The 41,929-nt window shown below is 63.3% G+C and carries 39 protein-coding genes (1 of these 39 only partly in view); 15 read left to right on the top strand and 24 right to left on the bottom strand.

From position 1 onward, the window contains the following. From NY78_RS10755 to NY78_RS10785, 7 genes are all read left to right on the top strand, one after another. Window positions 1-1,227, top strand: the 3' portion of a protein-coding gene (locus NY78_RS10755; RefSeq protein ID WP_043635447.1) for a sigma 54-interacting transcriptional regulator. Its footprint begins 51 nt before the window's first position; only the last 1,227 of its 1,278 coding nucleotides appear in the window; its start codon lies off the left edge, out of view; it ends in the stop codon at window positions 1,225-1,227. Continuing rightward, window positions 1,224-1,574, top strand: a complete 351-nt coding sequence (locus NY78_RS10760) for a NifB/NifX family molybdenum-iron cluster-binding protein (protein WP_043635449.1) — start codon at window positions 1,224-1,226, stop codon at window positions 1,572-1,574. The genes NY78_RS10755 and NY78_RS10760 overlap by 4 nt, the downstream gene beginning before the upstream one ends. Next, window positions 1,571-3,289, top strand: a complete 1,719-nt coding sequence (locus NY78_RS10765) for a sensor histidine kinase (protein WP_231583913.1) — start codon at window positions 1,571-1,573, stop codon at window positions 3,287-3,289. Before NY78_RS10760 ends, NY78_RS10765 begins: the two co-directional genes overlap by 4 nt. A 6-nt stretch (window positions 3,290-3,295) precedes the next feature. Continuing rightward, on the top strand, window positions 3,296-3,682 hold the full coding sequence (locus tag NY78_RS10770) for a response regulator (protein ID WP_043635454.1): 387 nt from the start codon (window positions 3,296-3,298) through the stop codon (window positions 3,680-3,682). Then, window positions 3,679-4,392 carry a hypothetical protein gene (locus NY78_RS10775; RefSeq protein ID WP_043635457.1) on the top strand — a complete coding sequence of 238 codons (714 nt, stop codon included), beginning with the start codon at window positions 3,679-3,681 and terminating at the stop codon, window positions 4,390-4,392. The genes NY78_RS10770 and NY78_RS10775 overlap by 4 nt, the downstream gene beginning before the upstream one ends. Window positions 4,393-4,402: 10 nt before the next feature. Next, window positions 4,403-4,855 (top strand): response regulator, encoded by a 453-nt coding sequence (locus tag NY78_RS10780; protein ID WP_043635459.1) that lies wholly within the window; start codon window positions 4,403-4,405, stop codon window positions 4,853-4,855. A gap of 83 nt (window positions 4,856-4,938) precedes the next feature. Further along, window positions 4,939-6,024, top strand: a complete 1,086-nt coding sequence (locus NY78_RS10785) for a sensor histidine kinase (RefSeq protein ID WP_043635463.1) — start codon at window positions 4,939-4,941, stop codon at window positions 6,022-6,024. A 36-nt stretch (window positions 6,025-6,060) separates the two neighbouring features. Here NY78_RS10785 and NY78_RS10790 read toward each other — a convergent pair whose 3' ends face one another. Together NY78_RS10790 and NY78_RS10795 are read right to left on the bottom strand one after the other, a co-directional pair. After that, window positions 6,061-6,996: a cytidylate kinase family protein gene (locus NY78_RS10790; RefSeq protein ID WP_053062191.1), complete on the bottom strand. Its 936-nt coding sequence runs from the start codon at window positions 6,994-6,996 to the stop codon at window positions 6,061-6,063. A 225-nt stretch (window positions 6,997-7,221) separates the two neighbouring features. Next, entirely contained in the window at window positions 7,222-8,853 is a 1,632-nt protein-coding gene (locus tag NY78_RS10795; protein WP_043635465.1) for an aminotransferase class V-fold PLP-dependent enzyme, read from the bottom strand. A 509-nt stretch (window positions 8,854-9,362) separates the two neighbouring features. Here NY78_RS10795 and NY78_RS10800 point away from each other — a divergent pair. Continuing rightward, window positions 9,363-9,638 (top strand): hypothetical protein, encoded by a 276-nt coding sequence (locus NY78_RS10800; RefSeq protein WP_043635468.1) that lies wholly within the window; start codon window positions 9,363-9,365, stop codon window positions 9,636-9,638. 246 nt (window positions 9,639-9,884) lie between these two features. Here the strand turns inward: NY78_RS10800 and NY78_RS10805 are convergent, their stop codons facing one another. From NY78_RS10805 to NY78_RS10840, 9 genes are all read right to left on the bottom strand, one after another. After that, a complete protein-coding gene (locus NY78_RS10805; protein WP_082139969.1) occupies window positions 9,885-11,846 on the bottom strand; it encodes an ATP-binding protein in 1,962 nt (653 codons plus the stop codon). 363 nt (window positions 11,847-12,209) lie between these two features. Further along, entirely contained in the window at window positions 12,210-13,448 is a 1,239-nt protein-coding gene (gene glyA, locus NY78_RS10810; RefSeq protein ID WP_043635474.1) for a serine hydroxymethyltransferase, read from the bottom strand. A gap of 96 nt (window positions 13,449-13,544) precedes the next feature. Further along, window positions 13,545-14,789 carry a beta-ketoacyl-ACP synthase II gene (gene fabF / locus NY78_RS10815; protein WP_043635476.1) on the bottom strand — a complete coding sequence of 415 codons (1,245 nt, stop codon included), beginning with the start codon at window positions 14,787-14,789 and terminating at the stop codon, window positions 13,545-13,547. A gap of 72 nt (window positions 14,790-14,861) precedes the next feature. Then, complete coding sequence (locus tag NY78_RS10820; RefSeq protein ID WP_024823430.1) at window positions 14,862-15,098, bottom strand: acyl carrier protein; 237 nt, start codon at window positions 15,096-15,098, stop codon at window positions 14,862-14,864. A 35-nt stretch (window positions 15,099-15,133) separates the two neighbouring features. Continuing rightward, window positions 15,134-15,862, bottom strand: coding sequence for a 3-oxoacyl-[acyl-carrier-protein] reductase (fabG, locus tag NY78_RS10825; protein ID WP_043635479.1), 729 nt, complete (start codon window positions 15,860-15,862; stop codon window positions 15,134-15,136). 258 nt (window positions 15,863-16,120) lie between these two features. Beyond that, window positions 16,121-17,110 (bottom strand): beta-ketoacyl-ACP synthase III, encoded by a 990-nt coding sequence (locus tag NY78_RS10830; protein WP_043635482.1) that lies wholly within the window; start codon window positions 17,108-17,110, stop codon window positions 16,121-16,123. 14 nt (window positions 17,111-17,124) lie between these two features. Beyond that, complete coding sequence (plsX, locus tag NY78_RS10835) at window positions 17,125-18,174, bottom strand: phosphate acyltransferase PlsX (RefSeq protein WP_043635484.1); 1,050 nt, start codon at window positions 18,172-18,174, stop codon at window positions 17,125-17,127. After that, window positions 18,164-18,346: a 50S ribosomal protein L32 gene (gene rpmF / locus NY78_RS23700; protein WP_024823426.1), complete on the bottom strand. Its 183-nt coding sequence runs from the start codon at window positions 18,344-18,346 to the stop codon at window positions 18,164-18,166. The genes plsX and rpmF overlap by 11 nt, the downstream gene beginning before the upstream one ends. 67 nt (window positions 18,347-18,413) lie before the next feature. Then, on the bottom strand, window positions 18,414-18,956 hold the full coding sequence (locus tag NY78_RS10840; protein WP_043635487.1) for a YceD family protein: 543 nt from the start codon (window positions 18,954-18,956) through the stop codon (window positions 18,414-18,416). Window positions 18,957-19,151: 195 nt separating this feature from the next. Here NY78_RS10840 and rpmB point away from each other — a divergent pair, with 195 nt between their 5' ends. Next, on the top strand, window positions 19,152-19,361 hold the full coding sequence (gene rpmB / locus NY78_RS10845; RefSeq protein ID WP_043635489.1) for a 50S ribosomal protein L28: 210 nt from the start codon (window positions 19,152-19,154) through the stop codon (window positions 19,359-19,361). A gap of 69 nt (window positions 19,362-19,430) precedes the next feature. On the opposite strand, the gene NY78_RS10850 is transcribed toward rpmB, so the two are convergent. After that, window positions 19,431-20,747: a hemolysin family protein gene (locus NY78_RS10850; RefSeq protein ID WP_043635492.1), complete on the bottom strand. Its 1,317-nt coding sequence runs from the start codon at window positions 20,745-20,747 to the stop codon at window positions 19,431-19,433. A 224-nt stretch (window positions 20,748-20,971) separates the two neighbouring features. Between NY78_RS10850 and NY78_RS10855 the strand changes: the two genes are divergently transcribed. Together NY78_RS10855 and NY78_RS23110 are read left to right on the top strand one after the other, a co-directional pair. Beyond that, window positions 20,972-21,835 (top strand): phosphate/phosphite/phosphonate ABC transporter substrate-binding protein, encoded by an 864-nt coding sequence (locus tag NY78_RS10855; protein WP_053062192.1) that lies wholly within the window; start codon window positions 20,972-20,974, stop codon window positions 21,833-21,835. Continuing rightward, window positions 21,832-24,411: a response regulator gene (locus NY78_RS23110; protein ID WP_053062193.1), complete on the top strand. Its 2,580-nt coding sequence runs from the start codon at window positions 21,832-21,834 to the stop codon at window positions 24,409-24,411. The genes NY78_RS10855 and NY78_RS23110 overlap by 4 nt, the downstream gene beginning before the upstream one ends. An 89-nt stretch (window positions 24,412-24,500) precedes the next feature. Here the strand turns inward: NY78_RS23110 and gltX are convergent, their stop codons facing one another. Beyond that, a complete protein-coding gene (gene gltX / locus NY78_RS10865) occupies window positions 24,501-25,895 on the bottom strand; it encodes a glutamate--tRNA ligase (protein WP_043635496.1) in 1,395 nt (464 codons plus the stop codon). A gap of 320 nt (window positions 25,896-26,215) precedes the next feature. Between gltX and NY78_RS10870 the strand changes: the two genes are divergently transcribed. Next, a complete protein-coding gene (locus tag NY78_RS10870) occupies window positions 26,216-27,754 on the top strand; it encodes a DUF4405 domain-containing protein (protein ID WP_043635498.1) in 1,539 nt (512 codons plus the stop codon). 565 nt (window positions 27,755-28,319) lie between these two features. Here the strand turns inward: NY78_RS10870 and NY78_RS10875 are convergent. After that, window positions 28,320-29,285 (bottom strand): diguanylate cyclase, encoded by a 966-nt coding sequence (locus NY78_RS10875; RefSeq protein ID WP_043635501.1) that lies wholly within the window; start codon window positions 29,283-29,285, stop codon window positions 28,320-28,322. A 154-nt stretch (window positions 29,286-29,439) separates the two neighbouring features. Then, window positions 29,440-30,207 carry a 5'/3'-nucleotidase SurE gene (gene surE, locus NY78_RS10880; protein WP_043635504.1) on the bottom strand — a complete coding sequence of 256 codons (768 nt, stop codon included), beginning with the start codon at window positions 30,205-30,207 and terminating at the stop codon, window positions 29,440-29,442. A gap of 131 nt (window positions 30,208-30,338) precedes the next feature. On the opposite strand from surE, the gene NY78_RS10885 reads away from it, so the two are divergent. Both NY78_RS10885 and tmk read left to right on the top strand, forming a co-directional pair. Next, complete coding sequence (locus NY78_RS10885; RefSeq protein WP_231583914.1) at window positions 30,339-31,376, top strand: 3'-5' exoribonuclease YhaM family protein; 1,038 nt, start codon at window positions 30,339-30,341, stop codon at window positions 31,374-31,376. Further along, window positions 31,352-31,990, top strand: coding sequence for a dTMP kinase (gene tmk / locus NY78_RS10890; RefSeq protein WP_043635588.1), 639 nt, complete (start codon window positions 31,352-31,354; stop codon window positions 31,988-31,990). The genes NY78_RS10885 and tmk overlap by 25 nt, the downstream gene beginning before the upstream one ends. 12 nt (window positions 31,991-32,002) lie before the next feature. Here tmk and NY78_RS10895 read toward each other — a convergent pair whose 3' ends face one another. From NY78_RS10895 to NY78_RS10925, 7 genes are all read right to left on the bottom strand, one after another. Further along, window positions 32,003-33,685 carry a S8 family peptidase gene (locus NY78_RS10895; protein WP_053062195.1) on the bottom strand — a complete coding sequence of 561 codons (1,683 nt, stop codon included), beginning with the start codon at window positions 33,683-33,685 and terminating at the stop codon, window positions 32,003-32,005. 517 nt (window positions 33,686-34,202) lie between these two features. Beyond that, window positions 34,203-36,266, bottom strand: coding sequence for a PAS domain-containing hybrid sensor histidine kinase/response regulator (locus NY78_RS10900; protein ID WP_231583923.1), 2,064 nt, complete (start codon window positions 36,264-36,266; stop codon window positions 34,203-34,205). Window positions 36,267-36,426: 160 nt separating this feature from the next. After that, window positions 36,427-36,768 carry a ferredoxin-thioredoxin reductase catalytic domain-containing protein gene (locus tag NY78_RS10905; protein WP_043635506.1) on the bottom strand — a complete coding sequence of 114 codons (342 nt, stop codon included), beginning with the start codon at window positions 36,766-36,768 and terminating at the stop codon, window positions 36,427-36,429. Further along, window positions 36,768-37,028, bottom strand: coding sequence for a glutaredoxin family protein (locus NY78_RS10910; protein ID WP_043635508.1), 261 nt, complete (start codon window positions 37,026-37,028; stop codon window positions 36,768-36,770). The genes NY78_RS10905 and NY78_RS10910 overlap by 1 nt, the downstream gene beginning before the upstream one ends. 24 nt (window positions 37,029-37,052) lie before the next feature. Next, entirely contained in the window at window positions 37,053-37,802 is a 750-nt protein-coding gene (locus tag NY78_RS10915) for an amino acid ABC transporter permease (protein ID WP_043635510.1), read from the bottom strand. Between the two features lie 79 nt (window positions 37,803-37,881). Next, complete coding sequence (locus tag NY78_RS10920) at window positions 37,882-38,274, bottom strand: hypothetical protein (RefSeq protein WP_043635513.1); 393 nt, start codon at window positions 38,272-38,274, stop codon at window positions 37,882-37,884. 163 nt (window positions 38,275-38,437) lie between these two features. After that, window positions 38,438-39,250 carry a transporter substrate-binding domain-containing protein gene (locus NY78_RS10925; protein ID WP_043635515.1) on the bottom strand — a complete coding sequence of 271 codons (813 nt, stop codon included), beginning with the start codon at window positions 39,248-39,250 and terminating at the stop codon, window positions 38,438-38,440. A 140-nt stretch (window positions 39,251-39,390) separates the two neighbouring features. Between NY78_RS10925 and NY78_RS10930 the strand changes: the two genes are divergently transcribed. Further along, window positions 39,391-39,861, top strand: a complete 471-nt coding sequence (locus NY78_RS10930) for a hypothetical protein (RefSeq protein WP_231583924.1) — start codon at window positions 39,391-39,393, stop codon at window positions 39,859-39,861. Between the two features lie 4 nt (window positions 39,862-39,865). Here NY78_RS10930 and motA read toward each other — a convergent pair whose 3' ends face one another. Further along, complete coding sequence (gene motA, locus NY78_RS10935) at window positions 39,866-40,732, bottom strand: flagellar motor stator protein MotA (RefSeq protein WP_043635518.1); 867 nt, start codon at window positions 40,730-40,732, stop codon at window positions 39,866-39,868. A gap of 26 nt (window positions 40,733-40,758) precedes the next feature. Continuing rightward, window positions 40,759-41,781, bottom strand: coding sequence for a flagellar motor protein MotB (locus tag NY78_RS10940; RefSeq protein ID WP_043635521.1), 1,023 nt, complete (start codon window positions 41,779-41,781; stop codon window positions 40,759-40,761). Between the last annotated feature and the right edge of the window lie 148 nt (window positions 41,782-41,929).

Below are 41,929 nucleotides of genomic sequence, written 5' to 3' on the forward strand. Positions count from 1 at the left end.
CCCGGTTTCCTGGACGCGCTGCCGCTCGGGGCCGCCGTCTACGACAGCCTCGGGCGAGTCCTCTACCTCAATGGGTATCTGCAACGGTTGACCGGCTTCAGCCTGGACGAGGCCCGGGGACTGCCCTGCCGGCACGTGCTGCGCACAGCCCAGTGCGGCCGGGACTGTCCCCTGACGCGCCAGGACGGCTGCGAGCCGTCCCTGGACACGGACATCGTCAACCGGGGCCGACGCAAGATACCCGTGCGCTTAAGCTCCCGGCTGGTGCGCACTACGGACGGCCAACCCCTGTACCGCGTGGACTTTGTGGAAGAACTGGCCCAGCGGGGGACCGACGGCATGTTGACGAAAAAGTCCGGCCTGGGGGCGCTGATCGGCAAGAGCGCGGTGATGGAGGACATCCTCTCGGTGCTGCCGGAGTTTGCCCGGTCCGACCGGCCGGTGCTCCTGGTCGGCGAGACCGGCACGGGCAAGGATCTCATCGCCGAGCTGATCCATGAAAGTTCCCTGCGGGCCAAACGACCGTTTTTGCGGATGAATCTGGGTTTTTTGCCGGCCGATCTGCTGGAGGCCGAACTCTTTGGCCGCGCGGCCGAGGAAGGCTCTGGCCTGGAGGGGATTCGCGGCCGCTTTCAGGAAGCGGCCGGGGGAAGCATGTTCTTCCCGGAACTCTCCGATGTGCCGCTGCCCCTGCAACAGCGTCTGGCCGCCTTTCTCGAAACCGGCAGCGTGTGCCCCCAGGGCGAAACGACGCCGCAACCCCTCGACCTCAGGCTGCTCTTCGCCACCCAGCGAAATCCCGAAGAACTGGCCGAAAAGGGCCTGCTCGATCCGGATTTTTACAAAGAGCTCAGCGTGCTGCGCCTCGACCTGCCGCCGCTTCGGGCCAGGGGCGAGGACCTGCCCTTTTTGCTGGCCTATTTTGCCGAACGCTTTGCCGAACGCTTCAAGAAAAACGTCAAGGGATTTTCCCCGGAGGCCATGAGCGTCCTGGCCGAATATCCCTACCCCGGCAATGTGCGCGAGCTGCGCAACATCGTCGAATACGCCGTCATGACCTCCAAGACCTCCCTGATCGTGCCGGCCAACCTGCCGGTCTACGTGCCGGTGCGCCCGGCCCCGGCCGCGGCCGCCGGATCGGGGACGGCCGGGACGTCTGGGGACGCGCCCAAACCCAAGGCGGCCAAAGCCAGGAAAGAGCCGGCCGGCAAAAGGAGCGGGTCATGAGCGGACACAGGGTGCTCATTGCCCTTCGCGGCAACGAGGTGGCCTGGCGTTTTGACAAGACGGCCGAGGCCCTGGTGTGCGATATTGACGATGCTGGCGAGGTGACATCCCGCTCCGAGATCATTTTCGCCCGCAATTCCGGTGAAGACCTCTGCGAATACGTCCTGGCCCACAACATCGACACCGTCGTGGCCGGGGGGGTGGAAGAGGAATATTACCACTACCTGCGCTGGAAGCGGGTGGACGTCATCGACAACGTGGCCGGCGAACTTGGCCCGGTGCTGGATCGTCTGGCCCGGGGGCGGCTCACTTCAGGGGACATCCTGTTTCCCCAGGGCGGGGCATGAGCATGTTTGGCGCAGCTTTCAAACGACATCTGGAAGGTCTCGGTTCCTCCGACGTGATCGTCACCCCCCGGGTCTATAAGTCGCTTCGCCGCAAGATCACGGCCTTGATGCTCATTACCGCCACCTTGCCCCTGGCCATCATGGCCTGGCTCAACTACCACGAATACCAGAAAGCCCTGTCGCGCGAGATCCAAAACCCGCTGCGGGTCATCGTCAACAAGTCGAAAAACTCCTTCGAGCTGTTTCTGGCCGAACGTACCTCGGCCGTGGGCTTCATTGCCCAGGCCTACACCTTTAACGAGCTGGCCAATGAACCGGATCTGGCCCGGATTCTCAAGATCCTGCAGACAGAATACGTCGGGTTCGTCGACATCGGCCTCATTAACGACAAGGGCGAGCTGGTCAATTACGTCGGTCCCTATGCCCTCAAAGGCCACAACTACGCCGAACAGACCTGGTTTAACGAGGTGCGCGTCAAGGGCCGCTATATTTCCGATGTGTTCATGGGGTTCCGTAAATTTCCCCACGTGGTCGTGGCCGTGCGCCACACCCTGGCCTCTGGCGAACCCTTTATCGTGCGGGCCACGCTTGATACCCACCAGTTCGACAAGATCATTGCCTCCATGGGGCTGGAACCGGGCTCCGACGCCTTTCTGCTCAACCGGGCCGGCATCCTCCAGACCAGTTCCCAGCGCTTCGGCAAGGTGCTCGACACCTTTTCCCTGCCCATGCCGCCGCCGACCTTCGAAGCCACGGTGCTCCAGCAGCAGGACGCCGACGGCGAAGACATCTTTTTGGCCTATACCTATTTCCCGGAAAGCGATTTCGTGCTGGCGGCGATCAAGCCCAAGGCCCAGATGCTGCGGACCTGGTACACGGTGCGCGGCGATCTGGTCTTTATCTTCTGCGCCGGGGTGCTGGCCGTGTTCCTGGCCTCCTACAAGCTGACCGATCTGCTCCTTCGCCGGATGCGCGAGGCCGAGGAACACCGCGAGCTGGCCCTGCGCCAGGTGGAACACGCCCAGAAACTTTCTTCCATCGGCCGGCTGGCGGCCGGCGTGGCCCACGAGATCAACAACCCCCTGGCGGTCATCAACGAAAAGACCGGACTGATGCGCGATCTGATCGGGATGCGCGAGGATTTCCCGGACAAGGAGCGCTACCTGCTCCTGATCGATTCGGTGTTAAAGACCGTCATGCGCTGCCGCGACATCACCCGGCGCATGCTCGGCTTCGCCCGCCGCCTCGACGTCAGCCTGGAGGAACTCGACCTCAACGACGTGATCACCGAAACCAGCGGCTTTCTCACCCAGGAGGCCCTGCACCGCAAGATCGAGCTGATCCTTGATCTCGACCACAACGCCCCGCGCATCATGTCCGACCGGGGCCAGCTGCAGCAGGTGTTCTTGAACATCTTAAACAACGCCCTGGCCGCCGTCCCGGACAACGGCCACATCGAGGTGCGGACCCGGGGCGAGGCCGAGGGCATTGTGGTCGAAGTGCGCGACAACGGCTGCGGCATGAGCAAGGACACCCTGGCCTGCATTTTCGAGCCGTTTTTCACCACCAAAAAGACCAAGGGCACGGGCCTGGGGCTGTCCATCACCTATGGCATCGTCAAGCGCCTTGGCGGCGAGATCGGCGTTGAGAGCGAGATCGACCATGGCACGGCCTTTACCCTGCGCTTTCCCAAACATCCCAAACACGAGGCGTAGCACGCGATGCGCATACACGACGTCAATATCCTGCTTGTGGACGATGAGAAGGAATTTACCGCCACCCTGGCCGAACGCATGGCGCTTCGGGGACTGCGGGTGCGCTGCGTCTATTCCGGCGAGGAGGCCTTGCGGGAAATCGCAACCGAAAAACCCGACGTGGTGGTCATGGACGTCATGATGCCGGGGCTTAAGGGCCTGGACATCCTGCGCCACTTGAAGGCCACCAACCCGGAAATCCAGGTCATCCTGCTCACCGGGCAGGCCGGCACCCGCGACGGCATGGAAGGCATGAAGCTTGGGGCCTTTGATTACCTGTTAAAGCCCCTGGAACTCGACGCCCTGCTGGCCAAGATCGCCGAGGCGGCCGCCGTGGCCGGGAAAGCCCAATGAGCGCCGCCGTACCCGAGAACGGCGACGGCCTGTTTCTTTCCACGGTGACGGGAACGGCCTGCCACGATCTCATGAACATCTACGCCACCTTCACCCAGGCGTTTGGCCTGATGGAGGACTGTCTGGCCGCCGATGTCCGCACCCGCCGCCGTACGCTCGGCATCAAGGGCGGCTTTGAGTATCGCGAACGCTTTGTGGAACTCCTGGCCATGCTGCGCGGCCAGCTGGCCCGGGCCGTGGGCCTGACCGAAGCCCTGGCCCTGGCCGCCCACAGCCTGGACCGGGACGGCCGGCCGGCCAGCCCGCCGGAAGCCCTGGCGGCCGTGCTGCTGTTGGCCGAACGGCTGCTCAAGCGCCGCAAGATCACTGCCGTGCTTTCTGCGCCTCAGGCCGACGACGCAAAGGACTGGCCGGCGATACGCCGGGCCGACTACCTGGGGCCGGTTCTGCTGGCGCTTTTGGCCTGCCTGCCCCATCTGCCCATGGGCGGGGAGGTGCGCCTGACCTGCCAGGCGGCCGGCGACGCCCTGACCGTGACCTTTGCCTCGGGCGAAGGCGGATTTTGCGACGAAGCCCGGCAGGCCTGCCTGGATGCGGCCCGGGCCGCCGGGGCCGAGATTGTCCCTGGCGACCGCCTGACCCTTGTTTTTCGGGAACAGCCAACGACACCACCGGCTTCATGTCCGCCCGCAGCGGACGGGGCCTCATAAGGAGACTGCCATGAAAAAGATCAAGCTGCTGCTGGTCGATGATGAGGAAAACTTCGTCAACACCCTGTCTGAGCGCCTCAAGATGCGCGACGTGCCCTCCCGGGTGGTCTACTCCGGCGAGGAAGCCCTGGAGGCGGTGCAGTCCGACGCCCCGGACGTGGTGGTGCTCGACTTGCGGATGCCTGGCATCGACGGCATGGAAGTGCTGCGCAAGGTCCGCAAGAGCAACCCCGAGGTGCGCGTCGTCATTTTGACCGGCCACGGCAACGAGGCCATTGAAGAGGAAGTCAAAAAGCTCGGCGCCTTCCACTACCACAAAAAGCCGGTGGAAATCGACGAACTGCTCGGCACGGTCAAAAAGGCCTACCGCGACAAGCTCGACGACGCCATGGTGGCCGCCACCTTTGCCCAGGCCGGCGCGTTTGATGAGGCCCATGACATCTTAAACGAGGACAAAGAGTAGGGCGCACCGTCCGCAGGAAGGTCCCGCGTGTGGCCGCGCCGCAAGGCGCGGGGCGCAGGCAGGGACCATGGAGGAGACGGCCGATGCCGATATCCGTCCTGCTCGTTGACGACGAGCCACTCTATGCAGCGCTGCTGGCGCAGCGGCTGACCAGCCGCGACTTCTCGGTGACGGTTGCGGCCGACGGGGACGAGGCGCTGCGCGCGGCGGCCGCGTCCCCGCCGGATCTGGTGCTGCTCGACGTCAATTTGCCGGGGAAAAACGGCATCGAGGTGCTGGCCGATCTGAAACAGGCCGGGTTTGCCGGCGAGGCCCTGATGCTGACCGGCCAGGCCGGGGTGGAATCGGCTGTGGCCGGCATGAAGCTCGGAGCAGCCGATTATCTGTCCAAGAGCCTGGATTTCGACGAACTTGTGGCGGCGCTGACCCGGGCCTACGGCCGCAAGCTGGACCGGGCCGAGTCCTCCCGGGTTATCGAAGTCGACCGTCTGGCCGCGCTGGGCCGGGTGGCCGAGGGAGCGGCCCACGAAATCAACAACCCGGTCACGGTCATGACCACCCTGGCCGGCTGGATCGAGGACCTGTGCGACGATCTGCCCGAGTCCTGCGCCGAGACGGCGGACGAAATCCGCCAGTCGGCCCGCCAGATTGCCGGGCAAGGCACGCGGATCAAGGGGATCATGCTCAACCTGCTCAAGTGCGGCGGCCGCTTCGATCCGCGCCCCGCGAGCATCCGTCCCCGCGAGGCCGTGGATGCTGTCCTGGCCGACCGGGCCGGGCGCATCCAGGAACTTGGCGTCGTGTGCGACAACGCCGCCCCCCAGAATCTGGTGGTCTGTTTCCCGCCCGGGGCCTTGGAATTGGTCTGTTCGGTGCTGGTGGACAACGCCCTGGACGCGGTGGCCGGCCGGGACGGCCGGGTCCGCATCGAGGCCGCCGCCGGCGACGGGGCCTTTACCTTGACCGTGTCCGACGACGGGCCGGGCATTGCCGCGGCCGTGGCCGGACGCATCTTCGAACCGTTTTTTTCCACCCGCGACTCCAACACCCGAAGCGGCCTGGGGCTGGCGGCGGCGCGCGGCGTGGCCCGGGGCCTTGGCGGCGACATCACCTACGAGGACCGCCCCGGCGGCGGCTGCCGGTTTATCGCCCGTTTCCCCGGTTTCTGATTTATCCGTTTCCCCTTTTCCCTCGTGCGTTGCCGGTCAGGCCGGCTGCCGGCTGTCCTCGCGGCGCTCCAGCCGTTCGGACTGGGCCTGGATGAATTCCCGGGTCTCGATGGTCGGGAGGCAGTGGGCCGTGCGTTCGAAATCGGCCTGCCGGTAGATGTCGCTCTGGTAAAAGCCCCGGCCCACCTTGGTCATCACGTCCTGGACCCCTTCAATGCGCATGGCTACGGCGCGCAACTGCTTTTCCAACCGCTCCAGAAACAGAACCCGCCGGTTGATGGTCAGGGTGACCCGGCCGTTTCTGGCCGCGACGGCCACGCCGTGGCCATGGCCGGCGAGGACGGTTTCCACCCGTGCGCCCAGGAGAAAGTCCCGGGCAGCGGCCCGGGAGGCCTCGGTCGGGCGCACGGCCGGATCGTTCTGGTGGCCGAGGATCAGGGCGGCGGCGGCCTCGGGGGCGGTCTTGTCCATGGGCACGAGCAGGTCGTACAGGGCCGGGTCCCAGGGGTCGGCCTGGCCGGTGACCAGACGGGTCCAGGCAACGTGGTCCGTGTCGTTTCGTTCCAGGGCCGGCCGGGCCTCGGCGGCCGGCAACCCGGCCTGCGTTGCGACATGCAGACGGCTGGCGGCGTCGGCAATGAGGCACACGGCCAGAACGTGGGTGATGCGGCGCGGCACAAGCACGGCGCACCATCCGGTCAACAGCAGGTTCTCGTCCTCGACCAGCCGGGTGGCCAAGGCCAGGCGCAGCCAGGCGAGCCCCTGCTCTTTGGCGTGGCTACACCGGGCCAGAAACGGCGTCCTGGCCGCAAAGACCTGGCTGATCCGGTCCGGCTCCAGCCCCGACAGGTCGGCGGCGGCCTGGATGAGCGCGCTGTCGGTGACGATGGGGCGTCCCGTGGCCTTGGCCAGGGCAGCGACAACGGCCTCTTCCTGGCAGTAGAGTCCGCTGGAAAGCGATACAACGGTCATTGGCGACTCCTTGGTGCGCATGCACGGCGCTTGCGGTGTTTTTGTATACGCCGGTTGGGGCTGGTGCGCCAGAGGAGGAGGCCACGGTCCGGGCTGGTCAGGCTGGTTGGTCAGGAGAGGGGGGCTTGGCCGAGCGTTTCTGGGGCGCTGCCGCCCGGCCCTGACCGTAGGGTCCAGGGGCCGGGCGGCAGGCCGCAGCGGCACAGGCGGCCGGAGATTGCGCGCTTAAGCGTAGGAGCGGGTATGGGTGTTGTTGGCCAGGGTCTTCTTTTTCATGGCCAAAATAACATCGACCACAGCCGCCACCACGTCCTCGACGTCTTTGGCGTTGTTGCAGATGGTTGGCGAAACGCGCAGCAAATCGTGGCCCATGACCTTGAGGTTGGCGATGGCGAAGCGGTGCTGCTCGTACACGTGCTTCATGACGTCGCCGGCGACGATGCCGTCGGGCGTCTTAAAGAGATAGACCGAGCTGCGCAGCCGGGCGTTGCTGGTTGGCGTGGCGATCCACTGGGCCGCGGTTTTCGGGGTGAAGTCTGGGAAGACCTTGGGCAGGTGTTTGAACAGCGCCTGCTGGACCTGTCCGCCCAGGTAATGGATGCGGGCTTCGATTTTGGCCGGGGTCACGCCCGGGTGCAGCTGGCCGGTGTGGAACAGGGCCGCCATCCAGGTGGCGACCAGGGTGGCGTCGTTTTGCTGGCCGAGATAGGAAAACCGCTTGGCGTTGGGGTCGATGGTCCCGGTACTGGCCGCAAAGCCGTAATCAGCCGGGGTGTTGATGTATTCGTCGTAGCCCCAGATGCTTGGGGTGAAGCGCTCGGCCGCGCCGTGCTTGTTGTTCATGTACAGGATGCCGACCATTTTCGGGCCGCAGGGCCATTTGTGGAAGCTGCCGGCGATGCTGTCCACGTCCACCTGTCCGAGCTTGAGGTCGAGGACGCCGAAGGTCTGGGCGCTGTCGGCGTGGATGTGGATGTTCTTGTTGACCGCGCGCAGCTCCGAGACGATGCGCTGCATGGGCAGGACCATGCCGCATTCGTTGGACTGCCAGGACAGGGTCACCAGTTTGGTCCGCTCGTCGACCAGGGCGAGCAGGGCGGCGATGATCTCGTCCTCGTTTTGCGGGTCCGAGGGGATGGTGCCGGCCTTGCGTTCCGCCTCGGTCACGGAGCTGGCAAACATCTTGGTTTTGAGAATGCGAATCGAGTCCGCGCCCCATCCCTGGGTGGCCTTGCGGTACATCCAGGCGTCGTAGTTGGTGGGATGGTTGACGTCCCAGACCACGATATTGTCCTTTTGCGGGTCCATGAAGCCGGAGGTCACGAGGCCGTTATTCACGAAGTTGTTGCCCATGGTGGAATTGGCTGTGAGCGCCAACAGGAAATCGGCCTTGGCGTCCGATCCGCCGAGGCCGAACCAGTCCTTGACCGCGGTCAGGCCATGGCCAAGGCTGGCCTTTGCCAGTTCGCCGCGCATGGGAAAGGAGATGTCGGCTTCGAGCAAATCGCGCACCAGGGCGGCCATCCGGTTGACCGGCTTCAAGGACGGGCACAGGTTGGCGGCGTTGACCGAGATGGAGGCGAACCCTTTGCGGTCGAAATAGTGGTTGAGCAGGCGATCCCACTGGGCGTTGTTGTCGCTGGCCAGGGCGTCGGCGGCAAAGGCCCGGCCCTCGGCGCGCAGTTCGTCGATCAGCGCCTTGATGCGGGCCATGGCCTGTCCGGCGGCCAGACTGGTTTGTCCGGGTGCGGACGTTTTGGCTTTGGCGGCCCCGAAGGCCATGCCGGGCAGCATGGCCATGGAGCCCGCGCCAAGAGCCATCAGGCCAAAAAATTTGCGACGGGAGACGCTATTCATGGGAGAGTCCCTCCTTGAAGGGTTTCGAGCTTTACCGGGGTGAATGGTCGGGAAAGCGCCCCGGAGGATGCGTTCGTTTCGTCTGCTGGCGACCGATGCGGATTTCACCTTGTCTGTTAGCACTGCAACGGACTGTCTGGAAAGCCGGTTCGCAAAGAAAACAACCTGAAGTTTCCGTTTCAGGCCCGGGGCGGCTGTTGTGGCGCCGTCGCAGCGGTCTGGCAGAGATCTGGCAAGGCGGCGCACGGCTGCAGCGCAAGGGGGGGCGTGTTGCGCCGCTGCGGTCCTGGGTGCGGCGAATGTATCTTGTGATATTCTACAGCGCCCAGATATGGATTCGGCATTATTGGTATACAGTGTAAACTTATGCTTCAGGCGAATCCTTCCTTCTGTATAGATACTATCCACCAGCTTTCTCACAAAAACAGCAACAGGCTTGAATAACCGCGTGTTTTCCTATGGCATCGCTTTTGCTTGGAAAGGTTCATTCTGTTTCCATGGAGGACACAATGAGAGCGATTGCAGCGGGATTGGCTTTGGCCGTGGTGTTGATGACTGGCGCCCAGGCCCTGGCCTCTTGGGGGGACGGGACCGGGGCGTGGTGGATGGACGGCGACGAAGCCCCTGTCGCGGCGGGAACCGGCGTGTGCGGCACGTGCACCGGTGGTCAGGCCTTGGGCGGCCAGGGCGCAGGAACCGGCCTCGGCCTTGGTCTTGGCTTTGGCGACGGCACCATGCCGGCCCCCCAGGACGGCACGGGTTTCGGCAGCCCCTGGACGCGCTAGATAATTTTACAGCCGACTGATTTGCGAAAAAGCGCGTTGCGGTGTGTCCTCCCGCAGCGCGTTTTTTTATTTTGGGAGCGTGGGGGGACTATTCAGCATGACGATGGCCTTTGTGGCTGGCCTTACAATTCTTAGCTGTGATATCAGACAGGGGAAATGTCACACTAAAGACAGTTCTTCATGAGTTTTTATTTGGAGAACGCTAATGAATTTCGAACGGATGTTCTCTGTTTATGGTTTAATATATTAAGTACCACTTGTCTTGGCTGTTTTGAATATGTTTTCGTACTTATCAAAAAGGTGCTGGATGCCTTCTTCGCGAGAAGCTTCAATTTCGAGTTTTTGCCTAAAGAATTCATAACGATACTTTGCTTCGTGCAAAATATCACTCCATTTTTTTATCCAGATAGTCGCATTGCCTTTGCTAAAGATGCAACCGTATGGTCGGTCGTCTGAATTTGCTTTAGTTTCTGCAAACTTGCTAAAATCATTGCTTATTAAGTAAAATGTCCATATCACGTCGCTTTTTGAAAAACGTTCGTCGTCGATCACTGAAAACGCATATTTTTCAATCTGTGTGATTTCGTCGGGTCCGATCTTAACCCTTGGTGCCTTTAGCTCAAGTACTAAATGCTCAAATTTTTTATCAGGCCGGGTGATCTTCCTTGACATCATTATGTCAGGAATTCCGCCTTCGTCAGTTATTAACTTGACATCACCAATCTGTTCGGCGAGGTCGGAACGGTCCAAATGCCGTAAGTGTTTTATTAGTACTTGTTTTAAAGATTCGTCATCGGTGTCTAGAGTGTATTGTTCTCCAAAAACCCACAATTCATGGACTAGTAGTCTGTGAAGCTGTGTTCGTTCGCGAAGATGCTTTTTCCATTCTTTGGAAAATATAATTTCTTCAAGCCCAAGAATCGTGTCAATGCGCTTTGTGACTATGTTCGCTGCATTTAGTACTGATTCTAGGCTTGTTCTTTCAAGTAGCTCAGCGAGTTCGTCTTGCTTGTCTTTGGGAAGTCGCAATACTTCATTGATTATTTTGATTGCATTTTGTGGTTTATTTTCTATGGCTTGACGCAAAAGACGTAAAGTTAATTCTTTGGCGTCATTTTCTCCGTCTCTGAAGGGTTTGTGGTGTTCGTATACGCGAGCGGCGACAATATCAAAAACTTGCGATTCTGCTTTTTTGACAGGATGAGAAATCTCATCTTCTGTGAACGGGTAGATTTTGTCCTCTTTCCATTTCTCGACAATTTTTGAGGCTTCTTCTGCCGCGAGTTCCGTGAAGTAGTTTCTAATTTTATCTTTGGCTGTGTCTAATAAAGCTTTGTACTTTTGGTTTAAAGTTTTGGCAGCGAGTTCATTCGTTTTGTATAGTTCGTCAATTGATTCTGATTGTAAATATGCAGTAAAATCATATCCTGGGAACTTAATAATCCCATCGATCTCATCTCGTGAGAAGCCTTGCGTGTCGCACAAATATAGTTTTTTGCCCTTGTATGCTATATTCCACTCAATGATAGTCAGCTCTGCCTCTCCAGTTATATCTTGGATCGTCTCCAGTATGAATTTCTTCTTTCGTTTAATCGTAAGGGATGGATCTAGAGCTTTGCGATCATATGTAACATTTACATCTTTGTACTGCATCAAATACAAAGCTATGCTCTGAAGAATATCGACCTGAGAAGTATTTGCAACGAGTGTGTCCACCTTTTTGTCGGATATTTGGTCAATCCTTAATACCGTTCCCGTCTTGTGAAAGGTTGTTTCTTTGGGTTCGGTAGAACGATAGGAATTTAACTTGTCTTTTATTACGCTAATTTGGTAGGAATAGAGTTTCTCGTTGCGCTTGAAAGTTGTGTTCCATGTTGCATGCGCTCCAAGTGCGAAGGCTTTGAATCTTCCTTGGCCAAGTGATCCATGGACAGTGCGACCTTCTGGTGTTCTTGTTCGAATTTTTTTTAGAGAATCTCCAATTTTCCCAAATGATGAATCAAGTTCACTCGGATCAATCCCATCTCCGAAGTCTTTTACTTCAATTGCAGAAATTCCACCAAGATTTGAAGTTTCAAAAGTAACTTCTACTGCGGAGCCTCCGGCATCAAGGGCATTCCAGATCAACTCAACAATGGCCGTTGTAGGATTAGATCGTGAAAGCCTATCTAGATGGTCTTGCGTTGTCTTAACGTTCCCTATTGCCATGCTTCACCATAACTATTGTTCTATAGTGTTCGGACGCAATCATTTAAGACGATTCCTTTCAATTTCCAGGGAACATCCCAAATTACAAACTTTGACTAAATTAACTTCCCAGTGCTCATAACGCAACCCATATATTTGGGGCCCTTCCGTGTTTTTCAGGGGTTGCCCTGCTAACGCCTGGTTTGCTATTCTCAGGAAGTACAGGCGTACTGGAAAGAACACTTCCAGCCAGTGCCGAAACGGTAACGGGTCGGAGCCGGCGTTGTGCCGGTTCCGACCCGTTGGCGCTACGCCAGGGGCGCTTTCCCCCCGGCTTCGCAGTCCGGGAGCGGCAGGCCGCCACTCCCGGTTGTATGACGCACTCTACCACGCGAAAAGCGGAAAGCTCTTGGCAAAGGGCTGCACTTCTTTGCGGATCTCTTCGAGCTTGGTGTCGTTGCCCACAGCCTTGATGGCCGCGTCGATCCAGGTCACGATCCTGGCCATGTCGGCCTCGACCAGACCGCGGGTGGTCAGGGCCGCCGTGCCCAGACGCACGCCCGAGGTGACAAAGGGCGAACGGGTCTCAAAGGGCACGGTGTTCTTGTTCGAGGTGATGCCGGCCAGATCCAGGGCGTGCTCGGCGTCTTTGCCGGTCACGTCCGTGTTGGTCAGGTCCATCAGCACCAGATGGTTGTCCGTGCCGCCGGAGACCAGATCATAGCCCAGGGCGGTCAGCCCGGTGGCCAGGGCCTGACAGTTTTTCACCACCTGGCCCTGATAGACCTTGAAGGTGGGTTTGAGCGCCTCGCCAAAGGCCACGGCCTTGGCCGCGATCACGTGCATGAGCGGGCCGCCCTGGATGCCGGGGAAGATCTGGGAATTAAGCGTCTTCCCGTTGTCCTCGGTGGACAGGATCAGGCCGCCGCGCGGACCGCGCAGGGTCTTGTGCGTGGTCGAGGTGGTGTAGTGGGCATACGGAATGGGCGAAGGGTGGTGGCCGGTGGCCACCAGACCGGCGATATGGGCCATGTCGACCACGAGCTTGGCCCCGACTTCGTCGGCAATGGCCCGGAAGCGCGGGAAGTCGATGATGCGCGGGTAGGCACTGGCTCCGGCCACGATGACCGTCGGGCGGTGCTCTTTGGCCAGCCGTTCGACCTCGTCATAGTCGATGGTGCCGGTCTCTTTGCGGACGTGGTAGAAAACGATGTTGAAAAGCTTGCCCGAGAAGTTGACCGGCGAGCCGTGGGTGAGATGGCCGCCGTGGGAGAGGTCCATGCCAAGCAGGGTGTCGCCGGGCTTCATGGCGGCGAAATAGACGGCCATGTTGGCCTGGGAGCCGGAATGGGGCTGGACGTTGGCGTACTCGGCTCCAAACAGGGTCTTGACCCGGTCGCGGGCCAGATCCTCGGCCATGTCCACGTACTCGCAGCCGCCGTAGTAGCGCTTGCCCGGATAACCTTCGGCGTACTTGTTGGTGAGCACGCTGCCCTGGGCCTGGCGGACGGCCACGGAGACGAAATTTTCAGAAGCGATCATTTCGAGCTTGCCGGTCTGGCGCTCGATTTCCAGGCACACGGCCCGCCCGACTTCGGGATCGGCAATAAGCAGGTCTTCCATGGGCGTCTCCTTCTCAATGCGTTCGGGGGGAGGCCCGATCATCGGACATCCCCCCGTGTGCGGCAATGTGGCCGGGCGCGCGGTCCGGCCTCGTCACTACTCGGCAAAGGCCTTGAAGATCAGGCTGGCGTTGGTGCCGCCAAACCCGAACGAGTTGCAAAGCACACTTCCCACGGCCATCGTGCGGGCGACGTTTGGCGTATAGTCCAGGTCGCACACCGGGTCCGGGGTGTCCAGGTTGATGGTGGGCGGGATGACGCCCTCCATGATGGTCTTAACACTCATGACCGACTCGATGCCGCCGGCAGCGCCTAAGCAGTGGCCGATCATGGACTTGTTGGAGGTCACCGGCACCTTGTAGGCATGGTCGCCGAACACGGTCTTGATGGCCGTGGTCTCGCAAGAGTCGTTGAGCGAGGTGGAGGTGCCGTGGGCGTTGATGTGGGCGATCTCGGAGGGGGCCATGCGCGCCTCGCGCAGGGCGGCCCGCATGGCCAGGGCCATGCCGGAACCGTCCTCGGGCGGAGCGGTCATGTGGTAGGCGTCGCCCGATGCGCCAAACCCGGCCACTTCGGCCAGGATGCGCGCGCCGCGGGCGGTTGCGTGTTCCAGGGATTCGAGCAGCAGCAGGCCGCAGCCCTCGCCCATGACAAACCCGTCGCGGTCGGCGTCAAAGGGACGCGAGGCCTTGGCCGGATCGTCATTGCGGGTGGACAGGGCCTTTAAGGCATTAAATCCGCCAACCGCCAGGGGCGTGATGGTGGATTCGACGCCGCCGCAGATGGCGGCCGTGGCCCGGCCGAGCATGATGTCCGAGGCGGCGTAGCCGATGCCGTGCAGTCCCGAGGCGCAGGCCGAGGTGGTGCAGACATTGGAGCCGCGCGCGCCGGTGGCAATGGAGACCTGCCCGGCGGCCATGTTGGCGATCATGGTCGGGATGAAAAAGGGCGAGACACGCGAAGGGCCCTGTTCCATGAGCTTGGCGTGGGTGGCTTCGAGGGTTTCGAGGCCGCCCAGACCGCAGCCGATGATGACGGAAACCATCTCGGCTTCCTCAGGGGCGATCGTGTACCCTGCGCTCTCCATGAGCATCATGGCGGTGGACAGGGCGTAAATGGTGAAACGGTCGAGACGTTTGGCCAGCTTGGCCGCGACAAACGGTTTGGAATCGAAGTCTTTGACTTCGCAGGCAAAGCGCGTGTCGTAGGCCGTGGCGTCGAACCTGGTGATGGGGGCCGCGCCAGAGACGCCGGCCACAAGGTTCTGCCAGCTGCTGGCCAGATCGTTGCCGAGGGGGGTGATGGCCGCAAGGCCGGTAACGACTACCCGATGTAAGGTCATGGCGCTTCCGTCCGCAAGCCGGGGCGGGCAGAAAGCCGCAACGCCGCCCCGGCCCGACTGGGCGTTTGGGGCTTATTCGCCCTTTTTCTTTTCGATAAAGGAGATGGCGTCCTGGACTTTCTGGATCGTCTGGGCATCCTCGTCCGAGATTTCGACGCCAAATTCTTCTTCCATGGCCATGATCAGCTCGGTCAGATCCAGGGAGTCGGCGCCCAGGTCATCCACGAACTTGGCTTCGGGAAGCACTTCAGCGGCGTCCACGCCAAGCTGATCCACGATGATCTCTTTGACTTTTTCCGCGACAGACATGATGTCCTCCAAGTAAGGGCCGTATGACGTTTCGGTTACATGTACATGCCGCCGTTGATACCGAGAACCTGGCCGGTCACATAGGCGGCGTCGTCGCTGGCCAGATAACTGACGGCAGCGGCGATCTCCCCGGGAGCGCAGGCGCGCTTGGCCGGAATGCGGTCGGCAAAGGACGCCTTGACGGCATCGGGTAAAACAGCGGTCATGTCGGTTTCCACAAAGCCCGGGGCCACGGCGTTGACCGTGATGTTGCGGGCGGCAAGCTCAAGGGCGGCGGATTTGGTCAGGCCAATGAGGCCAGCCTTGGCCGCTGCGTAGTTGGCCTGCCCGGCATTGCCGGACTGGCCGACCACCGAAGTGATATTGATAATGCGGCCGGTGCGGCGCTTCATCATGATCTTGGCGGCCTCGCGCAGGCAGATAAACGCCCCGATCAGATTGATGCGGATAACGGCCGCGAAATCTTCGTCCTTCATGCGCACGATCAGCCCGTCGCGGGTGATGCCGGCGTTGTTGACCAGGACGTGGAGATCGGCGTCTTTCATATGGTCGGCGAAAAAGGCGGCCACCGCCGCAGCGTCGCCGGTATCGAGCGGCAGGGCGCGGGCAATGCCGCCGGCCGAGACGATTTCGTCGACCACGGCCGCCGCCGCTTCGGGCTTGCTGACGTAGGTGACGACCACAGCGTAGCCGTCGGCGGCGAGGCGTTTGGCTACGGCCGCGCCGATGCCGCGCGAGCCGCCGGTGATAAGCGCCGTAGGCATGGCAGAACTCCTTGTCGCCGGCCTCGGGGGAAACCCGGGGCATGCTCACAGTCGTTGACGGGAAAGGCGAAGGCAATTGCCCCATCCTGGGCGGGCAGGGCGACACCCTAGCCGAAACGCCCGCACACGGCAAATCCGTTTTCCGGCCGTTTCGTCGGCGGCAGTTGCCGCGGACGAAACGGCGTATCCCTGGGCAACGCCGAAAAACCAGGGCGTTGCGGCCGGGTCGGGCCGGTCGGGGGCGTCCCCCGAGCCGGGCTAAAACTGCAGCAGGGACGCGCCCCAGGTGAATCCGCCGCCAAAAACGGCCAGGAGCACCAAGGCTCCGGGCTGGATGCGACCGGTCTGCCGGGCTTCGGCCAGGGCGATGCCAACGGACGAGGCCGAGGAATTGCCGTAGCGGTCGATAGTGATGACGCACCGCTCGGCCGGAATGGAAAGTTTCTTGGCCACGGCGTCGATGATGCGCAGGTTGGCCTGATGCGGAATGAGAAAATCCACCCCGTCGGCGGCGATGCCGGCCCCGGCCAGCACTTCCTCGCACACGGCGGTCATGTTGCGCACGGCATGCTTGAAGACTTCCTGCCCGGCCATCTGTACGAAGAAATTTTCATCCACCACGTCGCCGAGTTTCAAGGGTGCGGCCGAACCGCCGCCCTTGACCGTCAGCAGGTGGCCAAGAGACCCGTCGCTGTAGAGTCGGGCATCGACGATGCGGGCCGAGCCTTCGCCCGGGGTGGCGGCGATAATGGCGGCGCTGGCCCCGTCGCCGAAAAGGACGCAGGTGCGGCGATCCGCCCAGTTGGTGCGCGAGGTGAGCACTTCGGCGGCGCACAGGAGCACCTTGGCCTCGGGATGCAGGGCCACGATGGACCGGGCCGTTTCCAGGCCGTAGACAAACCCCGAACAGGCGGCATTCAGGTCCTGGGCGAATTTTCCACGGATGCCGAGCTTTTCTTCCAGCAGGCAGGCCGTGGGCGGACAGTAGAAATCCGGGGTGAGGGTATAGACCAGGATATGGGTCAGCTCGTCGGCCGTCATGCCGGCATCGGCCAGGGCGGCCTTGGCCGCGCCAAGCGCCAGATCGGAGGTGGCTTGGCCGGGGACGGCCACGCGGCGCTCCCGGATGCCGGTGCGGGTGGTGATCCACTCATCGGTGGTGTCGACGATCTTTTCCAGATCGGCGTTGGTCACCACGTTTTCCGGCACATAAAAACCCAGACCGCGAATGAAAAAATCGTGTGTCATGAAGGGGAACCGTCTTAGCGTTGGTCGTTGGCGGCCGGCCGGCGGGTGCCGGCCAAGTCGATATTTGCGGCCACGGCCTCGGACAGATGGGAATTGGCTTCCATCGCCACAAAGCGGGCAGCCATGCGCACGGCGCTGGACATGGCCTTGGAATTGGATGCGCCGTGGCAGATCAGGCAGCTGCCCTTGACGCCCAGCAGCGGGGCTCCGCCGTATTCGGCGTAATCGACCAAGCGGGAGAAGCGTTTGAGGGCGTTTAAGGCCAGCATGGTGCCGATCTGGCCGAAAAAGCCCCGGCGCAGCTCGCCTTTGAGCAACCGCCCAAGCGACGAGGCCAGACCTTCGGCCTGCTTGACCACCACGTTGCCCACAAACCCGTCGCACACCACCACGTCCACGTTGCCTGTAAACAGGTCGCGGCCCTCGATGTTGCCGACGAAATTGAGCGAGCTGGCCCGCAGCAGGTCAAAAGCCTCTTTGACCAGCAAATTGCCCTTGCCTGATTCCTCGCCGTTGGACAACAGCGCCACGGTCGGGTTTTCCCGGCCGAGCATGGTCTTGGCCAAGACCGAGGCCATGACGCCGAACTGGAGCAGGTGGAAGCCCTTGCAGTCCACGTTGGCTCCCACGTCGATGATGACGGTGTGGGAGCGTTCGGTGGGCATGAACGTGGCAATGGCCGGCCGGTCCACCCCGGGCACGCGCCCGATGGTGAACATGGCGCAGGCCAGGGTGGCTCCTGAGTGGCCGGCGGAAATGACGCCGTCGGCCTCCCCGTCGCGCACGAGGTTGCAGGCCACCTGAATGGACGAATCCTTCTTGCGGCGCAGGGCCTCGGTCGGTTTCTCCTCCATCTCCACCACCTGGGAGGCGTGGACAATGGAAACAGGCAGCCCTTTGGCGTCGTAGCGCGCCAACTGGGCCGTGATCGCGTCCTGGTCGCCGACAAGGATGATTTCGGCCTTGCCGGCCTTGGCGGCGTGCAACGCGCCGGGCACCACGACGTGGGGACCGAAATCCCCGCCCATGGCGTCCACGGCGATGCGCGGCTTGTTATTCGGCATCGTCCTTCCGCAGCATCTGGCGACCGCGGTAGGTGCCGCAGCTCGGGCAGATACGGTGGGGCAGGGTGGGCTCGCCACAGGAGCAAAGAACCACCGCAGGTACCGGAACGTGGTCGTGGGCGCGGCGCATGCCTTTGCGGGACTTGGAGATTTTTCTATTAGGAACAGCCATGGCGATTACCTCGCGTCAAGGGTTGGGAGAGCTTAGCAAACAAAGCGCGTCAAACAGGCGACAATGCCTAGTTGGAACCGCGCGGCACCTTTAAATTACGCAATACGGCCATTCTCGGGTCGCCGGTCTCGGTCTCGCAGCCGCAGGACCCCTCGCCCAGCCGTACGCCGCAGCGGGGACACAGCCCCGGGCAGTCTTCATCGCAAAGCGGCTTGACCGGCAGCGCGAGCAGGAACTGCTCCCAGAGAAGGCTCCCCGCGTCAAGCTCCAATATTTTCCCACGGCGACGGACCAGCCCGGGTTCCAGGCTTTGTTCGTCTTCCAGGGGCAATTCTTCGTAGAGGTCGAAATTCGTGTCCACGGCCAACAGGACATCCTCGGCGCACCGGTCGCACGGGGTGACCAGCGCCCCGCGCAGCCAGCCGGCCAGGAGCACGCCCCGGCCCTGCGGGGTCACGGTGAACGCGGCGGCCAAGCCCGTATCCGGGAGATCCAGGCGATAGGGCAGGGAAAATTCCGCGATGGAACCGGACCACAAGGTCTGGTCGGAAAAAGAAAATTCCCGGCCGGTTGCCGGGATGTCGGTAATATCGAGCCACAGTTCGGACATGGGTACCCCTCGCGAAGAAGAGTGTGCTAGACCCTGGGTGACGTCTTGTCAAGAAAAAGCTTGCCAAGGTCTTCCAACCCATGTACCTCACAAAATTCTTTGCGTCACTGTGAAAAACGCGCGTTTGCCCAAGCTCCGCCACGGGGTTTTTTTGGCGGGCAAAACCGCGAATCATGTTTCCGGAGGGATCAAATAATGGCTAAGATCTGCGATCATTGCGGCAAAAAGCCCCAGAGCGGCAACAACGTGAGCCACGCCAACAACAAGACCAAGCGCCGTTTCGAGCCCAATCTCGTCAACGTCCGCGCCCAGCTGCCCTCGGGCGAGGTCAAGACCATCACGGTGTGCACCCGTTGCCTGCGTTCCGGCGCCGTGGTCAAGCCGGTTGCCAAAACCGCCGCCTAGCGCGTCCGGTTGTAAAGCTTTCTGACGGTCCGCTGCGGCGGACCGTCTTTTTTTGCGTCCTCCCGTCCGTTACGAACCCTCCTCCTCTTCCGACGGCGGCGTGACCAGCACCCGGTCGATGCGCCGGCCGTCCATGTCCACCACCTCGAAGACCGCCCCGTTGGCGGCAAACGTCTCGCCGATATGCGGGATATGGCCCAGGCGGCTTAAGATGAACCCGGCCAGGGTGCCGGCGGCGAAGTCTTCCGGCCAGGGGCGCGGCAGCCCCAGCGCCGCCGCCACCTCGTCCACGGGCGTGGCTGCGTCCGCCAGAAGCGACCCGTCGGGCCGGCGCACCAGATCGGCTTCGGCTGCGCCGGCCTGCCCGGCCAGCTCGCCCACCATGTCGGCAAACACGTCGGCCACCGTCACCACCCCGACCGCCTCGCCGTATTCATCCACCACCAGGGCCAGTTTGAGTCCCGGGGTGTCCCGGAAAGCGAGCAGCAGGTCGATGCCGCGCATGGTTTCGGGCAGATAGTGCGGCTGGACCAGATAAGCGGCCAGGTCAAGGCGGCCGGCGCGGATGCGCCCGGCCAGCACGTCCCTGGTCCGGACCACGCCAAGGACATTGTTGAAATCACCGCGGCACACCGGAAACCGGGTGTGGCTGCTTGTTAGCATCTGCTCAAGGATCGTGGCTTCGTCGGCCTCGATATCCAGCCAGTCGGCCCGGGAGCGATGGGTCATGATGACGCCGAGCGGCCGGTCGGCCAGCCGCAGCAGGCGTTCCATGATGTCGTGCTCGGCATCCTCGATGACCCCGTGGCGGCGGCCTTCGAGCAGGATTCCCCGGATGTCCTCCTCGGTGACGGTTGGCGCGCCCTCGCCGCCAAGGCCCAGCAGGCGCAGGGTCGCCCTGGTGGCCAGGCCCAGGAACCAGACCGCCGGGCGGCTGACCAGCATGAGCCAGCGCATGGCCGGGGCGGCGAACAGGGCGATGGGTTCGGGTCGGGCCAGGGCCAGCCGTTTGGGCGCCAGTTCGCCCAAAAGCAGGGTGAGCAGGGCGATGGGGGCAACCACGCCGGCCAGGGACAGGGCCTCGGCATAGGGGGCCAGGGCCGGCGTCCAGGCCAGGGCGGCGGCCAGAGCCGGAGCCAGGGTGGCTCCGCCGTAGGCGCTGCCGAGCACCCCGGCCAGGGTGATGCCGATCTGCACCGCGGCCAGGAAGGCCTCGGGGTGCTCAAGCAGGCGCAGACAGGTCCTGGCCCGGCGGCTGCCGGCTTCGGCCAGGGCTGTCAGGCGCGCCTTGCGCGAGGCCACCAGAGCCATCTCGGCCATGGCAAAAAAACCATTGAGCCCAATCAGGGCCAAAACGATCAACAGCTGGACGGGTACGGTGGTCATGACTGCTCTCCAGGAAGACGAACCTGGCCGGTAACCGGGCGAGTCAATCTAGTCCGGCCGGATCGTGGGGGCAATGGCGATCCGGGGGCGTCTTGCCGGACGGGATGAATTGGCGTAGCCTGAATGCTCTCAGATAATTTTGGTTATTTCTTTGCAGTCTTTACAGTGTGCATCGGACCTCGTTTTTCATCTTTTGCGGCGCATTGATTTACGGGAATAAAGGCATGATGTGGTGTTGGCTGGTGCAGGCGCGGCAAGTGCTGGTGCTTGCGTTGCTGCTGCTGTTGTCAAGGCAGGTCTGTCTTTATGCAAGTCAGCCGCCAGTCATTGTCTTTGGCATCGTTCCCCAACACGCATCCGTGGAACTGGCCCGCCAATGGGGGCCGTTTCTGACGTATCTTGAGGGAAAGACAGGGCTGTCGCTGGTTTTCGAGACGGCGACAGACATCCCTACGTTCGAAGAGCGTCTGGACGCCGGCCGCTATGACGTTGTGTACTGCAACCCTGCCGACTATGTGCAGCGAAGCAGCGTACCCGGCTACCGCGCCTTTGCCCGGGAAGCCGGCGTGCGGCTGCAAGGCCTGGTGGTCGTTCCCAGGGACAGCCCGGTGACCAGACTGGACGAACTGGCCGGGGCGACCCTGGCTTTCCCTGCGCCTCTGGCTTTTGCCGCCACCCTGCTGCCCCTGGCCCATTTCAAGACCCAGGGCCTCGCGGTGACGCCATCCTATGTGGCCACCCACGACTCGGTCTACATGGCCGTGGCCCGGGGATACTTCCCGGCCGGCGGCGGCATTCGCCGCACCTTCGACAATAGCCCGCCGGACATTCGTCAGACGTTGCGCATCATCTGGGAGTCGCCGCCGTACACGCCGCATCCCCTGGCCGCCCATCCCCGGGTGCCGGCCGAGGCTGTGGCCCGACTGCGGGCAGCGCTGGTGGCCATGGGGAACGACGCGGCCGGGCAGGAGATCCTGGCCCGGATGCACTTTTCCGGCTTCGAGGCCGGCGTCGACGCCGACTGGGACGATGTGCGTCAGCTGTTCGGCTTGCCGCCGGCCGGCAGCCGGCAGACCGGATTGCCATGACCTTTCGCCTGAAAACCATCCTTGGCATCGCGGCCATTGAAGCGTTGCTCTTGTGCTTTCTTATCGCCGGCGATCTCGAATTTCTGCGCCGTTCCACCCACGACCAACTCGAGAAGCGGGCCGCCGCCATGGCCGGCCTGTTCGCCGTTGCCGTCAAAACCGATCTGCTCGCCCTGAACCTGTCCGGCCTGCAAAGCCAGGTGGACGCCCTGGCCCGGGACCCGGCCATCTTGTTCGTCGAGGTTGGCAGCAGCCGTCTGGGCGTCCTGGCCCGCAACGAGTATGCCGCCATGAGCGGGGAGGCCGATCCGGCCGAGACCAGCCGGGTCCGGGCCGACATCAGCGAGGGCGGGGTGACCTTTGGCTGGGCCTCGGTGGTCCTTTGCGACGTCTCCATCGACGCGGCGCTCAGCGCAGCCCGTCAAAAAGCCTTGCTGATCGGCTTGACAGGCATGGCCTTGTCGGCGGTCTTTTCCTGGCTGCTCGGCTCCTGGCTCACCCGCCAGCTCGGCGGGCTGGCGGCAGCCTCCGAAGCCATGGCCCAGGGCCGGTTCGGAGGCACAGTCCCCCTGGCCGGCTCCGACGAACTGGGCCGGGTGGCGGCGGCGTTTAACCACATGTCCAGGGAGCTTGCCCGATCCTATAGCGAACTATCTGAAAAAGCAGCAAATTTTCAGGCTTTTTACGACACCGTGGATACCTGCCTCATGGTTGTGGCTGCTGGCGGCGACATCATCATGGCCAACCCGGCCCTGTGCGACCGGCTGGGCCACACCGCAGCCGAGCTGGCCGGGCAGCAATTGTTGGCGCTGTACGACGCTTCCGGAAACCAGACCATCCCGCCGCGCATAGCGGGTCTGGCCGTCGGCGAGGTGGCGACGCTTGGCGTTCCCATGCTGACCAGCCAGGGCGAGCGCGTGCCCATGGAGACCCGGGTGGTGCGCGGGGTCTGGGCTGGAAAAACCGCCTATTTTGCCATTGGCAAGGATGTTTCGGCCCTGCATCGTTCCGAGGAACGCTTCCGTTCCATTGCCGATTTCACCTATGACTGGGAGTATTGGATCGCCCCGAACGGGCGCTTTGAGTGGGTGGCCCCGGCCTGCCGGCGCATCACCGGGTATCCGCCCGAGCGTTTTTTGGACGATGCGGGTTTTCTTGTGTCCATCGCCCATCCCGAAGACCGCCCGATTATCGCCGCCCACATGCGCGTGGCCACCGAGGCCGCCCCGGACATGTGCACCATCAATTTCCGCATCATCCGCCGCGACGGCACAATCGCCTGGATCGAGCATTGCTGCCGGGCTATTTTCGACCCGGACGGCGCGTTTCTTGGCCGGCGCGGCAGCAACCGCGACGTGACTGAACGCAAGCGGGCCGAGGAAGCCATCGAAGCGGCCCGGGAGGCGGCCGAGGTGGCCAATCGGGCCAAGAGCCAGTTTTTGGCCACCATGAGCCATGAAGTGCGAACGCCGCTCAACGGCATCATGGGCATGTTGCAGATGCTAAACGGCCTGGACCTGCCGCCGGAGCAGCGGGAGCTGGTCTCCATTGCCCTGGAGTCCTCACGCAAGCTGCTGACCATCTTAAACGATATCCTGGACATCGCCCGCATCGAGGCCGGCAAGGTGGTGCTGTGCCACGAGGAGCTGGCCCTGGCCGGCCTGCTGCCGTCAGTGGCCGGCATTTTCGCGGCCGATGCGCGGGGACGCGGAGTTGGTCTGGATGTGGCCGTGGCCGAGGATCTGCCGAAAGCCGTGGTGACCGACGAGGGCCGGCTGCGCCAGATTCTGTTCAATCTTGTGGGCAATGCCGTGAAGTTCACCCGGGTTGGGCGCATCGGCTTGTGGGTCGGCCCGCTGCCGGTGCGGCCGGCCGGCGGCGGCTGGACGCTGCTTTTCATGGTGTCCGATACCGGCCCGGGGATTGCCGACGACAAGATCGGTTATGTTTTCAACCGGTTCAGCCAGGTGGACGACGGTCTGTCCCGGCAATTCGGCGGGCTGGGGCTGGGGCTGGCCATTGTCCAGCGGTTTGTCGGGTTGCTTGGCGGTTGCGTGTGCGTGGACAGTACGGTGGGGCAGGGCACGACCTTTTACGTGACGGTTGCGGTCGGCCAGCCGAGTGCGTCGGAGGCCATTGGGGCCGACAACGCGGACGCACCGGACGAGGTTGCGGCCGCAGCCGGGCTGGCCGGCAGCCTGAACGTGCTTGTGGTCGAGGATGAACGGATAAACCAGATGACCATGGGCAAGTTCCTGTCCAAGATGGGGCATGTGGCCGTCATGGCGGATAACGGGCAGGCGGCCCTGGAGCTGCTGGCGCGCCAGCGGTTTGATGTGGTGCTTATGGATATCCGGATGCCGGTCATGGACGGCGAGGAAGCCACCCGCGCTATCCGGGCCATGGCACACGGGCCGGCCGACATTCCCATCATCGCGTTGACCGCCCACGCCATGAAGGGCGATGTGGAGCGCTTCCTGGCCTGCGGCATGGACGCCTATCTGGCCAAACCCGTGGATTTCGAGGCCTTGCGCCAGACCATCGCCCGGACCTGGGCCGCCCGGCGCAGGAGGTAGGGCCGCACTCGGAAACGGTCGCCGGGCAGCATACGCAAAGCCCCCGGATGCGGCACATCCGGGGGCTTTGTCGTTTTGCGGTCCGGCCGTTACAGCGACAGCGCCCGGTCCAGGCGGGCGAGCACCCGGTCGCGGCCCATCACTTCCATGGTCTCGAACAGACCCGGGCTGGCCGTGGCCCCGGTGATCGACACCCGAAGGGGCTGGGCGATGAGCTTGAACTTGAGTTCGCGCTCATCCAGATAGCCCTGCACCGCGGCTTCCATCGAGGCCTGGTTGAAACAGCACAGGCTGGACAGGATCTCGCGCAGCCGGGCCAGATGGCCCCGCACGTCGTCCGTGAAAAACTTTTTGACCGCAGCCTGGTCGTATTCCAGGGCCGCATCCGCCACCACGAAGCATTCGGCCTTTTGGGCCATCTCTTCCATGGTCTGGGCCCGGGCCTGGAGGAGCGGCACGATGTGGGCCAGATAGTCGAGGTCGAGGTCGGCATGGCCCCGGCGCTCCAGGAAGGCGTTGAGGATGACCGCCAGCCGCGCCGCCGGGCTTTCCTTGATGTAGTGGGCATTGAGCCACAGGAGTTTGGCCTTGTCAAAGACCGCGGCCGAGGAGCCCAGGTTGTCGGCGGTGAAATGCTCCACCAGCTCCTCGCGGGAAAAGATCTCCTGATCGCCATGGGCCCAGCCCAGACGCACCAGACCGTTTAACATGGCCTCGGGCAAAAAGCCCTCGGTCTCGTATTCCATCACTGCCGTGGCCCCGTGGCGCTTGGACAGCTTCTTCTTGTCCGGCCCGAGGATCATGGGCACATGGCCGAAACGGGGCAGCTCGAAGCCCAGGGCCTTGTAAATCAGGATCTGGCGCGGGGTGTTGTTCAAGTGGTCGTCGCCCCGGATGATGTGGGTGACGCCCATGGTGGCGTCGTCCACCACCACGGCCATGTTGTAGGTGGGCGAGCCGTCGCCCCGGCGCAGCACCATGTCGTCCATCTCGGCATTGTCGATGGAGACCGCCCCCTTGACCATGTCGTGGACCACGGTGGCCCCGGTCACCGGGGCCTTGAGGCGCACCACCCGGCCCGGGCCGGGTCCAAGGCCGGCTTCGCGGCAGCGGCCGGAATATTTGGGCTTAAGCCCCTTTTGCCGGGCCTCCTCGCGCATGGCTTCCACCTCGTCCGGGGTGCAGGAGCACCAGTAGGCGTGGCCGGTTTCCAGCAGCTTGTCGATATATTCATTATATATGTCGAACCGCTGGCTCTGGTAGGTGATCTCGCCGTCATGGTCGAGACCCAGCCAGGCCATGGCGTCGAGGATCGACTGGGTCATGTCCGACTGGGACCGGGCCAGATCGGTATCCTCGATGCGCAGCAGAAACTTGCCGCCGAGATGCCGGGCCAGCAGCCAGTTGAAGATGGCCGTGCGCGCGCCGCCGATATGCAGATAGCCCGTGGGACTCGGGGCGAAACGGGTGACGATGGTGCTCATAGAGGCTCCGGATACGAGGGTGACGGGGACAGGCCCCGGGATGTGGATCGCAGTCTGGGAGCAGGGTGCGACGCGGCTTTGGCCGCGCCAGCCTGCCGCTTGCGTGGCCGGGAGGTAGCGCCTTTGCCACGCCTCGTCAACTCATGTGGGCTGCTGTTGGCCGCTGCCGGGTGTTGGGCCTGATCGGGCCGACGCCGGTCGTTGTCGGCCGGGACGCGCCAGGGCCGGGGCACTGACAGGGATGGGCAAAGGAGGCAAGGCGTGCTAGATGGCCGGCAACACGACGCGACCGGCCTGCCGCCGGGCCACGGAGTCCCTTGATGCCCAAAAAAATCGTCACACTGGTGCTGTTCTTTTCGATCTTCTTCATGTTCCTGACAGCGCTTGTCATGTTCATCGTTCCGCCGGCCCGGGTGGCCTCCTGGGCCGACTGGAATTTTCTCGGGCTCTCGCGTCAGGCCTGGGAAGGTGCCCATCTGGCCATGGGCCTGCTTTTTCTCGCCGCCGGCGTGGCCCATCTGCTGCTCCACATCGACGAACTCCTCGACCATCTGCGCGACGACGAGGGGATCGTCGTCGTTTTCACCAAGCCGTTTCTCATCGGCCTTGCGCTGACCATCGGCGTCTTCGTCGCCGCCCTGGCCGGAGCGCCGCCCGTGGGCCAGCTTGTGGCCCTGTCCGGACATATCAAGGAACGCACGGTCGAAACCTACGGCGAACCGCCGTACTCGCTGGCCGAACGCTCCACCCTGGCGGATTTTGCCCGACGCATGGGCATGGAGACCGACAAGGCCCTGGCGCTCCTGCGTCTGCGCAACATCAAGGCCGAGTCCGCCGACCTGACCCTGGCTCAGATCGCCCGGCAAAACCGGGTGGCCCCGGGCGGCGTGTTCGAGGCCCTCAAAATGGTCATGGAACCCTCCGGCGGCACGACGCCGGGGCTGCCCAAGGACCCGCCGCCGGGCCTTGGACGGCGCAAACTCTCCGATATTTGTGAAGAATACGGGCTGGACATGGCCCAGGCCCTGTCCCGGTTGACCGGAGCCGGCTACAAGGCCCAGCCGGCCTGGACCCTGACCGAGACGGCCCAGGCCAACAACATCCTGCCCATTACGGTGTATGAGGCGTTGCGTGCGGAAAAAATTCCGACTCCCACGCCGGTGGAGGTGACTTCGGGCGGCGAGCCGGTCAAACCGTCCCCGGCCAGCCCGGTGGAAGCGACGCCGACGACGGCCCAGCCGGCCAGTCAGGCCCATACGCCGGTCCCGGCTCCGACGATTGTCCAGACTCCGGCCCAGCCGGCGGCGGGGGCGGCCGTATCGACGCCGTCCATCCCGTCTCCCGCCATCCCCCCGGCTCCCGGCTATGCGACGCCGGCCCCGGGGGCCGGCAGTACTGCCGGCCATGGGCCGTTGCCTCCGGTGGCCGCTCCGGCCGCTCCCGGCTACGGGTCGGCTCCTTCGTCCCCGGCCCCGGGCTATGGGGCCGCTGCCACGCCGGCTGCCCCGGGCTATGGGGCTGCCCCGGCCCCGGCCGCTCCCGGGTATGCCCCCTCGACTGCCCCAGGCGCGGCCCCGGCCGCACCCGGTTACGGGTCGGGCGTCCAGGGCCATGTCCCGGGCTACGGGACGGCCCCGCCAGCCCCGCCAGCCGTGGCCGCGCCCAGCACGCCGCCGCCGGGCCTGGAGAAGATGATGCTGCAAAGCTTTTGCCGCGAATACGACATCCCGTTGTCCACGGCCGTGCAGCGCCTGGGCCGGCATCGCATCACCGCCTTTGGCGACATGAGCTTTGAAGAGCTGGCCCTGGAAAACAACCGCACCCCGGCCGACATCATGCGGCTGATCGTGTCGCCCTAAGGGCAGACCGACGCCTTTTCGCCCGCTCCATTGGAGCGGATGTCCACCGTTCGTCCAGTCGGCCGTCCAAAAGGGCGCGCCGCCGCCTTCTCGTTCGCCCGAATGGAATCCCAAACAAAGCGGGCCGCCTCACTGGAGGCGGCCCGCTTTGGCGCTTTGGCGCTTTGGCGCTTTGGCGCTTTGGCGCTTTGGCGCTTTGGCGCTTTGGCGCTTTGGCGCTTTGGCGCTTTGGCGCTTTGGCGCTTTGGCGCTTTGGCGCTTTGGCGCTTTGGCGCTTCGTATCCGAATGCACCGTGTGCCCTGCGACAGGTCTGGTCCTGTTTTTCGGGTGCGCCGCCAGGAAGCGGGCGCATCACGAGAATGCGGCCGGGGGGCGCGCAGGCGTGCGGCGCCAACCCATGGCAGCCTCATCCACTCTTGCAGGGGTCCGGGGGCGACTTGCCGGTGAACCCACGGTTCTCGGCTGCACCGGAGGCCCAGGCCACCCTATTACAGGGGTCCGGGGGGATGATCCCCCCGGCGGGGTTCGGGGCAGCGCCCCGATTTTCTCTTGTATAGCCCCGCGCTACACAGGCGGGCGGACTTCGACGCGGTTGCGGCCGGCGCTTTTGGCTTGGTAGAGGGCGGCGTCCGAGGCGGCGAGCAGGGTTTCCGGTTCGAGGTCCATGTTGGGGACCACGCCGGAGATGCCGATGCTGACGGTGACCAGATCGGCCACGGGCGAGGTGGCGTGTTCGATGGCGGCGGCCCGGACATTGCTGCGGATCAGGCCGGCGATGGACAGCGCGCCGGCCAGGTCGGTACAGGGCAAAAGGGCCACGAATTCCTCGCCGCCGTAACGGGCGGCAAAGTCGCCGGGGCGCTTGAGGGCATCGACGATGGCTTCGGCCACGCGGCGCAGGCACAGGTCGCCTTGCAAGTGGCCGTAGGTGTCGTTGTAGGCCTTGAAACAGTCGATATCGATCATCAGCGCCGACAGCGGGGTGCCGTCGCGGCGCGAACGCAGCCATTCCTTGCGAAAGGCGTCTTCGAAGCAGCGCCGGTTGGGCACGCCGGTCAGGCCGTCCTGGTTGGAGAGCTGCTCGAATTTGCGGGTGAGCGCTTCCAGTTCGCGTTCGCGGGCCTTGCGCTGGTCCATCTCCTCCTTGAGGCGAAGGGCGGAGCGGACCCGGGCGCGCAGTTCCATGCTGTTGACGGGTTTGGCCAGAAAATCCATGGCCCCGGCCTCGAAGGCGCGCTCCAGGCTGGCGGCCTCGTCCTTGACCGTGACGATGATGATGGGGATGTCGCGCAGCCGGTGGTCGGCCTTGATGAGCCGGGTGGCGTCAATGCCGTCCATGTCGGGCATGACCACATCCATAAGGATGAGATCAATGTCCGGGAGGTCGTATTTGCGGCAGCGATCGTCAAGCAGGGCCAAGGCTTCGCCGGCAGACCCGGCGCACAAGGGATCGACGTATCCGGCTCCTTTAAGAATAGTGGAAAGGAGCAGTCGGGAGGAATCGGAGTCGTCCACAATAAGGATATTCATGCCGGTCCCAAAGAGACAGTTTGTCGCGAGGCGTTCAAATGGCGCTCGGGCATGGCATTGGGTGCGGCGCACCGTGGCGTGTCCTGGCGAACCAAGCCGCAAAAGTTGTATTTCACGATGGAGATAATGACGTATTGCGGGAAAAAAGCAACAGTCAACCGCAATACGGCAGTCCCAAATGGTCGGCGAGATGGCCCATGGTGTCGCGGTCGGCGAAATCAAAGCGCAACGGGGTCAGGGTGATATAGCCCTCGGTCAAAAGCGCCCGATCCGTGTCCGGGGTGAGCGCTTCGGGGGGGATGACGCCGGTGAGCCAGTGGTAATCGCGGCCGCGCGGGTCCTGCCGGGTGACATACCAGTCGTTGTAGACGGCGGATGTCGGCGGACAGATTCGCAGGCCCAGGGTTTCGGGCACGGGCCGGTTGGGGAAATTGAGATTGAGCACGCAGCGGGGCGGGGCGGCCTCCCAGGGCCGGCCGGCGATGAAGGCGGCGGCGTATTCGCCCTGGCCGGTCAGATCGGTCGGGGCATAGTTGTCGGCGGAGACGGCCACGGCCGGGTAGCCCATGAGCGCGCCTTCGGTTGCGGCCGAGACCGTGCCGGAATAGAGGATGTCCACGCCGACGTTGGCCCCGGCGTTGATGCCGGAGACGACGAGGTCGGGTTTTTCGGTCATGAGCGTGGTCAGGGCCAGCTTGACGCAGTCGGCCGGGGTGCCGGAGACGCCAAGGCCCCGGAAGCCGTTTTCGACAAATTCCTTGACCCGAAGCGGCGAGGCAATGGTGATGGCATGGCCCACGGCCGACTGCTCGGAGATGGGGGCCGCCACCAGGACGTCGTGCCCGGCGGCCACGAGACCCTTGTAGAGATGGCGGATGCCGACAGCCTGAATCCCGTCGTCGTTGGTCAAAAGGATACGCATGGTGCCTCCCGGCCGGCCGCGGTGGGTCCGACGCCGGGCACTATGCCCAAGGCGGCCGGGATTGACAACCGCTGCCGCCCCGGGCAACCTCGCGTACCCACATAACCCAAGCCATGCCGGACGTTGCCGCTGTGATAGAAAAAAGCCGATTCGTCAAAGACCTCGCCGCCGGCCAGAGTGCCGCCGATGTGTTCTGCCTGGGGGCGGCCCGGCTGGGACAGGCCAAGAACGGCCCGTTCTGGACGCTGGTCCTGGAGGACGTCACCGGCCAGATCGAGGCCAAGATCTGGAGTCCGGCGGCCCAGGCCTACGCCGATCTGGCGTCGGGCCAGTTCGTCTGGGTCGAGGGCCAGGTCGGAGCCTACCGCGACCGGCCGCAGGTCAATATCGACCGGTTGCAGGTGCTTTCACCGGAGCAGTTTACGCCGGACCTGGCGCTTTTTGTGCCGTCGAGCGCCGAGCCGCCCGAGGGGCTTCTGGAGAAGCTGGCCGAGCTGTGCCGGGCTGAAATTTCCCACGCGCCGTGGCGCAAATTCACGGCCCGGGTCCTGACCCACGCCGACTTCCGCGACCGGCTGATCGAGGCCCCCGGGGCCAAGAGCGTGCATCATTCGTACCGAGGCGGGCTTTTGGAGCATACCCTGGCCGTGTCCCGGCTGGTCCTTGCCATCTGCGACCGCTATCCGACCCTGGACCGGGACACGCTGCTGGCTGCCGCCGTGTGCCACGACCTGGGCAAGGCCTGGGAGCTGACCAGCGGTCCGGGCCGGGACTACACCGATGCCGGGCGGCTGTTGGGCCATATCGTCATCGCTTTGGAGCTGTTGGACCCGGTGCTCAAAAAAAGCGGCATCGAGCCGGAGCTGGCCCTCCATTTCAAGCACATCCTTCTGGCCCACCACGGCGAATACGCCTTTGGTTCGCCGCGCCGGCCCAAGACCGCCGAAGCCTTTGTGCTCCATTTCGCCGACAACATCGACGCCAAGATGAACCAGATTTTCGGGACCTTTGACGATGAAACCGACGAGGCCGGGACGTGGTCGCCCTATGTGCGCACCCTTGAACGCTATCTCTACAATCCGCCGCGCACCCCCCGGGCCGTGCCCGAGAAAGCCCCGAAACCCAAGGAAAAGGACGCCCACCAGTGTTTGTTACCTTTGAAGGCGTAGAGGGCTCGGGAAAATCCACCCAGATCGGGCGGCTTTGCACCGCTCTGGAGGCAGCCGGCCGCCCGCTCCTGGTGACGCGCCAGCCCGGCGGCTGCGAACTTGGACGCACCCTGCGGGCCATCCTGCTATCCCAGCAAAGCAGCAATTTAAGCGACCGGGCCGAACTGTTTCTCTATCTGGCCGACCGGGCCCAGCACGTGGCCGAGGTCATCGGTCCGGCTGTGGCGGCCGGACAGGTGGTGGTGTGCGACCGGTATGTGGATTCCACGGTGGCCTATCAGGGCTATGGCCGGGGGCTTGATGTGGACCTGCTGCTCTCGCTCAACGCCGTGGCCGTCGACGGCCTCATGCCCGACCTGACGCTGTTGCTCGACCTTGATCCGGCCTTGGGCCTGACCCGGGCCCTGGCCCGCAACGACGCCGCCGGCACAGCCGTCAGCGAGGGCCGCTTCGAAGCCGAGCACCTGGATTTCCACACCCGCGTGCGCCAGGGCTATCTGGCCCTGGCCGCCGCCCAACCCGAACGCTTTGTCCGCATCGACGCCTCTCCCGGCCCGGACGCGGTGGCCCAAGCCGTGTGGCAGGCCGTCTCGGCCCGGTTGTCGGCCACCTAAGGCGTTTCCCCGTTATTGCAGCAAAAGCAGCGTGGACGGCGGGCAGCCGAGCCCGCTGCCGGAGAAAAGCGAGTCGTAGGCCTTGTTGGCCATGATGATGCCCAGGCCGGAATAGTCGTTCCAAGTGGAAGGCAAGGGAAGGGCCGTGGAGGTGAGGGCGTGAAACATCTCCGTAGAGGTGATGGCCGGCTTGGCGGAAACGAGCAGTCCGGCGATGGCCGCAGCGTGGGGGGCGGCGGCGGAGGTGCCGCAGAACCTGGTGTGTCCGGGCCAGGAGGTGGCCACGCAGTCGGCGGCGGTGATGTCGGGCTTTTGCCGCACCCGGCCGCCGCTGGCCAGGAGGTTCCCGGGGGTGATGGCCGAACCGTCCGGGTTGTAGAAGATGCGGCGCGGGCCGTCGCTGGAAAACGTCTCCACGGCCTCGGTCCCTGTAAACGCGGTGGTGCGTCCGGAGGCGGAGACGGCGGCCACGCCGAAGGCCTTGTCGACCGTGGAGTGGCCCTTGGTCGCGCCGTTGGTGCTGTAGGTAATGACCCCGCGGCTGGCGTTTAGATGCAGAAATCTCGCTTCCCCGGACCATTTCTGGATGGCGATCTTGTATCCGGTGAGGTTTGCGTTGGTGTTGATCTGTTCGTACGGGTCCTGTGTGCCGTCTTGAGTATTTGTCGACGAGTTATAGACATTCCCCGCACTATCAAGAAGATACAGATCGTAATCGTTCGCCGAGCCACCAAGGGGATCAGACCACTGCAACGTGATGACTCCAGGATCGCTTGTTATAACGTTATATATGTTCGTGCCGCTAAAAATATGCCAACTATACCCGTTCCCATCGATATATTCGTTGTAATCCCCCTCGTACGTTCCTGAAGTATTTGAATGCAGATTCCCATCGTTGGCCGCAGATGAAAAATAGAAGACCCCGGCATCCGTCACCGTGGCCACAGCCTGGGAGATGACGTCATCCTGGAAGGGGGATTCGGCAAAATAGCCGACGTCATCCACGATGACCTTGCATCCGGCGTCCTTGAGGGCAATGATATTGTTGGCGAAATTGGCCATGCCGCCCCAGGCGGTGGCGAAGTACAGCGGGGCGGAGGGGGCGAGGTCGTAGACGATTTCGAGCATCGCCGTCCCCTCCCCGGAGTTGCCCGAAGCATCCTGCAACACGGTCACGGTGGCCGGCAGGTCGCCCGTGGCCTGGAGCTGGGCCAGATAGTCCACGGAATCGGAGATGACGCCGATCTTGATGCCTGCTCCCGTGTAACCGGCCGTTCTGACGATAGGCGCGCTGTGGGCGACGTCGCCTTCCGTGGTGGTGGACTTGTGCAGGATATACTCCTGCGCCCGGTCGATGAAACGCACGCCGGACTGGGCGGCGATGGTCTCCACCGCCGTTATCGGAATCTGCGCCCGGATGGCGTGATAGTGCGGAAAAGAGTTGATGATGGTCCCGCCCTGGGCCTTGATGAAGTCCAGCAGGCCGTCCGTGACGTCGGCTTTGATGTCCACCAGGATTGTATTTGATTCCGTCAAATTGATGCCGTTTTCAAGCATCGGAAGACCTGATCGCGTATCCTTAAGGACAACGCTGTGCAGCGTGTGGACAATAGCGGAGTTTATTTTTTTTTGGGCCGGCGTCAGATTCTTCTTTTCTTCGTTTAAAATATTGACCTGCTGTTTGAAGTTTTCCATGGCCGCGGCGGAAAGACCGAGGTCCGTTGCTGACGAGTCACGAGAGGCTGCAGCAGCGGATTCTGCTGCCTGCTCTGGTGTAATGCTGGCCAACGATACGTTGTTTGATAGAAGAAATAGGGCTAATGAAAAGGCAAGAAGCAGCTTTGAGTAAAGGCCATTGCTCGGGCGCATCGCTTCTCTCCGTCAGTGTTGTAATCTTCTCTGTTGTTTGAATGCGCATTTCGCATTCAATTTGCATCCGCCGCGTGCAGCATTCGAGCAAGAGCCGGAGCATCGGACAACACGTGTTGGATTCTGCTCAAGGAGAGATGAAAGGATGTCCGGAACGACTATTGCTCTATAGAAACAGCCCTAACACGGATTTCCCCAAAGACGTCTATGGCGCTAGTTTATTGCATAACAGGAATGAAGGTCAATATAGAGGGCCGAGAGCGCAGGTGTACATTTTTTTCGACAAACGCCTTTCAGCATCCTGGAATGACGCATTTTTTTGTGCCGTCCTGGTGAACCCGGCCTAGCCCTCGGTCCCTGCCGCGTTTCCGTTTTTTCGTCGCATGGCCTGGGCCAGGGCGGCCTGCAGGGCTGCATCCTCCACGGGTTTGGCCAGATAGGCGTTAGCGCCGGCGGCCAGGAAACGTTCGCGGTCGCCGGCCATGGCATGGGCCGTGACGACGAGGATCGGCACAGCGGCCTTGGGGCCGTGGATGCTTTGGTCACGCAGAATGGACAGGGTGTCCAGGCCGCTCATGCCGGGCATCTGGATGTCCAGCAGCACCGCGTCCACAGGTTCGCGTTCGAAAATTTCCAGGGCTGACTGGCCCGAGGACGCTTCCAGCACGGTGTGCCCATGGCGTCGCAACAGCCCCCCAACGGCCAGGCGGTTGACGCGCTCGTCTTCGACCAACAGGACGCGCAACGGCGGCAGACTGGGTGCGACAGCCTCGGCAGGAGGCAGGGATTCCTCCGGCGCGGCGCGACCAAGGAGCAGGGTGCAAATGACGTGGGTGCCGACCCCGGGTTCGCTTTCGATGCGCACCTCGCCGCCCATGAGCCGGGCCAGACGGTCGACGATGGACAATCCCAGCCCGGCCCCCTGGTGAATGCGGGTGTTGGAGGCGTCCACCTGGGTAAACGGCGTGAAGAGAGCCCCAATCTTGTCGCCGGGGATGCCGATGCCGGTGTCGCTGACCGACAGGATCAGGCACACCGTGTCGGGGTTGGCTCCGGGGGAGACCCCGGCTTCGAGGGTGATGCTGCCGCTGCGGGTGAATTTGATGGCGTTGCCCACGAGATTGAGCAGGATCTGGCGGATGCGCCCTTCGTCGCCCAGCAGCCGGGAGGGCACAGACGGGCTGATGGCGCTATCCAGGCGAATATCCTGGTTGCGTAGGGCGGTTTTGAACACGGCCCGGGTGGCGTTTATCACCTCATCCAGGGCAAATGGCTCGATGGTCAGTTCGAGCTTGCCGGATTCGACCCGGGAGAGATCGAGGATGTCGGTCAAAAGACGGGTCAGGCGGCGGCCGCAGTCCAGGGCTGTGGCCACACAGTCGCGTTGCTCCCCGTCCAGGGGGGTGTCTTCCAGGATCTGGAGCATCCCGAGCAGGCCGTTTAAGGGCGTGCGGATTTCGTGGCTCATGTTGGCCAGGAATTCGCTTTTGGCCTTATTGGCGGCGTCAGCCGCTTCTTTGGCCGCAGCCAGCCGGGCTTCGGACAGGCGCAGGGACTCTTCGGCCAGCTTGCGTTCGGTGATGTTGGTGAACATGCCAAACCCGCCGATAAATCCGCCGACCGCGTCGTATTCGCTGCTCACGGCAATAAGCGTCCACAATTCCTGGCCATCGGCCCGCCGCAACCGCCGTTCGTAGAGCCCGCCGCCCGGGGGCGTGGTTTCGCGGCGGACCATGGCCCGGTGCTGGTCTTCGTCCTCGGCAAACAGAAAATCCGATACCGGCCGGCCGAGCATGTCTTCCGGGGCCAGGCCGAGCATGGTTCCCATGACGGCGTTGACGTAGGTGGTGCGCCACGTTGCGTCCACGGCCCAAATGCCTTCATTGGCCGTTTCCACGATGCGGCGGTAGCGGGCCTCGCTCTCGGCCAGACGGCGTTCGGCCCGTTTGCGGGTGGTGATGTCGCGGATGACGCCGACCACGTAGCGGTTGCCGTCGTCGTCGATATGCAGGCTTTTTCTGGTCATAAACGTGCCCCGGACGCCGTCGACGTCGTAGGCCGTTTCCTCGGCAATGTCCTCCAGGCCGCAGGCCAGGACCATGGCGTCGTTTCTGATGGAGGAGGCGTCTTTGGCCTCGGGGAATACGGTTTCGGCCGTGCAACCGAGGATATCGTGCCGGGCCCGGCCGGCCAGGGCGCAGAAGGCGTCGTTGACCAGAAAGAAGCGGCGTTCGGGGTCTTTGACGAAAAACGGGTCGGACATGGTGTCGACCACCCGGGTCAGAAAGGGATCGTCGTGGCGGGGGCGGCCGGCTCGGCGGCCAAGAGAGGCACGGACGGCGAAGACGCCGGCCGTGACGAGCAGAATCGAAAAGGCGGCTCCGGCAGCCCACGAGATCACGTCCACGCCCAGGTTCTCCGATACGTCGGACCCGGCGTCCCGCTGCGCCTTGTCTGGCGGCACAACGGGGCGGGGGCCGGGGTTAGGTGCGGCGCCGGCCGAGTCTTAGGCGGCCTGGCGGTACGACGTCATGGACACGCGGGCACAAACAGGACCGCCGACCGGGTCAGCCCAGGGCGGCCAGGGTTTTTTCCACAGGGCGGCGTTCCGGCACCGTGGGCAGGGGGATCTCGCCGTCGCGCACGGCCGCCGAGACGTAGAGTCCGCAAAAGCAGGCCCCGTACTCGGCCACATCGGCGTCGCGGTAGACACAGGGGCACACGACGTCGCGGTCCAGCTCGAATGTTCCGGAGCCCAGCCGGCAGGGGCAGGCCATATACCCGTAGCGTTGCTTGTTGACCAGCAGACCGGCCATGAGATCCAGAACCATGGCCTTGTCGGGATTAAAAAACGAGCCCTTGGCGGCCTGGATCGGCGCGAGCTTGTCGTAGAGTTCCTGGGCGTCCATTATTTCTCGCAGGCCCCGAGGGCGGTTTCGAGTTCATCCCGGCGAAAACCCACGATGACCTTGTTGCCAATGACGATGGTGGGAAAGGACAGGGCCGGGTTGAGCTTGCGAACGACTTCCATGACGGCGGCGCGTTCTTCGCCCGTCAGATAATCCACATGGACGCAGTCATAGGGAATATGCTTTTCATCGAGAAATTCCTTGGCGTGCTTGCAGTGCACGCAGGTGGTCAGGGCGTAGACCTTGATTTCCGCAGTCATGGCATTCTCCTTGAAAGCGAGGCACTAACGTGGTGTGTAGTGGGTTCCGTTTCGTATTCCTTTTTCCAGACGCCGGGTCAAGTGCGAAAGGGGCCAGGTCAAGAGCAGGTACAGCACGGCCAGGGGCAGATAGGTCTCGAAGGTCCGGTAGGTGGTGGCGTTGACCACCTCGGCCGCCTTGGTCAGCTCCCGCAGGCTGATGACCGAGAGCAGGGAGGAATCCTTGATACACGACACAAATTGGCCTGTCACCGGCGGCACAATGCGCCGGGCGGCCTGGGGCAGGATGACGTAGAGGAGCGTTTGGCGGTGGTTCATGCCGGAGGACAGGGCCGTCTCCCATTGGCCGCGTTCCACGGATTCCACCCCGGCCCGGACCATCTCCGAGATGTAGGCTCCGGAAAAAAAGCCCAGGGTGGCCGTGCCGATGAGATAGGGGCTGTCCACCTGGACCACCACGCCCACGCAGAAATAGAAAATGAGGATCTGCACGAGCAGGGGCGTGCCTCGAAAGGCCCCGACATAGAGGGTCGAGAGTTCGCTTAGGACCACATTGCCCGAGACCGCCGCCAGTCCCGAGGCCAGCCCCAGCCCCAGTCCCAGGGCAATGGCCCCGAGCGAGACGACGATGGTCATGCCCATGCCCCGGACGAACAGCTCCCGGTAGGCCCAGACCGCCGACCAGTCCCAATGGTACTTGAGCCGCGACAGCACCAGCCACAGCAGGCCGCAAAACACGGCCAAAATGGTCAGCCTGACCGCAAGCCGAACCATCTAGCGCCGCATCCGGGAAATTCGTTTTGGTACAGACACAGGACAACACTCCAGGGCGGTTGTTTTTGGGGAACGTCGCCTAGCGGCTCCGGGCGGCAAACGCCCCGGCCGGCAGCACCAGGACATAGGGCACCCGCATCCCGAACTCCTGGACCAGCCGGGCGGCGATGTCCTTGGAGCAGTCGCGCCCGGCCGTGGTCAGATAGGTCGTGTTGACCTCGGTCTCGATCTGGCCGGTTTCGTTCTTCCAGCCGCCGGCCCCGGCCCCAAGCCGGGTGTAGCCGCCGAAGGTTTCGGCCAGCCAGGCCTCGAAATCCGGCACCCGGGGGGCAGCCTCGGACCCGTCGGCCAGGGTGGCCGGCACGATGAAGAGATGGGCAAAGACCTGCACGGTGTCGGCCCGGGCCGGCAGGGGCTGGCCCAGACAGACGACGAGGAGGACCAGGGGCAATAAGCGCAACAACGTGGGCATGCCGATTCCTTGGGCCAGGGGTTCCTGCGGAGCCGGGACCGGACTGGTCCCGGCGGCTGGGAGCGGACCCGGCCGGTCTCCCGGCAAGGCGCGACAGCGGGCCTTGCCGGGACAGTTGTGTGGCGCGCGCGGCCCGGGGTCGGGCCGCGAACCGGTGCGGGAGCTACTGGCCGAGGATTTCCTTGAAGTGCTTGGCGCGCAGAGACTCCAGAGTGCCGTCGGCCTTGATGGTGGCGATATACATTTCAAGATATTGCCACAAGTCGAAATCTCCCTTTTGCAGGGCGATGCAGAACGGCTCGTAGGTAAACGGGGTCAAAAGCGCCCGGGTGGTGTCGGGATTTTGCTTCTGGTGCTTGGCGATGGAAATCTGGTCGTAGATGAAGGCGTCGGCCCGGCCGGTGGCCACATCCCTGGCGCAGGCGGTCTCTTCCTGGTAGCGGTTGATGGTGGCCTGGGGGAAGCGTTTGCTGGCGACGAGGTCGGCGGTGGTGCCGGTTTTGACGGCAATGACCCGGCCCGGGGCATTGAGCCCGGCCACGTCGGTCAGGTCCGGGGCTTTTTTCAGGCTGACCAGGGCGCACAGGCCGGTGGTGAAATAGGGTGAGGAGAAGGTGATGGATTTGGCCCGCTCCAGGGTGCCGGAGATGCCGGAAATGATGATGTCGATTTTGCCGGCGGTGAGCGCCGGGATAAGCCCGGTCCACTCCATGTCCTTGATTTCCAGTTCCACGCCCAGGCGTTCGGCCAGGGTGCGGGCGATGTCCACGTCAAAGCCGACGGGTTTGCCCTGTTCGTCCACGTACTCGAAGGGCCAGAATTTGAGTTCCATGCCGACAACGAGTTTGCCGCGCGAAACGATTTGCCGCAGATTGCTGCCTTCGTAGACGTCGTAGGGTGTTATGGCCAGGGCCGTGCCGCAGCACATGGTCAGGGCCACGAAGGCCAGGCTCACGATGCGGATGTAGCGGATCATGGGCTCTTCTCCGGGTGGTGGTTGGGCGGCGGCGAATTGCCGGCTGCCGAGAATTGATGCCTAGCAAAAAAATGCCGAAAAGAAACCCTGTCCCGCACGATTGGGCGGGGCTTGGGCCATCACGGCAGGAGGGAAGGCAGATGGGTCGATTGACAGTCCTCGTGGCGGCGATGGTCCTGGCGGTGTCGGGCTGCCTGGCTCCCGGGCCGGAGGCGGTGGTGCGCAACTGGCGGCCGGACGGCGCGGGCGGCAGGACGCTGGGCCAGCTGGTCGCCGTGTCGCCGGGCCTTGCGGGCGCGACCTGGGAGGCCTACGACGGGCCGTCCGGGGAGCCGATGGTCCGTCTGGCTGCCGAATACGCCCCGGCCAAGGCGGCCGGGGGATGTCCGGTTCCGGCCGCCGGGAGCCGGTTGGGGGCCAGGGTCTTCCTCATCCTGTCCCTGACCGTGGGCAGAAACGGAACCGTGGATTTCGCCTCGGCCGAGGGGCAGGCCTACACGGCCGGCGGGGCCTTTGCCTCCTATCCCCTGGACATCGGCGTCATCGCCGCCCTGGTGGCCAGGGCCTGCCCGCTGCCCTGCCCGGCTTTGGCCGTGCCGGATTATCTGTAGGGGCTTATTTGCCCTTGCTGGCCTTGATGGCTTCTTCGAGTTCTTCAAAAGTCGGGCGCTGGTGGATGGGGATGGCCCGGCGACCGGCTTCCAGGGCCACGGGCGGCGGGTTGCCGCCGACAAAGGCGGTCAGCGACGCCTTGGCCACCAGCAAAATGGCTTCGGTTTCCTTGGCCCGGTACTCGATGTTGGTGGCGATGGGGCCGATGAAGCCGTAAGCCAGCAAAACGCCCATGAACGTGCCGACCAGGGCCGCGCCGATGCTGTGGCCGAGCACTTCGGCCGGCTCGTTGAGCTTGCCCATGGTGATGACGACGCCCAGAACGCAGGCCACGATACCCAGGGCCGGCAGACCGTCGGCCACCTTGCTGATGCTGTGGGACGGCAAGAGCGCCTCGTGCACCGTGGCCTCGATGTCCGCCTCCATGATGGTGTCGAACTCGTGGGCCTCGATGTTGACCGTGGAAAAAATGCGCATGGTGTCGCAGATAAAGACCAGCACCTCGTGGTTTTTCTTGCTCTTGGCGAAGTTGGAAAAGATCGGGCTTTCCGCCGGCCGCTCCACGTCTTTTTCAATGGCCACCAGGCCCTCGCGGCGAATCTTCATGTAGAGGCCAGACAAGGTGGTCAACAGCTCGGTGTAGTAGGCCTTGCTGGTGGTCATGCCGCCGAAAATGGTCATCGCGCCCTTGAAGGTGGCGATGAGCACTTCTTTGGGCGAACTGATGACCAAGGCCCCGAGCGCGCCGCCGACAATCATGAGCAGTTCCGGCGGGGCGGCCGACAGGATCAGGTTGAAGTTGCCTTTTTCCAAGACAAAGCCGGAAAGGATGCAGCCGAGAACGATGAGGGTGCCAAGTATTACGAACATGGGTGCGCCGTTTCCTGTCCGGGCCGCTAAAACTGGCCTTCGGTCGATTTGTCGTAGATGGTGTTGATCTGTTTTTCCAGGACTTCCCCGACATCGGGTGTCTTTGGCGGGACGGGTTTGCCCTGCCCCTGGCCGCCGCCCACCCCGCGTTCGCCAGGTTTGGGTTCGCGGAACAACAGCAGGCTGATGCGCCGGTTTTTCGGGTCGTACGGCTTGTCGGCCACGTAGGGCCGGGTGTCGGCAAAGCCCGTGACCTGGGTCACGTTGTCGGGATTGAGCCCCGCTCCCACCATGAACCGGCGGGCGGAAAGGGCCCGGCCGGCCGAAAGATCCCAGTTGGAGTAGGTCCCGGAGTAGCGGTAGGCGTCGGTGTGGCCTTCGATGGCCACCTTGACCCCTTCCTTTTTCACCACGTCGGTAACGGCGGCCAGGATGCGTTGGGCGTCCGGCAGCAGGGACACGCCGCCAAGGTCGTAAAGCGGCCGGTCGGCCTTGTCCATGATCTCAATGCGCACCCGGTCTTTTTGCTGGGTGACCGACACCTGTCCGGCCAGTTCGGGCACGGACTGCTGCAAGGACTGTTCGATCTGGCGCTCCAGCGCCCCGGCCTGGGCTTCGGCTGCCGCCGCCGCCTTGGCCTGGGCCGCGGCTTCGGCCTTGGTCGGGGGCGGGGATTCCTTGCCGCCGTCCATCATGCCCGTGGTTTGCCCCTGGCCGCCCGAGGGCTGCTGGCCGTCGCGGTCAATGGCCACATCCGGGCGTTCCGACTGGCTGCCGACCACCGCTCCCGGAGGCCCGAGACCGCCGGTCTCCAGGGTCTGGGCCGAAGGACCGGGGTTGTTGAATATACTGAAGTCGTTGAAATAGTTTGCTATCTCTTCCTTTTTTTCCTGGGGGGCGTTGCTTAGGAGCCACATAAGCAGGAAAAAGGCCATCATAGCGGTCACCAGATCGGCGTAGGCCACCTTCCAGGAACCACCATGGGCGCCGGCCGAGATCTTTTTGACCCTCTTGATGATGATGTTTTTTTTGTGTTCGCCCTCAGCCATGGCCCCTCCGTCAGTCCCTATCGGTCGCCGACGCGATTCCGTTTAGGGGACGGTCGTCTACGGAAGTAGTTACGCAGGAGCGGGGCAAAGGGCAACCGTCGGGTTAAGGCGGGGGCAAGGTCAAAAACAGAGATTGGACCCAGCTTAA

The organism is Desulfovibrio sp. TomC, assembly GCF_000801335.2.
Classification (GTDB): domain Bacteria; phylum Desulfobacterota; class Desulfovibrionia; order Desulfovibrionales; family Desulfovibrionaceae; genus Solidesulfovibrio.

Bases quoted from the DNA above. Each gene is read 5' to 3' on its own strand.
- NY78_RS10760 (WP_043635449.1), top strand. From the start codon at position 1,224: ATGAGCGGACACAGGGTGCTCATTGCCCTTCGCGGCAACGAGGTGGCC.
- NY78_RS10765 (WP_231583913.1), top strand. From the start codon at position 1,571: ATGAGCATGTTTGGCGCAGCTTTCAAACGACATCTGGAAGGTCTCGGT.
- NY78_RS10770 (WP_043635454.1), top strand. From the start codon at position 3,296: ATGCGCATACACGACGTCAATATCCTGCTTGTGGACGATGAGAAGGAA.
- NY78_RS10775 (WP_043635457.1), top strand. From the start codon at position 3,679: ATGAGCGCCGCCGTACCCGAGAACGGCGACGGCCTGTTTCTTTCCACG.
- NY78_RS10780 (WP_043635459.1), top strand. From the start codon at position 4,403: ATGAAAAAGATCAAGCTGCTGCTGGTCGATGATGAGGAAAACTTCGTC.
- NY78_RS10785 (WP_043635463.1), top strand. From the start codon at position 4,939: ATGCCGATATCCGTCCTGCTCGTTGACGACGAGCCACTCTATGCAGCG.
- NY78_RS10790 (WP_053062191.1), bottom strand. From the start codon at position 6,996: ATGACCGTTGTATCGCTTTCCAGCGGACTCTACTGCCAGGAAGAGGCC.
- NY78_RS10795 (WP_043635465.1), bottom strand. From the start codon at position 8,853: ATGAATAGCGTCTCCCGTCGCAAATTTTTTGGCCTGATGGCTCTTGGC.
- NY78_RS10800 (WP_043635468.1), top strand. From the start codon at position 9,363: ATGAGAGCGATTGCAGCGGGATTGGCTTTGGCCGTGGTGTTGATGACT.
- NY78_RS10805 (WP_082139969.1), bottom strand. From the start codon at position 11,846: ATGGCAATAGGGAACGTTAAGACAACGCAAGACCATCTAGATAGGCTT.
- glyA (WP_043635474.1), bottom strand. From the start codon at position 13,448: ATGGAAGACCTGCTTATTGCCGATCCCGAAGTCGGGCGGGCCGTGTGC.
- fabF (WP_043635476.1), bottom strand. From the start codon at position 14,789: ATGACCTTACATCGGGTAGTCGTTACCGGCCTTGCGGCCATCACCCCC.
- NY78_RS10820 (WP_024823430.1), bottom strand. From the start codon at position 15,098: ATGTCTGTCGCGGAAAAAGTCAAAGAGATCATCGTGGATCAGCTTGGC.
- fabG (WP_043635479.1), bottom strand. From the start codon at position 15,862: ATGCCTACGGCGCTTATCACCGGCGGCTCGCGCGGCATCGGCGCGGCC.
- NY78_RS10830 (WP_043635482.1), bottom strand. From the start codon at position 17,110: ATGACACACGATTTTTTCATTCGCGGTCTGGGTTTTTATGTGCCGGAA.
- plsX (WP_043635484.1), bottom strand. From the start codon at position 18,174: ATGCCGAATAACAAGCCGCGCATCGCCGTGGACGCCATGGGCGGGGAT.
- rpmF (WP_024823426.1), bottom strand. From the start codon at position 18,346: ATGGCTGTTCCTAATAGAAAAATCTCCAAGTCCCGCAAAGGCATGCGC.
- NY78_RS10840 (WP_043635487.1), bottom strand. From the start codon at position 18,956: ATGTCCGAACTGTGGCTCGATATTACCGACATCCCGGCAACCGGCCGG.
- rpmB (WP_043635489.1), top strand. From the start codon at position 19,152: ATGGCTAAGATCTGCGATCATTGCGGCAAAAAGCCCCAGAGCGGCAAC.
- NY78_RS10850 (WP_043635492.1), bottom strand. From the start codon at position 20,747: ATGACCACCGTACCCGTCCAGCTGTTGATCGTTTTGGCCCTGATTGGG.
- NY78_RS10855 (WP_053062192.1), top strand. From the start codon at position 20,972: ATGATGTGGTGTTGGCTGGTGCAGGCGCGGCAAGTGCTGGTGCTTGCG.
- NY78_RS23110 (WP_053062193.1), top strand. From the start codon at position 21,832: ATGACCTTTCGCCTGAAAACCATCCTTGGCATCGCGGCCATTGAAGCG.
- gltX (WP_043635496.1), bottom strand. From the start codon at position 25,895: ATGAGCACCATCGTCACCCGTTTCGCCCCGAGTCCCACGGGCTATCTG.
- NY78_RS10870 (WP_043635498.1), top strand. From the start codon at position 26,216: ATGCCCAAAAAAATCGTCACACTGGTGCTGTTCTTTTCGATCTTCTTC.
- NY78_RS10875 (WP_043635501.1), bottom strand. From the start codon at position 29,285: ATGAATATCCTTATTGTGGACGACTCCGATTCCTCCCGACTGCTCCTT.
- surE (WP_043635504.1), bottom strand. From the start codon at position 30,207: ATGCGTATCCTTTTGACCAACGACGACGGGATTCAGGCTGTCGGCATC.
- NY78_RS10895 (WP_053062195.1), bottom strand. From the start codon at position 33,685: ATGGAAAACTTCAAACAGCAGGTCAATATTTTAAACGAAGAAAAGAAG.
- NY78_RS10905 (WP_043635506.1), bottom strand. From the start codon at position 36,768: ATGGACGCCCAGGAACTCTACGACAAGCTCGCGCCGATCCAGGCCGCC.
- NY78_RS10910 (WP_043635508.1), bottom strand. From the start codon at position 37,028: ATGACTGCGGAAATCAAGGTCTACGCCCTGACCACCTGCGTGCACTGC.
- NY78_RS10915 (WP_043635510.1), bottom strand. From the start codon at position 37,802: ATGGTTCGGCTTGCGGTCAGGCTGACCATTTTGGCCGTGTTTTGCGGC.
- NY78_RS10920 (WP_043635513.1), bottom strand. From the start codon at position 38,274: ATGCCCACGTTGTTGCGCTTATTGCCCCTGGTCCTCCTCGTCGTCTGT.
- NY78_RS10925 (WP_043635515.1), bottom strand. From the start codon at position 39,250: ATGATCCGCTACATCCGCATCGTGAGCCTGGCCTTCGTGGCCCTGACC.
- NY78_RS10930 (WP_231583924.1), top strand. From the start codon at position 39,391: ATGGGTCGATTGACAGTCCTCGTGGCGGCGATGGTCCTGGCGGTGTCG.
- motA (WP_043635518.1), bottom strand. From the start codon at position 40,732: ATGTTCGTAATACTTGGCACCCTCATCGTTCTCGGCTGCATCCTTTCC.
- NY78_RS10940 (WP_043635521.1), bottom strand. From the start codon at position 41,781: ATGGCTGAGGGCGAACACAAAAAAAACATCATCATCAAGAGGGTCAAA.